This is a genomic window from Dyella humi, assembly GCF_044904605.1.
GTDB classification, from domain to species: Bacteria; Pseudomonadota; Gammaproteobacteria; order Xanthomonadales; family Rhodanobacteraceae; genus Dyella_B; species Dyella_B humi.
The window spans coordinates 1,146,439-1,204,109 of the sequence record NZ_JADIKI010000022.1; the positions used below are offsets into that span (position 1 = coordinate 1,146,439).

Genomic DNA, 57,671 nt, shown 5'->3' on the forward strand with positions numbered 1-57,671 from the left:
ACTCAGCACGCGCGGATCGTCACTGCCGGGAAAACTCACGCGACGCGGCTTGATGCCGGTGGCGATCACGACGTGCTCGTAATTGCCCGCTTTCAGCGACGTGGCTTCCGCGGGCAGTCCCAATTGTAGGCGTACCCGCGCATCGGCCAGGCGATGCGCGAAATAGCGCAGCGTCTCGTGGAATTCTTCTTTGCCGGGAATGCGCTTGGCGTAGTTGAACTGCCCGCCGATCTCGCTGCCGCTTTCGATCAACGTTACGTCATGACCGCGCTCCGCCAGCGTAGCGGCGCAGGCCATGCCGGCCGGTCCCGCGCCGACAACGGCAATGCTTTTGCGTGTCGCTGCAGGAACGATGCGCAACTCCGTTTCGTAGCAGGCGCGCGGATTCACCATGCAGCTTGCGCGCTGATTCAAGAACACGTGATCGAGGCAGGCCTGGTTGCACGCGATGCAGGTATTGATGCGATCGCTGCGTCCCGCTTTTGCTTTGACTGCCCAGTCGGGATCGGCCAGCAGTGGACGCGCCATCGACACCATGTCTGCTTCGCCGCCGGCGAGAATCCGCTCGGCCACATCGGGCATGTTGATGCGGTTGGTGGTGATCAGCGGAATCGACACTTCGCCCTTGAGCTTCTTGGTGACCCAACTGAAGCCTGCGCGCGGCACGCTAGTGACGATGGTCGGAACGCGCGCCTCGTGCCAACCGATACCGGTGTTGATCAGGCTGGCGCCGGCCGCTTCGATGCCCTTGGCGAGCGTCGCGATGTCCTGCCAGGGCTGGCCGCCTTCCACCAAGTCGAGCATTGAAAGGCGATAGATGATGATGAAATCCGGCCCCAGCGCTTTACGCATGCGCCGCACGATTTCCAGTGGAAAACGCATGCGCCGCGTGGCATCGCCGCCCCAGGCATCGTTGCGATGGTTGGTGCGCGCGGCGATGAACTGGTTGATCAGGTAGCCTTCCGAACCCATTACTTCCACGCCGTCGTAGCCGGCCTCGCGGGCAAGCTGCGCGCAGCGGACGAAGTCGTTGATGGTGCGTTCCACGCCACGAACGCTGAGCGCACGCGGCTTGAAGGGTGTGATTGGCGATTGAATACGCGAGGGCGCTACCGATAGCGGGTGATAGCCGTAGCGTCCCGCATGCAGGATCTGCATGCAGATGCGTCCGCCTTCCGCGTGCACGGCCTGGGTGATCTTGCGATGCCGCGGTTTGTGCCAGGGCAGGGTCATGCGTCCGCCGAGAGGCTTGAGCCAGCCTTCAATGCTGGGCGCGATGCCGCCAGTCACCATCAAACCCACGCCGCCGCGTGTGCGCTCGGCGAAGTACGCGGCCAGCTTGTCAAAATCGGCCGCCTTGTCCTCCAGTCCGGTATGCATGGAGCCCATCAGGATACGATTGGGCAGAGTGACGTGGCCCAGCTCGAGCGGGGCGAACAAATGGGGGTAGTTCATGCGGCGACCGTCGTTCAAACGATCGTATGAATGTGCCGGCTATTCACGATGGGCGCAAGTGGCCCCGGTGCGGCAGGTGTTCGCTCAGTCGAGCAATTGTTGTACCAGGGCAACGTATTGGCGCATGGCTTCGTCCGGCGACATGCCTTTCAGCAGCGCCCAGGATTCCTGCTTGGCGGTGCCAATGAAATCGAAGAAACCCGGCTGGCAGCCGTGAACGTCGCCTTCCAGCGCCTGCTTATAGAGCGCGTACAGCCGGAGCAGCGTGTCGTTGTCAGGTCGTTCCGTAATGTGCCGCAGCGCCTCGGCGGCTTGTTCGAACTGGTGGTGCAGCTCGTTCATGGACGAAGACGCTGGATGTGCAGACGTGGCGGACGAAGAATGGGTAAGCATGGCGACTGAAATCCCCTGGAGCACGTTAAGCTAAGCACTTCCCGTGCCATCAGGACCATCCATGCCAACACGCCAGCCCGTGCCCGTACTCACCATCGACGGACCTTCCGGATCGGGTAAGGGCACCATCAGCCGGCTGGTGGCCGAGCACCTGGGCTGGCGGCTGCTGGATTCGGGCGCACTATACAGGGCGGTCGGCTATGCCGCTGGCATGGCTGGGCTGGACCTCTCCGACGCCGATGCCGTCACTCGTTGCGCGGAACACACGAAGATCCAGTTTCGAACGGCACCAGACGGCGGCGACACCCGCGTGATCGTCAACGGCCACGACGCCACGGACGAGCTGCGCACGGAAACGGCTGGTGCTGCAGCCTCGGCCATCGCCTCGATTCCCACGGTGCGCAAGGCCCTGGTGGACCTGCAACTTGGCTTCCGCAAGACGCCAGGTCTGGTGGCGGACGGACGAGACATGGGCACGGTGATCTTCCCCGATGCGCCGTACAAGGTGTTCCTGACCGCCAGCGCCGCCGAAAGGGCGAAAAGACGTTATAAGCAGTTGAAGGAAAAGGGGCTGAGCGTTACACTCTCGTCCCTTCAGAGCGAAATTGAAGCGCGTGACACCCGTGATGCATCGCGAGCCGTCGCACCGCTCAAGCCCGCCGCCGATGCAGTGCTGGTCGATACCACCGGCATGGGGATCGAGGACGTGGTCGCTAAAGTTTTGGCCGTCGTGAAACCGTAAAACGGTTCCGGCGGCATTGGTGCTTCATGTCGCGGCATGAAGTTTTGGGTCAACGGTGCAAGGGCGCAATCCCGAAACACCCACAACCGGCGGGCCTGCCCAAGCGCAACCATCCAACCGCGCGCATTGGGTCAAGGGCCTTTTCTTATTTCTGGAATCAACATGACTGAAAGTTTTGCCGAACTGTTTGAACAGAGCCAACAGGCCATCTCTAAGCTGAAGCCGGGCGCGATCGTTACCGGTATCGTTGTGGAAATCCGCAACGACGTCGTTGTGATCAACGCTGGCCTGAAGAGCGAAGGCATCGTCCCGATCGAGCAGTTCAAGGACGAGAAGGGCGAGTTGGAAGTGCAAGTGGGTGACGAGGTCAAGGTTGCCCTCGATGCACTCGAAGACGGTTTCGGCGAGACCAAGCTGTCGCGCGAGAAAGCCAAGCGTTCGATGGTGTGGGACGACCTCGAGCAGGCGTTCGACAAGGAAGAGACCATCACCGGCATGATCTCCGGCAAGGTCAAGGGTGGCTTCACGGTCGACATCAAGGATGTCCGCGCATTCCTGCCGGGTTCGCTCGTTGATGTACGTCCCGTGCGCGATCCGGTTTACCTCGAGGGCAAGGCGCTCGAGTTCAAGATCATCAAGTTGGACCGCAAGCGCAACAACGTTGTTGTCAGCCGCCGCGCCGTCGTCGAGACCGAGTTCTCCGAAGAGCGCGAGAAGCTGCTGGAACGTCTGACCGAAGGCGCTGTGGTCAAGGGCACCGTCAAGAACCTCACCGACTACGGCGCGTTCGTGGACCTGGGCGGTATCGACGGCCTGCTGCACATCACCGACATGGCGTGGAAGCGTGTGCGTCATCCGTCCGAAGTGGTCAACGTCGGCGACGAGCTCGACGTACGCGTGCTGAAGTACGACCGCGAGCGCAACCGCGTGTCGCTGGGCCTCAAGCAGCTGGGCGACGATCCGTGGGTCGCTATCTCTCGTCGCTATCCGGTCGGCAGCCGTCTGTTCGGCAAGGTTTCCAACGTTACCGATTACGGTTGCTTCGTCGAGATCGAGCCGGGCGTCGAAGGCCTGGTCCACGTCTCCGAAATGGATTGGACCAACAAGAACGTCAATCCGGCCAAGGTCGTGCAGGTCGGCGATGAGACCGAAGTGATGGTGCTGGACGTGGATGAAGAGCGTCGCCGCATCTCGCTGGGCATCAAGCAGACCCGCTCGAACCCGTGGGAAGCTTTCGCCGCCACGCACAAGAAGAACGACAAGGTGTCCGGTCAGATCAAGTCGATCACCGACTTCGGCATCTTCATCGGTCTGGACGGCGGTATCGATGGCCTCGTGCATCTGTCCGACATCTCTTGGCAGGCGTCCGGCGAAGACCTCGTGCGCAACTTCAAGAAGGGCGACGAGATCGAGGCCGTGGTGCTGGCGGTGGATCCGGAACGCGAGCGCATCTCGCTCGGCATCAAGCAGATGGAGCAGGATCCGTTCGGTCACTTCATGGCCGTCCATACGCGTGGTGCGATCGTCAACGGCACGGTGAAGGAAGTTGACGCCAAGGGCGCGGTGATCGATCTGGGCGACGGCGTCGAGGGTTACCTCCGCGCTAGCGACATCGCCAAGGAGCGTATCGACGATGCTACCCAGCATCTGAAGGTGGGCGACAAGGTGGAAGCGAAGTTCACCGGTATGGATCGCAAGAGCCGCCAGCTTTCGCTTTCGATCCGCGCTAAGGATGAGGAAGAGCTGCAAGACGCCATGGCCGAATACTCGTCCGCGTCGGGTGGCACGACCAAGCTTGGTGCGCTGCTCAAAGAGCAGCTCAACAAAGCTGAATGATGTAGTGCCTGCATCGGGGCGGCGTTGCGCCGCCCCGATTCGTTCCACGTCACGGACATTGGGGACCCATGACCAAATCCGAGCTGATTGAGGCGCTGGCCAGGCGTCAGACCCATCTTGCGTTCAGCGACGTCGAGTTGGCGGTCAAGAACGTCATCGAACAAATGAGCCAGGCATTGTCCAGCGGCGAACGCATCGAAATACGCGGCTTCGGCAGCTTTGCCCTGCATTACCGTCCCCCGCGCATGGGCCGCAATCCCAAGACGGGTGAAGCGGTAGCACTGCCAGGCAAGCATGTTCCGCACTTCAAGCCCGGCAAGGAACTGCGCGAACGCGTCAACATGCGGCTGGAGCAGCAAGCCGGCTGATACGCCGTTACATCGTTTATTCCGACAGGCAGGCGGCCTTGGGCCGATCCTGCCTTTTCTTTTTTTGCGGGAATCGTCAATCGGGAATCATGGGAGCGGGTTGCGAAGGGCTGGTGGCGTGGGCTGCGTTCGTATGCTCTTTTCCATTCCCAATTCCCAGAAAAGCAATTTGTCTGAATCGCTCCTCACATTCCTCTGTGAGCTGTTCAGCCAATCGGGTAAAGTCGTGCGATGCGATTGATCGTCATGCTGCTATTGCTATTGTTCATCGCCGGGGGAGTGATCCTGGGGGCGCTCAACGCGGACCTCGTCGGTTACGACCTCGCGTTCGCGCGCGTCCAGGTTCCCAAAGGTGCGGCCTTGCTGGCCATGCTCGCCGTCGGCTGGATCCTCGGCGGCCTCACCGCATGGCTGGGTGTGACCACGCGGCATCGTCGCGAGCGACGACGCGCGGCCAAGACTCAGGGCGCCAGGGTATCGAAAACAGCATGAGCGCCTTCTACTCGCTGCTGGCGCTGCTTATACCGGCGGCCTTCCTTAGTGGATGGTGGACGGCGCGACGCGCCGGCGTGCGTCGCTCGGGAGCGCAGGTCAGCGAACTGTCCTCCGATTATTTCCGCGGCCTGAACTATCTGCTCAACGAAGAGCAGGACAAGGCGATTGAGGTGTTCCTCAAGCTGGCCGAATACAACCGGGACACCGTAGAAACGCACTTAGCGTTAGGCAACCTTTTTCGGCGTCGCGGCGAAGTGGATCGAGCTATCCGTCTCCATCAACATCTGGTCTCCAGGCCCGGCCTGTCTGAGGGCATGAAAACCGTGGCCTTGCTGGAACTGGGCGAGGACTATATGCGCGCCGGTCTGCTCGATCGCGCCGAAGCGCTGTTCTCCGATCTGGTGGCGATGAATGCGCACGCGCCGTCGGCCCTGCGCCATCTCATTGCGATCTATCAGCACGAGCGCGACTGGCACAAGGCCATCGAACATGCGCGCCGTCTGGAGACGATGACCGGCGAGGAAGAAGCCACCACCATCGCGCAGTTCTATTGCGAGCTGGCCGAGCAATCGCGTCAACACGGTGCGCGTGCCGAGGCGCGCGAATATCTGCAACAGGCGTTTGCTTCGCAGCCCGATTGCGTACGCGCCTTCATGCTCACCGGCCGCTTGCATGCGGAAGAAGGACAGCATGCCGACGCCGTCGAAGCCTACGAATATGCAGTGAATGCGGATATCGCCTTCGTGCCGGAAATCCTGCCGCCATTGCTGGACAGCTACGCGCGTTCCGGCCAGATGGAACGCGCGGAGCGTTTCCTGCGCGACATCCTCGCACGCTATCACGGCATTTCGCCGGTGCTGGCGTTGACGCATTTGTATCAGCAGCGCGACGGCGAAAAGCCGGCCATCGATTTTCTCACCTCGCAGTTGCGGCAACGTCCTTCAGTGCGTGGTCTGATGGCCTTGATCGATGCCACCATGGACAAGATCGAAGGCGAAGCACGAGAGAACTTCCTGATCCTGCGCGATCTTACGCGCAAGCTGCTCGAAGGCCAGGCGATGTATCGCTGCAGCCATTGCGGCTTCGGCACCAAGGCGCATCACTGGCAATGCCCGAGTTGCAAAGGCTGGAGCACGATCAGGCCGATCCACGGGGTGGCCAATGAGTGACGTGGTCGTGGCCAGTCTTGCCCCGATCGCGCTTGCCGTATTGTTCGCTTTCCTGATTTCGCTGGGCGTGGTGCGGGCAGCCATCGCCTATGCGCATCGCCGCGGCATGTTCGACCAACCGGGGCAGCGACGTTCGCACACGATTCCCACGCCCCGCGGCGGCGGTATCGGCATCGTCGTGGCGGTGTTGTTAACCTTGCCGGCATGCCTGCTGCAAGCGCCATCGTCGTGGCCGCTTCACGTGGCAATCACGCTGCTCGTCGCCACGGCCATGATTGCGTTGATCGGTTGGTGGGACGATCACAGTTCCTTGCCAGTGCTTCCACGCTTCGGAGTGCAAATACTAGCCGTTGCCTTTTTTTCCGTGGCACTGGTTGCGGGTGGCCCGAGTTGGCTCTGGCTGCCGCTGTGGGTGCTCGGCGGAACGTGGAGCGTCAACTTGCACAATTTCATGGATGGCATCGATGGTTTGCTCGCCCAACAAGGCATGTTCGTGGCCTGCGGTTTTGCGGTGCTCGCATGGGCTATCAACCAGCCGGCGCTGGCGGGAGCTTCGGCCTGCGTAGCCGCAGCCTGCATGGGCTTCTGGTGCTACAACCGCTCACCAGCGCGCATCTTCATGGGTGACGTGGGCAGCGGCGCCATCGGCCTGCTGCTGTTTGCGCTTACCGCGATGCTCTGGCGCTTGAACTGGCCGCTGGTATGGCCGGCTCTGATCCTCAGTTCAGCTTTCGTGACGGATGCGAGCCTTACCCTCCTGATCCGTATGTTGGCGGGAAGGCGCTGGTACACTGCGCACCGCGAACATCTGTATCAATGGATTGTGCGTAGGGGCCATACGCATGCGGTAAGTGCAGCGTGGTATTTGGGGTGGAATCTGCTGGTTGCGGCACCACTCGCCGCTTTGGCGTACGGAAAACCAGGGATGGGGCTATTGGCCTGCATCGTCACTTATGCGATCGCGGCGCTTGTGTGGCTTTTCGCCAAGCGGCGTGTGATCCGGCGAGATCGATACAAGGTTCGTCATGTCCATACGTAAATGGGTCGGCATAGTTCATCCGCGAGCGGCAGTGGTCATACACGACCTGCTCGTCACTGCCCTGGCCTGGTGGGTGGCCAAGGAATTGCGCTACGCGCTGGATCCCAAGCTGATCGTCGGCTTCGAACCGTATGAATTTCCGATCGTGCTGGCGGTGCAAGGCTTGGTCTATGCCTGGACCGGCTTGTACAAGGGCGTGTGGCGCTTCGCCAGCCTGCCGGATCTGTGGAACATCCTGCGTGCGGCCATCGTCGGCACGGTGGCGATTGGCGTTTCGCTGTTCTTGTACGGACGCCTCGACGGCGTACCGCGCTCGGTACTGCTGCTCTATCCGTTCGTGTTGGCGCTGTTCCTGGGCACCCCGCGGCTGGCCTATCGCTTCTGGAAGGACAGCCGCATCGATCTGTTCGTCAATGCCAAGACGCAGCGCGTGCTGATCGTCGGCGCGGACAGTGCCGGTGAGGCGCTGTCGCGCGATCTGCATCGCGATACGCGGTTCATGGTCGTCGGCTTCGTGGATGATCGCCGCTCGCTGCGCGGCGCGCGCATCAACGGCAAACCGGTGCTCGGTTCGCTGGAGCAACTGCCGGACGTGGCCAAGGAAGCCGCCGTGCAGATGCTGTTGATCGCCTTGCCGGGTGCCTCTGCGCGACAGATGCGCCAAGTGGTGGAACTGTGCGACCGCACCGGATTGCCTTACCGTACCGTTCCGAAACTGGAAGACGTCGTCGCCGGACGCGCGCACTTTAATCAGATCAAAGAAGTGTCGATCGAGGATCTACTCGGACGCGATGCGGTCGAGCTGGATTGGACGAAGATCCGCGAGACGCTTACTGGTCGTCGCGTGCTGGTGACGGGTGGCGGCGGTTCGATCGGTTCGGAACTGTGTCGTCAGGTTGCGCGCTTGGGGGTGCAGGCGCTCACCATCGTCGAAAACGGCGAATACAACCTCTATCAGATTTCGCAAGAATTGCGCGCGGCGTATCCGGAGCTGTTGCTCAACAGCGTGCTAGCCGATTGCGGCGATCCCATCGCCATGCGCCGCCTGTTTGCAGAGGTCAAGCCGCAGGTGGTTTTCCACGCAGCCGCCTACAAGCACGTGCCCATGCTGCAAGGGCAACTGCGTACCGCCGTGCGCAACAACGTACTGGCCACGCGCACCGTGGCGGATCTATCGAACGAAACCGGCGTGGAATGCTTCGTGCTGATCTCCACCGACAAGGCCGTCAATCCGACCAGCGTGATGGGCGCGTGCAAGCGCATTGCGGAGATCTGGTGCCAGAACCTCAACGCGCACTCCAATACCCACTTCATCACCGTGCGGTTCGGCAACGTGCTGGATTCGGCCGGCTCCGTAGTGCCCTTGTTCCGTCAGCAGATCCACTCGGGCGGGCCGGTGACGGTCACGCATCCGGAAATCTCGCGCTACTTCATGACCATTCCGGAAGCCACGCAGCTGATCCTGCAGGCGGCGGCGATCGGCCAGGGTGGCGAGATTTTCGCGCTGGACATGGGTGAGCCGGTGAAGATCCGCGACCTAGCCGAACAGATGATCCGGCTGGCCGGTAAGAAGCCCGGCACCGAAATACCTATCGTCTACACCGGTCTGCGCTCCGGCGAAAAGTTGTTCGAGGAGCTGTTCCATCCACTGGAAAACTACAGCGCGACGACACACAACAAGATATTTCTAGCGCAGCACCGACCGGTGTCGTGGGATCTCCTGCAGGCGCAGATGTCCCGCGCGATCGAAGCCGTACGCAGCTTCAACGAGGAGGAGCTGCGTCAGTGCGTATCCAGTCTGCTCCCCTCGTTCAGTTGGAGCGACGTCGCACAACCCAGTAACAACGTGATTCCGCTACGCCGCAACGACATTGGAGAGAAGTGAGTGAGTAAACCATTGCGCAAGGTGGTCTTCCCGGTGGCCGGCCTTGGCACGCGTTTTCTTCCGGCCACCAAGGTGGTCGCCAAGGAGATGCTGCCGGTTCTGGACAAGCCCCTGATCCAGTACGCGGTCGATGAAGCCGTCGACGCCGGGGCCGATACGCTGGTGTTCGTCACCAATCGCTACAAGCACGCTATTGCCGACTATTTTGACAAGGCCTACGAACTGGAAGCCAAACTGCAGGAGAAGGGCAAGGACGACCTGTTGGCCATGGTACAAGGCACGCTGCCGCGCAATGTGCGCGCCATCTTCGTGACGCAGCCAGAAGCGCTGGGCTTAGGCCACGCGGTGTTGTGCGCCAAACCGGTGGTCGGCGACGAGCCGTTCGGCGTCATTCTGCCCGACGACCTGATCTGGAACCGCGGCAAAGGCGCCTTGCGCCAGATGGCTGAATTGGCCGAAACGGAACAGGCCGGTGTCATCGCCGTCGAGGAAGTGCCGCACGACCAGACCGACAAATACGGCATCGTCGACGCCGAACCCATCAACGAGCGCAGCGCGCGCATCCGCTTCATGGTCGAAAAACCCAAGCCCGCGGATGCACCCTCCAACCTGGCCGTGGTCGGCCGCTACGTGCTGCCTGGGCGCGTTTTCCAGCTGCTCGAACAGACCAAGCCTGGCGCGGGCGGCGAGATCCAGCTCACCGATGCCATCGAAGCCTTGCTGACGGAGCAGGGCAAAGTGCTCGCCTATCGCTTCGAAGGCACCCGCTTCGACTGCGGCAATAAGGCCGGCCTGGTCCGCGCCACCATGCACATGGCGATGCAGGATCCAGGGTTGGCCAAAGTCGTGCGCGACGTCGCCAGCAAGCTCTGAGGTGAAAATAGACAAGCGGCCGCCCGGATAGGGCGGCCGTTTTCTATTTGCGGGCATCTCGTAGCCTGGGATGCCAATCCCAGCTTTTTCGCGGTTTCATTGATGCTGGGATTGGCATCCCAGCCCACGAACGTGCGACCGTTTCGGCTTTGTCATGTTTCTGCCCCCGAGCTTCCACTCGTGCCAGAATCATGACCGCAAGCTGCCATGATTCGAAGGCAGTATGCGCATGGGGAATCTTGTTCGTAGCCAGTCACGCCGTCCGGCGTGAGCTTCCTCATAGCTGTGCGAACGCCATGGCATGCAAGTTGCCATGGATCATTAACGGATTGCACTTCGGAAAGCACTATGGATTTGCTGCGTTTTCTACTTCTGTTGCCGGTACGCCTGATTCGCGGATTGCTCGGTGCCTTGGGTTGGATACTCCGTCCGTTGGTCGGCGATGTCAGCTGGTCCGCACCGAGATGGATGCTGCTGGTGCGGCGACGACCGCTGCATTCGACCGGCGTTTTGCTGGCGGTGCTAGTGGTAGCGACCGGCGGCTGGTTCGGCTGGCACTGGTACAAGCATCGGCCGCGCCCACACGAGCCGCAGCGGATCACCTGGGAAGTACACGCACCGGAGATCACCGACTACACCAAGCAGCCGGTGGTGATCCACCCACTCGAACTCGATTTCTCTGCTTCCGCCGCTCCCATTGAACTGGTCGGCAAGCCGGTGACCGCCGGCATTACCATGCAACCGGACATCAAGGGTCAATGGAGTTGGATCGACGACAAGACCCTGCGCTTCATGCCGGCCGCCGATTGGCCAGTCGGGCAGCACCTCAAGGTTCGTTTCGATGTGCCGCAGGCATTCGCGCATCACGTGCTGCTGGCCGACAACCGTTTCGAATTCGATACCGAAGCCTTCAAGGCTACAGTGGGCAAGGGCGAGTTCTATCAGGATCCGCAGGATCCGACCGCCAAGAAAACCATCATCCAGGTCGATTTCAATTACCCCGTCGATACGGCGCAGTTCGAAAAGCGCATTGCGCTGAGCCTGGCCGATCGGAACAACCGCTCATCGACGCCACTGAAATACAGCGTCACCTACGATCCGTACAAGTTGCACGCATGGGTTCACTCGCAGCCGCTGGATCTGCCGCGCGATGACGGCGCCGTTTCGCTGAAGCTGGACAGCGGCGTGCGCAGCTCGCGCGGTGGCGAGGGAACGAAGGCCGAACTCAATACCAATGTGCGCGTGCCGGGGCTCTACAGCCTGACCGTGCAGGACATCAGTCCCACGCTGGTCAACAACGACAAATTCGAGCCCGAGCAGGTGATCGTCATCAACCTGAGCGGCGCCGTGCGCGACAGCGAACTGGCCGGACTCGTGCATGCCTGGATCCTGCCGGCGCAAAAGCCCAACGCGGATGAAGCGGACAACGCCGACCATAGCGTTTACGACTGGAGCGTACGTGAGGTCGGCGACGATACCTTGCGCAAGTCGCAGCAATTGCCGCTGCAAGTGGTGCCTACCGAGAACGACTATCAGCCGCTGCAAAGCTTCAAGTTCCACGCCGATCCGGGACAGCGCATCTACGTGCGCGTTGGCAAGGGGCTGAAGTCGTTCGGCGGCTATGTGCTCGGCCAGCCGGTGGCGCAAGTGGTCACTGTGCCGGATTATCCGAAGCTGTTGCGCTTCATGGCCGATGGTTCGCTACTTTCGCTCAGTGGTAGCAAGCGTATCTCCGTCGTCTCGCGCAACATGACCGGTATGCGACTGCAGATCGGCCGCGTGCTGCCGGATCAGCTGCAGCATCTAGTCAGCCTCAATCAAGGCGATTACAAGCATCCGGAGTTGCCATACGATTTCAGCGAAGAACATATCGTCGATCGCTTCGAACTCAAGCGAGCGTTCCCCACCGACGATCCTGCCCATGCACATTACGAAGGCGTCGATCTGAGCCAGTATCTGCAGGAAGGCAAGCGCGGCGTGTTCCTGCTGCATCTGTATGATTTCGATCCCGCCGCCGCCAAGAAACAGGCCGAAGCCGCCGCCAAGGCCAAGGCGATTGCACAGCAGGGCATTGCACCGCCACCGCCTGGCGCGAAGCCAGATACCGACACGTCCCCCGACGACAACGATGCAAATGCGGAAGGTGAAGGCGATTCGGCCCAGGACAGTCGCCTGATCGTGGTCACCGACCTGGGCATGCTGGTGAAGCGTGCGCTCGATGGCAGCCAGGACGTGTTCGTGCAATCCATTCGCACCGGTCAGCCGGTGGCGGGCGCCAGCGTATCGGTGCTGGCCGTCAACGGGCAGACGCTTTTCAGCCAGGACACCGGCGCCGATGGTGAGGTGCACTTTCCAACCTTCAAAGGCCTGGATCGCGAAAAGAAGCCGTCGCTGTACGTGGTGAAGAAGGCGGACGATCTTTCCTTCCTGCCTATCAGCGGCAATGACCGCCAACTCGACTTCTCACGCTTCGACATCGGCGGCGAAGCCAATGCCGTCAATCCCGGCACGTTGTCAGGCTATCTGTTTTCCGACCGCGGTATCTATCGTCCGGGCGACGACATCCATATCGGCCTGATTGTTCGCGCCGCCACTTGGACGCGCAATGTGGCGGGGATTCCGCTGCAAGCGCAGATTGTCGATCCACGCGGCGTAACGGTGAAGCAGATTGCGCTGAAGATGGATGACTCCGGCTTCGGCGAACTGGGCTATACGCCATCCGAAACCGCGCCTACCGGCACGTGGACGGTAAATCTATACATCGTGCGCGACGGCAAGGCGGATACGCAGATCGGTAACACCACCGTGCAGGTGAAGGAGTTCCTGCCCGATCGCATGAAGGTGGAAGCTAAGCTCTCCAGCCAGGTAGCAGAAGGCTGGGTCAAGCCCGATGGACTCAAGGGTCTGGTCGATGCGCAGAACCTGTTCGGTACGCCAGCCGCCGATCGCCGCGTAGAAGCACAGCTCACGCTGCGTCCGGCTTGGCCATCCTTTCACAGTTGGCCCAACTATCACTTTTACGACGTCCATCGCGCGAAGGATGGTTACGAGGAAAATCTGCAGGACGGCAAGACAGACGAAAAAGGCCATGCCGAATTCGATCTGGATCTGAAGAAATATGCCGATGCGACTTATCAGCTTTATTTCCTGGCCAAGGCGCACGAACCCGAGGGAGGCCGAAGCGTCGCCGCGGCCACGCAGACGCTGGTGTCCAGCAACGATTGGCTGGTCGGTTATCTCAGCGAGGACAATCTCGACTACGTCGATCGTAACGCCGTGCGCAAGGTGCATCTGGTGGCGATCGATAATCAGGCCAAATCGATCAAGCTCGATGGCCTCAAGGCGCAGATGATCGAACGCCGCTATGTATCGGTACTCACCAAGCAGGATTCAGGCGTCTACAAATACGAGTCGCGGCTGAAGGAAATTCCGATCAATGAGCAGCCGCTACTGATTCCGGCCGGCGGCTTCGACTACACGCTGCCTACGGATAAACCAGGCAATTACGCGTTGGTGGTCCTGCGCGGCAGCGATCGCGTCGAGGCGAACCGCGTGACCTACTCGGTAGCGGGCGCCGCCAACCTGTCGCGCTCGCTCGATCGCAATGCCGAATTGCAGCTCAGTCTGGAAAAGCCTGACTACGGTCCGGGCGACACCGTCAACATTTCCGTCCATGCGCCTTATGCGGGCAGCGGCCTGATCACCATCGAGCGCGACAAGGTGTATGCGCACGTCTGGTTCCATGCCGATACCACCAGCTCGGTGCAGCAGATCACGATCCCGAAGGATTTCGAAGGCAACGGTTATATCAACGTGCAGTTCATCCGCGATCCATCCTCGGATGAAATCTTCATGAGTCCGCTGAGCTATGGCGTGGTGCCGTTCTCGGTGAACCTGGATGCGCGCCGCGATCCGATAACGGTAGATTCGCCCAGCCTGGTCAAGCCCGGCGATACGGTGACATTCAAGTTGCACGCGGCGCATCCAGCCAAAGCTGTGGTGTTCGCCGTGGACGAGGGCATTCTGCAAGTGGCCCGCTACAAGCTGGGCGATCCGCTGGCTTTCTTCTTCCGCAAGAAGATGCTGGAAGTGCAGACCTCGCAGATTCTCGATCTGATCCTGCCGGATTTCGAGAAACTGATGGCTAGCGCTGCTGCACCAGGTGGCGATGCAGATGCGGCAATCGGCCGCCAGCTCAATCCGTTCAAGCGCAAACGCGACAAGCCGGTGGTGTACTGGTCTGGCATCGTCGATGTCGACGGCGACAAGGATTTCACTTACACCGTGCCCGATTACTTCAACGGCAAGCTGCGCGTGATGGCAGTGGCCGTATCGTCCGATCGCGTCGGTACCTATGAAGGCAGCACCACCGTGCGCGGCGATTTCGTGCTGTCGCCCAACGTGCCGACCACCTTGGCGCCCGGTGACGAAACGGATGTCAGCGTGGGTGTCGCGAACAACCTCACCGGCCTTGGCGGCAAACAGGTGCCGGTGGCGGTCACACTGCTAACCGGTCCGCAACTGCAAGTGATCGGTGCGGCCACACAGAACATCAGCCTGGCCGAAATGCGCGAGGGCGTAGTGAAGTTCCGCGTCAAGGCCACCCAGCAGCTCGGTTCCGGTCATCTGGCTTTTACCGCGGCTTATGCCGGCAAATCGGCGCACCAGGCGGTGGATGTATCGGTGCGGCCGGCATCGGCGTATCGCACGCAGGTCGACGTGGGCCAAGTTGCCACGCGCAGCCAGTCCGAACTGTCTCCCTTGCGGCCGATGTTCGATGCGTATGCTTCCCGCGATGCCGCCATCTCACCGCTGCCGGTAGTGCTGTCGCAAGGCATCACAAGCTACCTGATCAATTATCAGAACTACTGCAGCGAACAGGTGGTGAGCATGGCGATGCCACGCCTGATCCTGGCCAAGTGGCCACAGGTGCAGGTATTCGCGCATGCCTTGCAGCCGGCGTTCGGTTATGAGGAAGAGGGCGGAAAGAAGATCGGCAATGCCGAGGCACTTGGCAAACTGCTGGATGTGCTGCACGCGCGGCAGAACAGCGAAGGCGGTTTCGGCTTGTGGGCGGCTACGCCCGATGCGGAACCGTTCGTCTCCAACTATGCGATGAACTTCCTGCTCGAGGCGCGCGATCGAGGTACAGCAGTGCCGCAGGACATGCTCGATGCTGGCAACAAATATTTGCAGCAGCTGGCCAACGATGAAGGCATGGATTCGATAGATAAACTGCGCCAGCGTGCCTATGCGGCCTATTTGCTGACGCGCCAGGGCAACGTCACCACCAACGCGCTGGCATCGATCCAGAAGCGACTGCAGGAGGTTTATCCGGACGGCTGGAAGAGCGATCTGGCTGCGGCATGGTTGGCCGCTTCCTACAAGCTGCTCAAGCAGGATGACGAAGCCAACCGTTTGATCGTCGGTCCGGAACGTGCGCTGACACGCAGCCAGGCGAGTGAGGGTTTCAGTTACAGCTACTACTACGATCCGCTCGTTCGCGATGCCAGCGTGCTGTATCTGCTCACCAAGCATTTCCCGGAACGCGCCAAGGCTTTACCGTCGCGCGTGTTCGAGAACATTGCCTGGCCGCTGGCGCACAACTACTACAACACGCTGTCCTCGGCTATGACGATTCTTGCGCTGGACAGCTATGCCGGCCAGGCCGCCATGGAGCTGGACAAGCTCGGTATCGATGAAGTGCATGCGGATGGCAGCACCAAGCCGATCGCCAGCATGCAGGGCAACCTGTTGCAGGCGGGCAGCTGGGACGCCGCGGCGAGCAAGCTGCGCTTCAACAACCAGAGCAGCCTGCCGGCATGGCGGATAGCAAGCCAGGGCGGCTACGACCGCACACAGCCGACCGAAGCGATCAAGAATGGTATCGAGGTCGTGCGCGAATACACAGATGCGCAAGGCAAGTCGGTCGATAGCGTAACGATCGGCCAGGAGATCGACGTGCATGTACGCATTCGTGCCACTGGCAACGACGGCTTCGGCAATGTCGCGGTGGTCGATCTGCTGCCCGGCGGCTTCGAGCCAGTAATCCAGCCGCCACCGGCTCCCGCCGATCAGCAAAGCTCGGATAACACAAGTGGCGACAACGGCAATGGCGATAACAGCAACGCGGATAACAATGCTGCCGACAACAGCAACGATTCGTCCGGCAATGCCCCAGCCGAACCGGCCTATCGCTCCACCATCGGCCTGCCGCAGTCGAGCTGGCAGCTGGATTACGCGGATGTGCGCGAAGACCGCGTGGTGATCTACGGTACCGCCACACCGGACGTGCACGAGTTCGTCTATCGCATCCGCGCGACCAATGCCGGCAAGTTCGCAGTGCCGCCGGCTTATGCTGAGTCGATGTACGACCGTGCCGTGCAGGCGCGTTCGGTAGGCGGTGCAAGCCTGATGGTGGTCGATAAACCGTAGTTGTGCCGCATGCCAGTTCCCTCTCCCCTCCGGGGGAGAGGGTTAGGGTGAGGGGACAATCTTGCGGGAAAATCCGCTCCCTCTCATACGCATGCGACAACACGGCTCCTGCTCATCTTGAAGATCATGGCAAGCCCAGCCCCTCACCCTAACCCTGTCCCCGAAGGGAAGAGGGGACCGTTTTCGCGTTTGTTGAAGGCTGTATTGCGCTGGCTCCACCGCTGGCAAAACTGGCTGGTGGCCTTGGGTCTGATCATGTTCGTGTTGGTCGGATGCCGATTCTGGCCCCACCAGCCACTGCGCAGCTGGCTACCATCGTCCACGGCGGTTTACGACCAGAAAGGCCACCTGCTGCGCCTCACCCTAGCCAGCGATCAGCAATACCGGCTATGGCTACCGCTCAAGGAAATCTCGCCGCAACTGATCGAAGGCGTGCTGCTGCACGAGGACCGCTGGTACGCCTGGCATCCCGGCGTCAATCCGTATGGACTGCTGCGCGGCGCCTGGGTGACCTATGCGCTGCGCCGCAACCCGCAAGGCGGATCGACCATCACCATGCAATTGGCGCGGCTTCTGTGGGGACTCAACACGCGCACGCCGATGGGCAAGTTGCGGCAGATCGCCCGCGCGCTGCAATTGGAACTGTTCTATTCCAAGCGCGAGATCCTGGAGGCTTATCTCAACGATGCGCCCTACGGTGCCAACGTGCAGGGCGCCGGTACCGCCGGCCTGGTGTATTTCGGCAAGCCGGCCAGTCAGCTCAGCTTGCCGGAAGCCTTGACCTTGGCGGTGATTCCGCAAAATCCCTCGCGGCGCTTGCTGGCCGGGCAGGGCAGCGGCAGCAACGTGTTGATCAGCAGCGGATTGGCCGACGCACGCAATCGTCTGTACCGCGCGTGGCTGGCGCGACATCCGCAAGACGCTGTGCTCAAGCCGCTGTTCGAGTTGCCCTTGACGCTGCGGCCGCTCAGTCGCCTGCCGTTCGAGGCACCGCATGCGGTAGAGCAGGTGTTGGCTGCGCAGGCCTGGAACGGTAGCGACCGTAGCGCTGTGCTGAACACCACCATCGATCTGGAGCTGCAACACAGCCTGGAGCGGCAGATTGCGCTGTACGTCAAACGCAACGCCTCGCGCGGTATCAACAACGCTGCGGCCATCCTGGTGGATACGCGCGACATGAGCATTCGTGCGCTGGTGGGATCGGCGGATTATCGGGATGCTGCCATCCAGGGGCAGGTGAACGGCACGCTGGCCAAGCGCTCGCCGGGCTCCACGTTGAAACCCTTCATCTACGGGCTGGGTTTCGACCAGGGCATCCTGCAGCCGCAAACGGTATTGCGCGACGTGCCGACGGCTTTCGGCCCTTACACGCCGGAAAACTTCGATGGCAACTTCCTCGGGCCGATCACGGCCACGCAAGCGCTGATTCGCAGCCGCAATATTCCTGCGGTGTGGGTTGCTTCGCAGTTGCATCAACCCAGTCTCTACGACTTCCTGCAACAGGCGGGCGTCAGCCGCATGGCCAGCGAGCAGCACTACGGATTGTCGTTGGTGTTGGGTGGTGGCGAGGTGAGCATGCAGGAACTGGCCGACCTCTACGCCATGCTCGCCAATCAGGGCATGCTGCGGCCGTTGCGTCTGCGCAGCGACGATCCGCAGGTGCAAGGCACGCGCCTCCTGAGCGAAGAAGCCAGCTTCATGGTGATGGACATCCTGCGCCAGAATCCGCGTCCGGATGAAGCGGTGGGCATGCAAGCGATGCGCATGCCGGTGTATTGGAAAACCGGTACCTCATGGGCGTTTCGCGATGCCTGGACAGCCGGTAGCTTCGGCCCTTACGTGCTGGTGGTGTGGGTAGGCAATTTCGACGGCAGCGGCAATCCAGCGTTTGTCGGCGTGGATGCCGCCGCGCCGTTGTTCTTCCAGATCGTCGACGCCCTGCGTGCCGAGCACGTGCGCCTGGACGAGCCGATCAGGCATATGCCCGCCAATCTCAAACACGTGCAGATCTGCCTGGCCAGCGGCAACCTGCCGACCGAGTGGTGCCCGCAGAAAGGTACGACCTGGTTCATTCCCGGCAAATCGCCAATCCGCGTCGACGATATCTATCGGCCACTGGTGATCGACGACAGCACCGGGCAGCAGGCGTGCCCGCCGTTCGACGGCAAGCGCACGCATGTGGAAGTCTACGAATTCTGGCCGTCGGACCTGCAGCGCGTGTTCCAGCAAGCGGGCATGCCGCGCCGCAAACCGCCGATCAACCCGGCATGTAGTGGTGGCGAGCGCGTCGACGGCAGTGCGCCGAGCATGACCTCGCCGCTGCGTGGCAGCGCGTATACGCTGCGATTGAAGCAACTGGACGAAGCGCGCATTCCCTTTACCGCGACCAGCGATGCGGACGTACATGCGCTGTATTGGTTTGTCGACGATGCCTACGTCGGCCGCAGTGCACCCAACGAATTGATGTATTGGCAGCCACATACGGCAGGCCGGTACACCGTTCGCGTGGTCGACGATCACGGCCGCGCCGATCAGCGCCTGCTGGAGGTCAATCTGGTCGATTAAGATCGAGCATCCCTAAGCCGGCCACACCGATCCGCGCTATGCTCGATCGTGCACCGCCCCCGGATCTTCCGCATATAACAAGGCATGAAGCAGCCTCCGGTTCCCTCCTACTACCGCGCCACCGCTACGCCCTACGAGCCCTACGCACCGCTGCAGGGGCGCCAGGAAGCGCGTGTGGCGATCATCGGCGGGGGCTTCGCCGGGTTGAACACCGCGCTTGGGCTTGCCGAGCGCGGCGTGCGCGATGTCGTGGTGCTGGAGCGTGAGCAAGTCGGCTTCGGCGCATCCGGCCGCAACGGTGGGTTCGTATTCGGCGGGTATTCGTTGGGCGAGGAAGCGCTGCAGCATCAGTTGGGCGCAGAACAGTCGAAGCGCATCTTCGATCTCACCACCGCCGCGGTGCAGCGCATTCGCGAGCGTGTTACGCGCTATGGCATTTCCTGCGACATGGTCGATCAGGGCGTGATCTGGGCCAACTGGTTTCGCGACCCGAACGTGCTGCGCAAGCGGCAGCGTTTGCTCGCCGAACGTTACGGCGTGCATTGGGATTGGTTGCCGCAGGAAGAACTGCGCGAACGGGTGCGCAGCGAGCGCTATTACGACGGTCTTTACGAACGCAACGCCTTGCACCTGCATCCGTTGAACTATGCCATCGGGCTTGCGGCGGCCGCGGCGAAGCAGGGCGTGCGTGTGCATGAGAACAGCGACGTCTGGCGGCTTCGTCGTGAGGACGGTTATTGGCGCATCAGTACACCGCAAGGCGAACTACAGGCCGAGCACGTAGTGCTGGCCTGCGGCGGTTACCTTGCCGGCTTGCGCAAACAGATCGATCGCGCGGTGCTGCCGATCGCCACCTACGTGATGGTGACCGAACCGCTGGGCGATCAGCTCGACGAATGTTTGCAAACACGCGCCGCCGTCTACGACACACGGTTCGCCTTCGATTATTACCGGCCGTTGGCCGATCGTCGGCTCCTGTGGGGCGGGAGGATTTCGATCAGAAACCGTTCCGCCTCCGCCGTGCGGCGCGTGTTGATGCGCGACATGCTGCGTGTTTTTCCTGCGCTCAAAGATGTTCGCGTCGACTACGCCTGGTCCGGTCTGATGAGCTACGCACGACACCAGATGCCGCAAATCGGTACGGACGGCGAAGGATTGTGGTGGGCACAGGCATTCGGCGGCCATGGTCTGGCACCTACTTGCGCTGCCGGTGAACTGTTGGCGTCAGCCATTGCCGAGGGCGATGATGGCTGGAAGCAATTTGCCGACTATGGGCTCGGTCATGCGTACAAGCCGTTCGGCTTGCTGGCGGCGCAAGCGACCTACTGGTGGCAGGAATTCAACGATTGGTTCAAGACGAGTCTGGAAGGATGAACGTGCAGGCGGTGGACGCGGAAGACATCGGCTGGGCGGATTTCGAAAAGGTGCTGATCGTGGCGGGTACGATCACCCGCGTGGAAGCCTTTCCGGAAGCCCGCAAACCGGCGTGGAAGGTATGGGCGGATTTCGGCCCCTACGGCGAACGCAAAACCAGCGCGCAGATCGCCGCGCTGTATACGCCCGAATCGCTGCTTGGTCGGCAGATCGTGGGCGTGATCAATTTCCCCGAAAAACAGATCGGGCCGTTTCGTTCGCAGTTCCTGCTCACCGGCTTCCACACCGAGCAGGGCGTGGTGATCACCGCCATCGAACGCCCGGTGCCGAACGGTACGAGGTTGGCCTGACGTGAGCAGCCTGGCGAGGAACCTATGTAGGTTGGCGGTGAGCGCATGCGAACCCCAACGTCGCCATGCAACCTGGGCGGACGTGTCGCATGGTCATGCTTTTCTTCCACGATCCAGCCAAACTCCAAGCCCCTGTGCATTGAGTTCGATATCCGTGCCCAGCCAATGCATCAGTTCATCGCGGTTACCGTGCCATCCGTGTTCGGCGGTGCGCGTCGCATAAAGCCCAGTTAACGCGAGCACCAGTTGAGCATGCCGACCGGGCGAATCTTCTGCTTCAAGCGCAATGGCAACCATCGCATCAATCATCTCATGCAGCTTGCCGGCCAGGCGTTCCACGTTTTCGACGCGCCCGAAATGCGTGAGATACATCGCTTCCGGCTTGAGCGCCAACAGCCGCTCGATCGACGCATGCAACGCCTCGGGATCGAATTGCACGGGCGTGGTTGTGGGCAGAATGAAGAGGCCCTGCGCGGTATCGAACTCGCGATAGGAAAGGCCGAAGGTATCGCCGGTAAAACAAACGTTGGCCTGCTCGTCGTAGACGGCCAGATGATGCCTGGCATGGCCCGGCGTATCGAGGCAGCGCAAGCGGCGGCCACGAAGATCGACGATATGTCCATCCGGCGCTTCCACCACGCGTTCGGCCGATACCGGGCGAAGACGGCCGTAAGCCTTTTCCATCACGTCTTCGCCGTACACCGCCATGGCGCCAGCCCATAGTTGCGAGGGGTCGATCATGTGCCGCGCGCCGCGCGGATGCACCACCAGCCTTGCGTTCGGCAGATGCGCCATGAGTTCGCCCGCACCGCCTGCGTGGTCCAGATGCACGTGCGTAAGGATCAGCCAGTCCACTTGCGACGCATCCATTCCTGCATCGCCAAGGGCCTCCAGCAACCGCGGAACGGAATGGTTGGTACCGCAGTCGATAAAGGCGCCACCGCCATCGTGGACGATCAGGTAGGCCGCATCGAAGCGTGGACGCACGAAGCCGGTATCGATGACATGGATGCCGTGGAGGGTCATTGCATTGTCCGCTTTCAGAGAGGCCAAGGTCGGGGATCTGGGTGTTATACACGTTCAACGCGAAGCCCTGAAACCCGCTCCGTCCTGTCAGCACGGGGATTTCAGCTCATCTGAACATTGGCGCTCGGATAATATGCAGGCCGGTCCGTAACTGTCACGAGGAAACAACCATGCATGTGAACTCGATTGTTCGTTCTTTTCTCTTGCCGGGCATGCTGCTTCTGGCCTTTGCAGGAACGGCTTCTGCGCAACAAGATGAGACACCGCCCGGCTCCATGCCGAGCGCTGGGCAGAATGCTGGCGTGCATATGACACACACCACCAAAACCAACGACATGGTCAATATGCACGGCGCGCATACCATGCCGGCAACGGTCACCAACGCCGATCCCAAGACCGGCATCGTGGATGTAATGACCGAGGGCATGGCGTTGCGGGTGCATTTTCCGCCGGCGTCGATGGTGAATCTGAAAACTGGCGACAAGATCGGCCTGTACATGGGCTACAGCCAGGCCGACGTTGTGAAATAACCGCCGCCCGGCGGTTGAACCCGGTAACGATGCAGGGCTAAGCTTAGCGGCATGCGCCCACCGTTTTCCCTCCGTCGTCTTGCCGCTTCGCGCCTGCTGCGCGTCATGGCGCTGCTGGGATGGTTGCTGATGACGGTATCCCTGCCGGTTGCGGGCGCCATGGCGAGCGGCACGTCGCACAATCAAGCCGCAATGGCATCCATGACGATGGACCACATCCACGCCAACGCGATGGCCGGCCATCATGCCGATGATTGTTGCGGCGGCGTAGCGCATCCCGCTTGCCATTGCGAAGCCATGTGCGGCAGTGTGCTGCTTCCCTCCGTGCCTATCTTGTTCGGGCCGGCACGACTTGCCGAGGCTCACGTATCGCTGCGCGGCATCGATGCACCGACGCCTGATCTGATTCCTCCATTGCGACCTCCCGCAGCCTGAAGCGCCGACTGATGTAGCCGTCTGGACGTCCGTACGCCTGTTGCGCGCGGATGACCGGACAGTTTCGCTTCGCATGGAGTTCTCGCATGAATACGTATTACCCGCCGCCCGCGGTCGATCTGTCGCGGCGGCGATTCGTCCACGGCCTTGCCCTGGGCGGCACCGCTGCTGCATTGGGCCTGCTACGGCCTGCGCATGCCGCCGATCCTTTCACCAACTCGATGCTCACCGGTACGGATTTCGCGCTGGACATCAGCCAGATGCCGGTCAACTTCACCGGCACGTCCGGTGTCGCCACCGTCGTGAACGGTAGCCTCCCAGGGCCTATCCTGCGTTGGAAGGAAGGCAGCCTCGTTCGCCTGCGCGTCACCAACCGGCTACACGTACCTACGTCCATCCATTGGCACGGCATCGTGCTTCCGTTCGACATGGACGGTGTCCCCGGCATCAGTTTCGGCGGCATTGCTCCCGGCGAAACCTTCGTCTATCAGTTTCGTGTCAGGCAGTCCGGCACTTACTGGTATCACGCACATTCGGGTTATCAGGAACAGACGGGGCTGCTCGGCGCGTTGATCATCGAGCCGCAAGGCCAACCGCGCTTCGCCGCCGATCGCGATTACGCCGTGGTGCTCAACGACTGGACCGACGACAACGCGGCCAGCATCTTCGCGCGCCTGAAGAAAAGCAGCAGCTACTACAACCTCAACCAGCCGACGGTGGCCGATTTCATCCACGATGCGCATCGCACAGGGCTGCGTGAAGCCTTCGCGCAGCGGCGAATGTGGAACGCCATGCGCATGAACCCCACCGATCTCAGCGACGTTACGGCCCGCACGTATACGTATCTGATGAATGGCCACACGCCGGCTGCGAACTGGACGGGCCTGTTCCGACCAGGCGAAAAAGTGCGTCTGCGTATCATCAACGGCTCGGCCATGACCCTCTTCGATGTGCGCATTCCTGGACTGAAGATGCGCGTGGTGAGCGCCGACGGGCAGGATGTGGAACCGATATTGGTCGACGAATTTCGCATCGCGCCTGCCGAGACCTACGACGTCATCGTCGAGCCGGAGGACGAACGCGCCTACACGTTCTTCGCTCAATCGATCGACCGCAGCGGTTACGCACGCGGCACGTTGGCGCCGCGCTACGGCATGGCGGCCGATGTGCCGGTATTGGACCCGCGCCCGTGGTTGAGCATGCAGGACATGATGGGCGATATGTCCTCGCATCAGCACAGCGGTATGCACGGCATGGATCACATGCAGGACATGCCGGGCATGACGATGGAAGATCACGTGCCTCCCACCCGATTGAAAACGGAACCCGGTGTGGACATGCGTGTTACGAATCCCCGCACCAGCCTGGACGATCCTGGTGTGGGCCTACGCAACAATGGTCGGCGCGTACTGACCTATGCCGACCTGCATACGATTGGTGGCGCCATCGACCAACGCGGACCGCAACGGGATATCACGCTGCGCCTCACCGGTAACATGGAACGCTACATGTGGTCGTTCGATGGCGTGAAGTTCTCGGATGCCAAGCCCATCCGCTTCAACAGCGGCGAGCGGCTGCGCATCGTGCTCGTCAACGACACCATGATGCATCACCCGATCCACCTGCATGGCATGTGGAGCGAAGTGGAAAACGCGGACGGCGATTTCCAGGTACGCAAGCATACCGTCAACGTGCAGCCGGCGCAGCAGATCAGCTATGCGGTTACCGCCGACAATCCCGGTCGCTGGGCGTACCACTGCCACATGATGTTCCACATGGAGGCGGGCATGTTCCGCGAGGTGGTGGTGGCATGAACAGGCATGCGCATCGACGGGCGTGGCTGACGTGCCTTGCGTTGGCGACATCCTGCGCAAGCGCGGCGCAGGACATGTCCGGCATGGCACCCATGTCCTCGTCCATGCAGAACATGGATATGAACGACCGCGCCTCTTACGGCATGTTGCTGGTCGATCAACTCGAGTACGCCAACGGCTACGACGGCAATGGTCCGAGATGGGACGCCGAGGCCTGGTACGGCAACGACAGCGACAAGCTGTGGCTGCGCAGCGAAGGGGAGGGCAGCCGCGGACGTATCGACGATGGTGATATCGAAGCGTTGTGGAACCGTGCCGTGTCGGCGTTCTGGAATACGCAACTCGGTGTTCGACACGATCTAGGCATTGGTCCGAAACGCAACTGGGCAGCCTTTGGCGTTGAAGGCTTGGCACCTTATTGGTTCGAGCTGGAAGCGACGGGTTACGTTAGCAATTCAGGGCGGCTCGCTGCGCGCGGCCGCGCGGAATACACGCTGCGTTTCACCCAGCGCCTGATCTTGCAGCCAGAGTTCGAAATCAACCTGTACAGCAAGGATGACGCGCCGCAGCGCATCGGTTCCGGTGTATCGGACGCGCAACTCGGTCTTCGTCTTCGCTATGAGATCACGCGGCAATTTGCACCTTATATGGGCGTGGTATGGTCCCGCCGCTTCGGCACAACGGCCGAGTTCGCTCGCCAGGATCGTGAGCCCATTTTCGACCGGCAATTCGTCGCCGGTATCCGTTTCTGGTTCTGAGGGTATGCCATGACTAAATGCATTGCTTATTGTGTTTCCGCTCTCGTGGTGCTCGCCGTATTGGGATATGCCTGCGCCTGGTCGGGCTCGTACAACATCGGTGCGGACGTTCCGCACTGGCCGCTTACGTACCGCTTCCTGAGCATGGTGAGAGACCGCTCGATCGAGCATCACGCCGAGTCGATCCACGTTCCCAACCTGGATGATCCATCGCTGATCCTGAAAGGCGCCGGCCAGTACGCCGCCATGTGCACCGGCTGTCATCTTGCGCCGGGCATGCATGATTCGGAACTTCGCACCGGCCTCTATCCTAAGCCGCCGATGTTTGCCGAGGAGCGCATCGATCCGCGCGAGGCGTTCTGGGTAATCAAGCACGGCATCAAGCTGACCGCCATGCCGGCCTGGGGCGCGACGCACGACGACGACACCATCTGGAGCATCGTCGCCTTCGTGCGCAAGCTGCCCGGCATGACGCCGGCGCAGTACAAGGACATCGTGGCTAAGGCGCCGCCTGATGAGGATATGGATATGGGCAACGACAAGGGTGACATGCACGACAGCATGAAAGCGCATTGAGGTTGATCGCTTTGCTTTTTTTGCTCGTCATTCCGGCGAAGGCCGGACGTAGCGCGAAGCGCGGAGAACGTTCGAAGGACGGCCCCGTAGGGGTGAGCAAAGCGAATCATCCAGTCAAATAATGCAGTGCGAAGCGCACTCAACTTTATTCGCTGCGGCCGGCGTGGTCGGTGCGTATCTCAGATCGAGCCTGGGCAAGCTGATCGATGGCCGGCATCTGCTGGTGCTGTTCGCGCTGCTGATGTTGACCATCGCCGTGTTGGTGCTGCGCGGCAAACGCTTGCAAGAAGGTGCGGCTTACCCGCATCGCAACATGTTTCCCCGGCTCGGTGCGGCGGGATTGGGCGCTGGCGCACTGGCCGGTTTTTCGGCATCGGTGGTGGTTTTCTGATCGTGCCGGGCCTGATATTCGCCAGCAGGATGGCGTTGATCGAGGCGATCGGCACGTCGCTATTCTGCGTAGGAGCGTTCGGGGTTACGGTTGCGCTGAACTATGCGGCGTCCGGATGGGTAACGTGGCCGATCGCGTGGAGTGCGCAAAAATTGTCCAGCGTGTGCGGCGCGCTGAGCGTGCTTTTGCGGTAGTCCTAGCGGCAGTGGCTGTTTTCATGCTGGCAAAAAGCTTGCTTACCTAGGGTTTTTACACCCGCGGGACCGGTCGGGCGCATCTTTTTGGGCTTTTTTTGCATTTGCTAGTTGGCGAAACGCGAAAATTCCCCTACATTTCGCTCGCCGAAAGGCGTATTTCAACAATCCAAATAACGATGGGGTAGTCCATGGCAAAGAAGGCAGCAAAAGGCAAGACGGCTTCCAAGGCCGCCGCAGCTCCGAAGCCGATCAAGGATGCACTGAGCAAGTCCGGTCTGGTTGCGCATTTGGCGGAAACCACGGGTCTTGCGTCCAAGGAAGTGCGTGGCGTTCTGTCCGCGCTGGAAGGTGTTGTGCACGCTTCGATCCATAAGAAGGGCGCCGGCACGTTCACTCTGCCTGGCCTGCTGAAGGTCACCGCTGTCAGTGTGCCGGCCAAGCCGAAGCGCAAGGGCATCAACCCCTTCACGAAGGAAGAGCAGTGGTTCGCCGCTAAGCCCGCCACCGTGAAGGTCAAGATCCGTCCGCTCAAGAAGCTCAAGGACGCGGCGCTCTGATCCTCGCTTGAAGGCCGCTGCGCAAGCAGCAGCACTGTAAACCGTACGGGATGCGTCACCGCAAGGCGGCGCATCCCGTTTTATGTCCGGCTTGCGAAACGCTAGCGTCGCGCGACGAATATCACGGAAGCCGGTCGCCCGGTCTGCGGATGCAACGGTTCGCGCAGTTCGCACAATTGCCATCCGCTGGTGGCGAACAGGCCGATCCAGCTTGCCAATGTGCGGAAGTACCACGGCGCGGGTGCGGGAAACGCGGCGCCGAATCCCGTCCAGGCTTCCATCCTCCAGCCATCCACGTAAGCATGCTCGCCGCAAGCGATAAGCGGATGCACGGTCTGCACGATCAGCCGTCCATCTGCTTCCAGTAGCGAGGGTAGTGCAGCGAGCAGGCGTTCGACGGATGCCTCGCCAAGTAGGGAAAAGTTGCAGACCACGGCCTCGACGCGCTGCGAAAATCGCCCCGCGATCAGGTCGTCGTAGGCGGCCACCTGGAAGCTTCCACCCCCTTCGCGCGCATGCTCGATCAAGGCCGGCACGGCATCTACGCCAATCGCCTGAATGCCATGCGCTGCCAGCGCGCGCACTAGCCAGCCTTCGCCGCAGCCGACGTCGAGCACCGAGCGTGGCCGGTTATCGAGCACGGCATCCACAATCGCTTGGTCGGTGATCAGTCGCCGGCTTTCGATCAGCTCCTCACGCACGGCGCGTGTCCATGCATCCGCGTTGCGATGCCAGCTGTGCAGGATGTCCGTTTCGTCGCGACCTGGCATATCAGTCCTGCTTGTGGGAAAGGAAGGTCATCGCTTATCGGTATGTAACGGTGCCACAAGGCGGATATCGCCGGATGCCGGGTAGCGCCGGGAAATCTAATCTGCTTCAAAGCGAACGACCACTATCGTCAGTCCGGCAAGCGTGGTATTACGCGCTTAGTCAACGTGCGCACGGGATGTGCGCATGTGACCCAAGGGGACGTAAGGCGTCGCAAGAAAGACGTAGCGGGTTCGCTCATCATTTCATTGTCTGGAGACGATTATGTTCAAACGACTCTTCGCGGAGTTCTTCGGCACGTTTTGGCTGGTGCTCGGTGGTTGCGGCAGTGCGGTGCTGGCCGCGGCTTTTCCGAACCTGGGGATCGGCTTCGCCGGCGTGGCGCTGGCCTTCGGCCTTACCGTGGTCACCATGGCCTATGCCTGCGCGGGCATTTCTGGGGCGCATTTCAATCCGGCGGTGACGGTGGGCCTGTTCTTCGGCGGGCGCTTCAGCGGTAAGGACGTGGTTCCCTACATCGTCGCGCAGGTGATCGGCGCGATCGTCGCAGCCGCCGTGTTGTATGTGATCGCCAGCGGCAAACCGGGTTTCGACGCCACCGCCAGCGGCTTCGCTTCCAACGGCTACGGCGATCACTCGCCGGGCGGCTATTCGCTGCATGCCTGCATCGTGAGCGAGTTCGTGCTCACCGCCATGTTCCTGATCGTGATCCATGGCGCCACGGATCGCCGTGCACCGGCCGGCTTCGGCCCGCTGGCCATTGGTTTGGCGCTCACCTTGATCCACCTGATCAGCATCCCGGTCACCAACACCTCGGTAAACCCAGCGCGCAGCACCGGCGTGGCGGTGTTCCAGGGCACCTGGGCGCTGCAACAACTGTGGATGTTCTGGTTGGTGCCGCTGATCGGCGGTGCGGTTGGCGGGCTGATCTTCCGCTTCCTGCTGAGTGAGGATGCGGCCAAGCCAAGCCGAGCCTGACGAGTCTGGGATGCAAATCCCAGCAACAAGGAAACGCGGAAGCGGCTAGCCTCAAGTCTTCCTGCAAGTGTTTAACCTGGCCTCCCCCTGCTTGCAGGGGGAGGCGCTGTTGAGCAAGCGCGCTTTTGGCCGCAAAACCCCCGCTACTCATCTTGCAATCAAAGCCAATTGCCCCAACGATGCAGGCGTCCCGATCGAGGTTTGTTCCGTGACGCATGCGATCGTCGCGCTGATTGCCGAATACGGCTTGCTGCTGATCTTCATCAACGTTTTGGTGGAGCAGGCGGGGCTACCATTGCCGGCTGTGCCGACCCTGGTGGTGGCGGGTGCGTTGGCCTCCATCGGCAAGTTGCCGCTGGGCGCGGTGGTGCTGGTGGCGCTGGTCGCTTGCCTGATCAGCGATTTCGTCTGGTACTGGGCGGGCCGCCGCTACGGTGCGTCGGTGATGCGCACGCTGTGCCGCATTTCGCTGTCACCCGATTCCTGCGTGAAGCAATCCGAGCTGCGCTTCCAGCGCTGGCGTGGGCAGATCCTACTGATCGCCAAATTCGTGCCCGGCCTTTCCACCATCGCGCCGCCGCTGATGGGCGCGATGAAGCTGCGGCCGCACATATTCGTGCTGCTCGACGCGCTGGGTTCGTTGATCTGGATCGGCGTGGTGGTGGGGCTCGGCTACGCCTTTTCGCAGCAGATCGATCACGTGCTGTTCGTGCTGGCCAGCGCCGGTACCATCACTGTGGAATGCGTGGTCGCGCTATTTTTGGCGTACATGCTGGTGAAATGGTGGCAGCGCAAACGGCTGCTGCTATCCCTACGGCTTGCCCGCATCACGGTCGACGAACTGTACCGGTTGATGGAAGACGGCAAGGCGCCGGTAGTGGTCGACGTACGCTCGCAGGCCTCGCGCCTGGTCGACGATCGCATCATTCCCGGCTCGGTGATGGTGAACCTGAGCGGCATCAACCAACAGCTCGACCACGTGCCGATCGACCAGGAAGTAGTTATCTACTGCAGCTGCCCGAACGAAGTTTCCGCGGCGAAAGCGGCAAAGGGGCTGATGGTGCAAGGCTATCGTAAGGTGCGCCCGCTGCTCGGTGGCCTCGACGCGTGGGCGGATGCCGGATATGCCATCGAGCATGTGACTCCGGCGCAGCCGGTGGTGCTGGATGATGTGGCGATGATGTCAGGGCACGCGCGATAAGTTCCTTCTCCCTCCAGGGAGAGAACTAGCGTGAGGGGAAAATTTTGCAAAGGTGCTGCGATGGTGCGGTGCACCCATGCATTGCTTTTGCCTTGATCGCACAGCCATGCCATGCGTCATATTGTTACGTTGTAACGTCCCGCCCATACTCACCTCATTCGGAGCGCTGCGCTCCTCGGGGAGAGATGGCTATGAAGCGAATGTTCGGTGTTGCTTTGACCGGTCTGCTCGTTGCTGGCGCAGGATCCGCCGTGGCGGACGAGGGCATGTGGACGCTGGATCATCTGCCGACGAAGCAGATGCAGTTGCGTTATGGTTTTACCCCTAGCCAGCAGTGGACGGATCTGGTGCAGCATGCGGCGCTGCGTCTTGCCGAAGGTTGTTCCGGTTCCTTCGTGTCGGCCAACGGTCTGGTGATGACCAATCACCACTGCGCCAATAGCTGTCTTTCGCAGCTCTCCAAGGGCCACGAGGACTACATGTCCAACGGCTATATCGCGCTCAAGCAGGAAGACGAGCCGAAGTGCCCCGATGTGGAACTCAATCAGCTCGAATCCATCACCGACGTCACCACACAGGTGAATGCCGCCACCACCGGCAAGAGTGGCGCCGAGCGCGTGAAAGCCGAGCGCGCTATCGATAGCAAGCTGGAGCAGTCCTGCGTCAACGGTGATGCCAAGACTTGGCGCTGCGATGTGATCACGCTTTACAACGGCGGCCGCTACGCGCTGTACAAGTACCGCCGCTATCAGGATGTGCGTTTGGTGTTTGCACCGGAGCAGAGCATCGCGTTCTTCGGCGGTGATCCGGACAACTTCAATTTCCCGCGTTATGACCTGGACGTGGCGTTCTTCCGCGCTTACGTCGACAACAAGCCGGCGAATACGCCGCAGTTCTTCAAGTTCTCAGCGCAAGGCCCCAAGGCGGGCGACCTGACCTTCGTCATCGGCAATCCTGGGTCCACCCAGCGCGGTATTCCGTGGACGCAATTGGCAGCCATGCGTGACTACCGCCTGGTACCGTTCTACGGTTTTCTGTCGGAACTGCGCGGCTTGCTATGGCAATACGGCCACGCTGGCGCCGAGCAGACGAAAGAAGCGCAGGATTTGCGCTTCGGCCTGGAGAACACCATCAAGGTGTTCAACGGCTGGCTGCAGACGCTGGCCGATGAAAACTTCGTCGAGCAAAAGAAGAAACAGGATGCCTCCCTGCGCGAATGGATGGCCGCCACGCCGGAACGGCGCACCAAATACGGCGACCCGTGGGCGGACCTTGAACATGCACAACAGCGCAGCAAGGATCTGAGGGCGCGCTACGACATGCTGGAAGGTGGCGCAGGCTTCGCGGGTCGCTTCGCGCAACTGTTCGACTACGCGCGCACGCTGGTGCGTGTCGCGGCTGAACGCGGCAAGCCCGATGGCGAACGACTGCCGCAGTTCCGCGAAGCCAACCTCCCGGCCGTGCAGCAGACGGTGGAATCTGACGTGCCCGTCTATCCGCGGTACGAGCAGACCATGTTGTCGTGGGGGCTGGAGAAATTCCGGCAGACATTGGGCGCGGACGATCCCACCGTGCACGAAGTGCTCGGCAAGCAGTCGCCCGATGACCTCGCGCAGCATCTGGTGAGTGGCACCAAGCTGGCCGATCCGGCCGTGCGCAAGCAACTGTGGGACGGTGGCGAGAAGGCGATCGAAGCGTCGAACGATCCGATGATCGCGCTGGCGCGGCAGATCGATCCGGAGTCACGCAAGATCCGCAAGGCATATGAGGACGAAGTCACTGCGCCCACCGACAAGGCCGATGAAACCATCGCCAAGGCGCGTTTCGATCACGAGGGTATGTCCAGCTATCCGGACGCCACCTTTACGCTACGCCTTTCGTACGGCAAGGTCGTTGGCTGGAACGAAAACGGTGCGCCTGTGCCGCCGTTCACGCACTTCGATGGCCTCTACAAGCGCGCCACCGGCGCCGATCCGTTCAAGTTGCCCGATAGCTGGGTGAGGGCGCAGAGCGCGCTCGATCTGTCCACGCCGATGAACTTTGTCACCGACAACGACATCATCGGCGGCAATTCCGGCAGTGCCGTGATCGATCGCGAAGGCCATGCAGTGGGCCTGATCTTCGACGGTAATATCCATTCGCTCGGTGGCGATTTCGTTTACGACGGAAGCAACAACCGCGCCGTGGCCGTCGACACCGCTGCGCTGGTAGAGGCGGTGCGCAAGGTCTACAACCTGCCGCGGCTGGCGGACGAGCTCACGCAAGGGCATCTGTAAATCGAAGCACGTTTGTTTGCTGTTGCGTGGTCTGCTCCCCCTCTACGCCTGTAGCAGGGGGAGTCGCCGCTAGAAGTGCGCATTCTTGTTTTCACGGCGTGAACGAATTGCCGCACTTTCTTCATCGTCCCTTTCGATTTCCCCGATTTAGAATGCGATCCGTCGTTAAGTAAACGCGACAATGCAATGACGTTATTGGATTTTTCGCGAGCTATGTTGGGGGCATAGCCAAGAGCCATGCGCGTTGCCGGTCTCCATGGGCGCCGCGCGTGCATTGCGAGGGGATGGCTGTGGCGGCACGTGAGGGACTTCGCGCGCACAGGGTGAACGCCAGCGGCAGCGCTGGCGGGCAGCCTTTCGTACACATGCCCATCCGCCTCACTGCTCTCTCCGCTACGTTTGATTCACGCATGCTCTTCTCTGGCGATCGTCACACATCGCCCATTTCCTGCTCACCCGCAACTCCTTGTCCATCGGACCGCAGCAGCGCGTGCCGGTTGAAGGTACGCATGCTCCGGCGTCGTCCACGCTTGGGTGCTTTGAGCCATGAATCCTATCGATCATCTATGCCGGCAGTGTGCCGGTAGGCAGAAGCTTGTTGCGTCTGATGGGGCGGATTTCCACCCGCTGCACGTGTGGGAGGGGATAGGGCAGCGCAAGCGGGCGCTCGGAAGGTGCGTGCTGATGCTGTCGGTGCTGGCAGCGTCGCTGTCTGCAGCAGGCGTGGTTTACGCGGGCGGCCCTAGCGGCGGCCAGATCGTCGGCGGCAGCGGACAGATCCAGCAAACCGGTGCCGTCACCACGATTCGCCAGAGCAGCCCTACGCTGATGCTGAATTGGCAAAGCTTCAACATCGCGCCTAACGAAACCGTGGATTTCGTGCAGCCGAGCAGCAGCGCGATTGCGGTGAACCGCATCTTCAGCAGCACACCCAGCAGTATCTACGGTCACATGGATGCCAATGGACAGGTGTGGCTGATCAATCCGAACGGCGTGCTGTTCGGTTCGACTGCGCAGGTAAACGTGGGCGGCCTAATCGCCAGCACGCTCGATCTGGACGACAGCAGCTTGGCGTCGGACCAGCGGCGCTTCAGCGGTCGCGGCAACGGCAGCGTGATCAACGAAGGTGCGATCCATATCACGAACGGCGGATATGCGGCGTTGCTCGGCCATCAAGTATCCAATCGCGGCGTGATCAGTGCACAATTCGGCAGCATTGCACTCGGCGGCGGTAGCGCCGTCACGCTCACCTTCAAAGACAGCCAACTGCTGCATGTGCGAGTAGACCAGAGCACCTTGAACGATCTGGTCGAGAATCGCCAGTTGCTCGTCGCCGATGGCGGTCAAGTGATCATGACCGCGGGTGCGAAAAATGCCTTGCTCGCCAGCGCAGTGAACAACACCGGCCTGATCCAGGCGCAGACGGTGCAAAATCACAACGGCACGATCACGTTGCTCGGTGGCATGACAGCCGGCACGGTGAACGTTGGTGGCACGCTGGATGCCAGTGCGCCGAATGGCGGTCACGGAGGCTCGATCGAAACCTCGGCAGCGAATTTCAATCTATCCGGCGATGCGCACATTACCGCTGCTGCGCCGCGCGGGCAGGCGGGAACATGGCTGGTCGATCCTACCGATCTCACCATCGATGCTGCGTCTGCGGCAACCATTTCCACCACGCTCAACGGCGGCACTAATGTCACCGAACAGACCACGGCGACCGGCGCGTCCGGCGTGGGCGTGCAGTCGGCAGGTGCGGGCGACATCAACGTCAACGCGGCCGTTAGTTGGACCAACAGCGCGGCGAGTCTGTCGCTGCAGGCGTACCACGCCATCAACGTCAATGCACGGGTCAGCGGCGCCGGTGGTGTCACCATGAATGCCAGCGGCGGCAATCTCACGATTGCATCGGGCGCCGCTGTCGTGGGCGGCACGGGCGTGACATTGGCTACGGCGGGAAACTTCATTAACAACGCAGGCGCCAGCGCGGTCTCCACCGGAACCGCCGCGTCGTGGCTGATCTATTCCACCAATCCTACGCTGGATACGGCAGTTGGATTGACGCCCAATTTCATCCAGTACAACGCGCCTTATGCGACCGCGCCGGTCGGCACCGGTAATGGCTTTCTCTACCGCTTGGCGCCCACGCTCACCATCACGGGTTTGACGGGCACAGTTAGCAAAATTTATGACGGTGGCACTGTCGCAACGATCGCCGGTGCCAACCTCACCACGACAGGATTGGTCAACGGCAATGTGATTTCGAGAGCGACAGGCGCTTATGGATCGGCGAATGCTGGCACGGGCATTTCCGTCACCGGGCCGAACGCGATCTCCGCTATCACGATCACCAATGCAGCGGGAACCATCCCCGTCTACGGCTACACGTTTTCCGGTGCTGCCGCGAGCGCCAACGTGGGCACGATCACGCCCGCGCCGCTGACAGGTACCATCATCGGCAACCCCACCAAGGTCTACAACGGCACGACCAGCGCATCGGTGTTATCGGCCAATTACAGCCTCAGCGGATTCGTCGCGGGGCAGGGCGCTACGGTAAGTCAGCACACACCAACAGCGTACGCGAGCGCCACGGCGGGTGCGGAAACCATCACGGCCACGTTCTCATCTACCAATTTCACTGCCAATGCCGGCACTAACCTGAGCAACTACATCCTGCCGGCTACGGCCACGGGCGCCGGCACCATCACGCCGGCACCGCTGCTGATTACCGGTGTGCTGGCTACCAACAAGGTCTACAACGGCAACACTGCCGACGCGCTCAATGCCAGCGGAGCCAGTTTGTATGGGCTCATTTCCGGCGACGCAGGTTCGGTCACGTTGAACAGTGCAACGGCCAGCGGAACCTTCAGCCAATCGAACGTGGGCAATGGTCTTGCGGTCGTCGCAAGCGGGTTCACGCTCACCGGCAGCAAAGCCATCAATTACGTGCTGACACAACCGCAAGGGCTCACGGCCAACATCACGCCGCTGGCGTTGAACATCACCGGTCTACTGGCTAACAACAAAGTCTATAACGCGACCAATGCGGCAACTTTGAATCTGGATGGTGCCACGTTGAGCGGTGTTATCGCCGGCGACAACGTCACCTTGTCGAGTTCCGGTGTGGCGGCGAACTTCGGGCAGTCCAACGTAGGCAACAATCTGCCCGTGACAGCCAGCGGGTTCACACTCGGTGGCACAGCGGCCGGCAATTACACCATCAACCAGCCTTCGGGGCTCATTGCCAACATCACGCCCGCGCCGCTCACGGTGACGTTCTCTGGGCATCCCACCAAGACATACGACGGCACAACGGCGGCGACGCTCGATAATACGGGTTTCAGCGTCAGCGGTTTCGTCGCTGGCCAAAGCGCGGTGATCTCGCAGACCAGTACGTCCAACTACGCAACGCCGAACGCGGGCACAAGCATTGCCGTCAGCGCCACGTTGGAGGCTTCAGATTTCACGCCGGCCTCGGGCACCTTGCTTTCCAACTACAGCTTTCCCACCACCGTCACCGGCAGCGGCACCATCAACCCCATCGTGCTGATCGGCGGCATCGTCAACAATCCTACTAAGGTGTATGACGCCACCACTGCGGCATCGCTCACCAGCGCCAATTATTCGCTGAGCGGCTTGTTGCCGGGGCAGAGCATCACGGTGAATCAGCCAACCGGCACCTATGGTTCGCCCAATGCAGGCGTCGAGCCGGTCAGTGCGAGTCTTACGGCATCCAACTATTCGGCCGGTTCCGGCACCTTGCTGACCAACTATGTGCTGCCGGCTTTCATGAGCGGCTACGGCACCATCACGCCTGCGCCGGTGTCGGTGAGTTTCCAGGCGGCTATCACCGGCACGCCGACCAAGGTGTACGACGGCAATAACGTCGCGACGATTCTCGCCACGGATTTCACTTTGTCCGGTTTCAAGGGCAGCGACAGCGCCTCCGTCAACCAGACCATCACCGGGCAATACGCCACGGTAAACGTCGGCTCGCAACCGGTGTCGGCGAGCTTGATCCAATCGGATTTCACGCCGGGGCCGGGCACCAATCTCAACAATTACGTTTTTCCGATCTCCGCATTCGGCACCGGCACGATCACGCCTGCACCGCTTATTGCCGCGATCATCGGCAATCCCACCAAGGTCTATAACGGCACAACCACCGCTTCGATCACATCCGCGAATATCCAGCTCACCGGTTTCGTCACCGGCGAAGGCGCCACGGTGACGCCAACCGACACGGTGAATTACGCCAGCGCCAATGCGGGTGCGGAAAGCATCACGGCCAATCTGCTGTCCAGCAATTTCACTGCCAATGCGGGCACGCTGCTGAGCAATTACAGCTTGCCCACGACGGCGACAGGCCCGGGCACGATCACGCCGGCATCGCTGTACATCCTCAACGTCATCGCGAACAACAAGGTGTACAACGCCACCACCGCTGCCACGCTTAACGTGAGCAACGCGGCGCTTTCCGGCCTTGTTTCAACCGATGCGGGCAAGGTCAGTCTCACCTCGGCCACCACCGGCACGTTCTCGCAATCCAACGTTGGTAACAACCTTACGGTCACACCGAGCGCTTTCAGTATCAGTGGTTCGCAGGCCGCCAATTACACGCTAGTGCAGCCCACCGGCCTGACGGCGAACATCACGCCCGCAACGCTGACTGTTGCCGGCGTGATCGCCAACAACAAAGTTTACGATGCCACCACCACCGATTCGCTCAACACCGTCAGCGCCACGTTGAGCGGCCTGTATGGCGGCGACACCGTTGCCTTGTCTTCGTCGGGTGCAACCGGACAGTTCGGCAGCGCCAACGTAGGCAACAATCTGGCGGTAACGGCCAGCGGTTTCACGATCAGCGGCACATCCGCTTCCAATTACACGCTGGCGCAACCGACCGGCTTGACGGCCAGCATCACGCCTGCACCGTTGGTGGCCACCATCACAGGTTCGCCGACCAAGGTCTACGACGGCACTACATCCGCCTCGCTCACCACGTCGGATTTCACGTTGACCGGTTTCGTGTCAGGGCAGGGCGGCACCATCTTCCAGACGGCGTCGTCCACTTACGGGCAGGCCAACGCCGGTACCGGCTTGTCGGTGTCGGCGGCTCTGGAGTCGTCCGATTTCCGGGCCAACGCTGGCACCAATCTGTCCAATTACATTCTGCCAAGTACGGCGGCCGGCAATAACGGTGTGATTAATCCAGTGGTGCTCAATCTCACTAGTACGCGCGTCTACGACGCCACGACGAATGCGGTTGCGTCGCTGTTCGGCAACAACGGCGTGCTGACCGGCATCAACGGCCAAACGCTGACGCTCAGCGGCACGGGCACCTTGTCCACCAAGAACGTCGGCGTGCAGCAGCCGTTTGCCAGCGGCGGCCTCAGCGGCTTCACGCTTGCTGGCAACGGTTCGGCATTGGCCAGCAATTACACGCTGGTGGGCGGTACGGATTGGGTGACGATCACGCCGGCCACGCTCACCGTCAGCGGCACGGTCGCGGCCACCAAAATCTATGATGCCACTACAGCCGCGACGCTCAGTGGTTCCACGCTGGTGGGATTGCTAGGTAGCGACGCCGTTGCGCTCGGCAACGCCAGCACCGGCACCTTCAACAACAAGAACGCCGGCAGCAACAAACCCGTGAGCACCAGCATGACCATCAGTGGCACGGATGCCAGCAATTACATCCTGGTGCAGCCGACGAACGTCACCGGCACCATCACGCCGCTGACCATTTCGGTCTCGGCCACCGGCCAGAACAAGCAATACGACGCTACGACAACGGCGAACGTAAACCTCTCCAGCACGGGCGTGCTGGCCGGTGACAAGGTGTCGTTCGCCAAGAGCTCGGCCAACTTCACGCAAAGTGATGTCGGCACGGGCCTCACCATCAATGTGGCTGGTATCACTGCAGGCGGCGTGGACGGCGGCAATTACATACTGAGCAACACGACAGCTACCACCAGCGCCAACATCACACCGCGCATCCTCAACCTCACCAGCACGCGCATCTACGATGCCACCACCAACGCGAGCGCTTCGTTGTTCGGCACCAACGGCGTGCTGACCGGCGTGGCGGGGCAGACGCTGCAATTGAGCGGCACGGGCACGCTGTCTACCAAGAACGTCGGCTCGCAACGGCCATTCGCCAGCGGTGGTCTTGGCGGCTTCACGCTTGCGGGGATCAGCGGTTCCAACCCCAACAACTACACGCTGATCGGCGGCACCGACTGGGTGACCATCACGCCATATCAGCTCACCATCAGCGGCGCACAGGCGCAGAACAAGGTCTATGACGGCACCACCGCCGCCGTGGTCACCGGCGCTGTGCTTTCCTCGCCGCTAGCGGGCGATACCGTCACGCTCAGCAACAGCGGCACCGGTACGTTTGCCAGCAAGAACGTCGGCAACGGCGTCGCCGTCACCACCAACATGAGCTTGTCCGGCACCGACGCCAGCAATTACTCCATCACCCAGCCCGTCGGCTTGTCGGCGAACATCACGCCGTTGGCGATCACCGTCACGGCCACGGGCAGCAACAAGATCTATGACACGACCACCACGGCCAACGTCAATCTGACCGGTAACGGTGTGCTTGCTGGCGACAGCATTACGTTCACCGATAGTGCAGCCAACTTTGTGAGCCCGAATGTCGCCAGCGGCATCCAGATCAATGTCAACGGCATCAGTGCCAGCGGCACGGCCGCAGGTAATTACACCTTCAACACCACCGCCACCACCAGCGCCAACATCACACCGGTGGTTCTCAACCTCACCGGCACGCGCGTTTACGATTCCACCACCAATGCGCCGCTTACCTTGTTCGGCAACAACGGTGTGCTGAACGGTATAGCCGGCCAAACGCTGACCCTCGGCGGAACCGGCGCCAGTGCGCTATCGACCAAGAACGTCGGCTCGCAGCAACCCTTCGCGGCGGGCGCGATCAACAACTTCACCTTGGCCGGCAATAACGGCGCGCTGGCCAGCAACTACACGCTGATCGGCGGCACGGATTGGGTGACGATCACGCCGTTTACCTTGACCGTCGACGGCACGGTGGCGGCCAACAAGGTCTACGACGGCAACACGGTGGCCAGCCTGAGCGGTTCCACGCTGGTCGGCGTGTTCTCCGGCGATGCCGTGTCCCTTGGCAACAACACATCCGGTACGTTTGCCGGCAAAAACGTGGGCAATAACATCCCCGTCGCCACCAATATGACCATCAGCGGCACGGATGCCAGCAACTACATCATCCAGCAGCCGTCGAGTGTCGCGGCGAATATCACGCCGCTGGCGATCACGGTGACGGCCACCGGCAACAACAAGGTCTACGATGGCACCACCACCGCCATCGTGGGCTTGAACAGCAGTGGTGTACTGCCGGGCGATACGGTGAACTTCAGCGATACGTCGGCGAATTTCAACACAGCCAATGCGGGCAATGGCATCGGCATTGGCGTGAACGGCATCGCCGCCAGCGGCACGGACGCCGGCAACTACAGCTTCAACACCACCGCGACCACCAGCGCCAATATCACGCCGGCCATCATCAATCTGTCCGGCACGCAGATCTACAACGGTACGACCGCCGTCAACGCCAACGCGTTCGGAAGCAACGGCGTGATTGCGGGCGTCAATGGGCAAACGTTGATGCTGACCGGTGCCGGCACCGCGCCCAGCAAGAACGTCGGCACGTACCAGCCGTTTACGCTAGGCACGCTCGCCTTGAACGACAACAACGGTTCGCTCGCAAGCAACTACACGCTGGTGGGTGGTACGGATTCGATCACCATTGCGCCGCTGGTCGTCACGGTGAGTGCGACAGGCCAGAATAAGGTGTACGACGGTACCACCGGAGCTACCGTGGCATTGAGCGCCACAGGTACGGTGCCAACCGACGATATCCATTTCAGTTACGGCGGCGCGGCGTTCAATACACCCAACGCCGGTAGCGGCGTACCGATTTCGGTCACCGGTATTTCCGCGACCGGGCTCGATCTGCCGAATTATCTGTTCAACACCACAACCACCACCAGCGCCAACATCACGCCGTATGTCTTGAACTTGACGGGAACACGTCCGTACAACGGCAGCCCCGGCGCCGATGCCAGCCTGTTCGGCAGTAATGGCGTGGTGAACGGCATCAACGGCGACACGTTGACCTTGAGCGGATCGGGCGTCGTCTCGAGCAAGAATGTCGGCAGCTACACTGGCACGGCGCAATTCAACCAGAACGATCTGGCACTCACCGGCAACGGCTCGGCGCTAGGCAGCAATTACACCTTGGTGGGTGGTACCGATACGCTGACGATAACGCCGCTCGCCATCACCGTCAGCGCCTTCGGCGACGACAAGACGTACGACGGCAGCACGGCGGCCACCGTCAACCTGATCGGCGCAGGTTTGATCGGCGGCGATATCGTGAGCTTCGCCGATACCTCTGCCAGCTTCAGCTCGCCCAATGCCGGCAGCCATGTGCCGGTCAACGTCACCGGCATCACAGCGGTGGGGCCTGATGCCGCCAATTACACGTTCAATACGTCGACTAGCACCGTGGCTACCATCAATCCGGCCGTGCTCAATCTCACCGGTACACGCGTCTACGATACGACCACCACCGCCGATGCCAGCTTGTTCGGCAACAATGGTGTGCTCACAGGCGTGAATGGACAGACGTTGACGCTTACCGGCAGCGGTACCTTGTCCACCAAGGACGTGGGCATGCAGCAATCGTTTGCTTCGGGCGGCTTGAATGGATTCACGCTGACGGGTAACAGCGGCGCGCTCGCCAGCAACTACACGTTCGTGGGCGGCGACCAATGGGTAACCATTACGCCAGCCACGCTGTATGTCACGGGTACCACCGCGCACGATCGTACTTACGATGGCACGACCCAAGCCACGCTAACCGGCTCACAGCTCACCGGCGTGCTGGGCAGTGACAGCGTGTTGCTGACCAACGACACACTCGGCACGTTCGACAGCAAGAACGTGGGCAATAACAAGCTGATCGGCACGGATATGGCGATAGGCGGCACGGACGCCGGCAATTACATTCTCGTGCAGCCGACCGGTTTGACGGCCAGCATCACGCCGCTGGCGATTACCGTGGACGCCACTGGCACGAACAAAGTCTACGACGGCAATACGCTAGACAAGGTCGGTCTGAGCAGTGCGGGGGTGATTGCCGGCGACCAGCTCACCTTCTCCAACACGTCGGCGAACTTTACCGACAAGAACGTCGGCAACGATAAAGGCGTTACCGTGAGCGGCATTACGTATGGCGGTGCCGATGCCGGCAACTATGTGTTGCTCAACAACACCGCAACCACCACGGCGAACATCACGCCCTTGACGATCACGATCGGCGCCAACGGTACGAATAAGGTGTTCGACGGCAATGCACTTGATACGGTATCGCTGAATGCTTTGGGCGTGCTGCCTGGCGATCAATTGAACTTCAGCAGCACATCCGCGCTGTTCAACGATCCGAATGCGTGCAACGGTAAGCCCGTTACGATCACCGGTATCACGGGCAGTGGCGCGGATATCGGCAACTACATCTTCAACACGACCACCACCACCACGGCCACTATCACGCCGTTGCCCATCACTGTGATCGCAGAAGGTGTCAACCGGCCGTACAACGGCACGGCTTCGGATGGGGTATTGCTGAGCAGTACCGGGGGGCTTTCAGGCTTTCCGGTGAGCTTCTTGGACAGCTCCGCGCTATTCAGCAGTGCCAATGTCGGCGACCACAAACTGGTAACGGTCTCCGGCATCGCCACCACCGGGCCCGATGCGGGCGATTATCTGGTGACCGATCCGATCACGACCACTTACGCGGACATCACCGATGCCGGCGTGTTCGGTTCGCTGGTGCAGGGCAGTTGGCTTGCCCAGATCGACAGCGCGATTCAATCCTCACCGATCGCCACACCTTATGGCGTGGCGGACATGGGCGCGGTCGGCGTGTTCACCGGCAACCAAAAGAAGCGCCACCGTCCCATCGAGCGCAACGTCAATCGTACGGACTTCCATTCAGGTCTTCCCATCACGGTCCTTCACGGAGGCGTGCGGTTACCGGCGGATGCCTCGCCATGAGAAGCAGAAAAAGCGGATGACTGAGTGATCTGCCCCTCCCTCCAACCAGGAGAGGGGCAGCGCGTATGGCAGTTTCGCGGCATCTGGATCGATGCCTTCTTGCAATACTTGCTAGGTAGCCCTCATGACCCCGATACGCCGTGCTGATCCGTCTTATCGCCTGTTATGCATCGCACTCTCTATCGCACTGGCGCCCGGGGTGCATGCGCAAACGCACATCACCCCGCCGACCAGTGGCCAGATCCTGCAGGAAACGCAACCGCCGAATACGCCCGTTCCACCTTCCGAGCTTAAGCTGAAAAACCTGCGCCCGCAGCGCAACCGCGCGGCGAGCAGCGAGTCGTTTCAGGTGCAGCGGATCGAGATCACCGGCAACACGCGACTGCCCAGCGCCAAGTTGCACGCCCTGGTGGCGCCGGAGGAGGGCAAGAACCTGACGCTGGGCGATCTCGATGATCTGGCCGACCGCATCACCGAAGCGTATCGCGCGCATGGCTATCCACTGGACATGGCCTACGTGCCGCAGCAGACGTTGAGTAACGGCGTGGTGCACATCAGCGTGGTGGAAGTGCGTTACGGGAACGTCACGCTACAAAATCACAGTGACGTGGCGAATCACGTCTTGAATGCCACGCTTTCGCCGTTGCAGTCGGGGCAACCAGTCAGCAATTACACGCTGGAACGCAGCCTGTTGTTGCTGACGGATGTGCCGGGTGCGATTGTCAATTCGGCGGTGCAACCCGGAGCAGAAGTGGGTACATCGGATTTGATCGTGGATGTCACCCCCGCGCCGCGCTATACGGGCACGCTCGGCCTGGATGATTATGGCAACCGCTATACCGATCGGGTGCGATTGAGCGGCACGTTCAACGTCAACGGCCTGTTCAATCAGGGTGACGTGCTGAGTCTTGCCGGTGTGAGTTCAGGCGGTGGCATGAACTACGGTAGTGCCGGTTACAAATATCTGTTGAACGGGCAGGGCACGGTGCTTGGTGCATCCGTCACCGACCTGCATTATCAACTTCGCAATGGACTGTCCGACTTGCACGCGCACGGTACGGCGCTTGTGCAAAGTGTCAACCTGCTGCAGCCGCTCATCCGCAATACGGCGGGCAATCTGTATGGGCAGATCGAATTCGACCACAAGCGCCTCAGCGACGATATCGATATTGCCGATATCCAGACGATCCGCCACAGCAACGTATGGGTAGGCACCCTGGCAGGCGACCAGCGCGACGACACCGGCGTAACCAATTTCAATATCAGCGGCAGCTACGGGCGGCTTTACTTCAACAACCTGTACTCCGAGTTTGTCGATGCGCTTGGGCCGCGTACGGCAGGCAGCTTCACGAAATTCGATTATTCGGTGTCGCGTTTGCAGCGGTTCGGTCAGGTGGATGCCGTGTATGTCGGCGTTATCGGCCAGAAGGCGAACAAGAATCTTGATACCTCCGAACAGTTTTACCTCGGCGGGCCCAACACCGTGCGCGGTTACGACGTGGGCGCGATATCCGGTGCGCAAGGTTACATGGCAACCGTCGAGTATCGTCGTGATTTCATACTGTCGCCGCTGCCTGGGCCGTGGCAAGCCTCGGTATTCGTGGATAGCGGCCGCGTGCAGGCATACAAGAAAACCTTCCTTCTGGGCACCAATAGCGCGCGCTTGAACAGCGTGGGATTGGGACTGCATTGGGTCGCCATGCATGATTGGGTCGTCAGTGCCAGCGTGGCCAAGCCGATCGGTAATCGTCCGCAATTGCTCGGTTCGAATGCCAGTGATGCCGCGCACTTCTGGTTTCAGGTGCAGAAGGGGTTCTATTGAGCCGCAAACGGCTCACTTTCACCTTCGAGAGGGTTGGGGGGAAGGCGGCGCGGGCGTGGCGCGGACAAGTGCACAGCTGAGCTATCGCGATTAGCCCATCAGGTCAACGTGGGGTGGACTACTGTCACTAATTGCAACCTTCTTACAGAGAACGAGCGGGCTGATGTAGTCAGTATTGGGTTACCTCCCACCGGGAACCGACGCCGGCAGCTGTCAAGGTAGTCTCTGTGGAGTGGCTCACACATCTTTGCTTGTAGGAAAAATCCTACATAAGCTCGCGCAGGAGTCTGAACCTAATTGTGCTATAGAACGACGCTGCGCTTCCGATAAGGAAGTCTGTCGAATTCTATGTGCCGGGGGAGTCATGGAAGGCGGATCGTGTGGCACGCGCACTGATGTGCTGGATATTCCTCGCGCCAACTTCGGGCGACTGATATTACTTCCCCTGCTGACCATGATGCTGCCATCTCTGGCTGCCGCGAACACGGTGACCTATACGTACACATCGCTGTCGCACGCGAATGAAGAGTGCTGGTGGAATGCGGTTTACACCCCGTCGACGTATACCGTTATCCAGCGGCAGTTGGGCTACGACGCCCTTAACCGTTTGGTGCAGACCCTCGATAACTACAACAGCACAAACTGAGTCGGCATGGACACGACAGCCTCACTGGGGAACGAAAAAATGGATGTCTTTGAGAGCATACAGATGATGCGGCCAAGGCGATTGTTCGGCGCTTCGTTCGTCTGGTGGCTATGGGTTACAGCATGTCTTGGCGTTTCTTTCTTCACGCCACAAGTTCACGCACAGTCCTCGCTTCCGTCGTGGTCGCAAGAAGAAGCTGCCTGCAAGGCGGAAATTGCAACTCAATCACCTGACTTTATAGCGACTACAAACCCTAGATGCATCAACGTACCGGGATGCGAAGTTCAATGGATATGGACAGGCAATAACAACTATGGAGAGCCGGGAGCTACTGAAATGAGCGAGGTTTTTCCCTACGCCTGTTTTACCGATCCAAGCGGTAAGAGCTTGGGTGATGGAGCAGGCTGTGACGGGGGGGAAGGCAGCGCGAACGCTGGTGGCCCATCGTGTCCTACGGCGAAAGGCGTGCCATTGATTAGCGATCCCATCAATGCGTCCACTGGTAATAAGTATTTGCAAGAAGATGATTACCTTGGTGGTCCCTGGCTAACGTTTCGACGCTTTTATAACAGCGCAGCCGCCGTGGACTCATCCGCCATGGGGAAGCACTGGCGCCACAGCTTTGACCGATCGCTGCAGCTCGTAGGTAGCCCTGTTAATGCCGCCGCCTTGGCTCGGCCGGATGGCAAGCAAGAAACCTTTAGTAAAGCAAATGGAGTATGGGCAGCTGATCCGGACGTGGCCGACGGCTTTACTGAAATCGATAACGAACAGGGCGTAGCGACCAGTTATGTCGTCTTTATTACGGCGCTGCGGCAGTACGAAACTTATGATGCGACGGGACTCTTGCAATCGGTCACGGATGAATCTGGCCAAGGCATCACATTGGCTTACAGCACTTCATCAACACCCGCTAATGTGGCAGGCATTCCCGGCCTCCTGTTGTCGGTGACCGACTCTAAAGGGCGGCAGCTTCATTTCACCTATGATGCGTTCAATTTGGTGGCCAAGATCATCTTGCCCGATGGCACAGCGCTGACTTATACCCATGATCCCAGTTGGGATAATTTGGTTGCCGTGAAATACCCGGATGGGAGTTCACGCCAATATGTCTACAACGAGTCCTCATTGACTAATGGCGCCAGCCTGCCTTACGCGATGACCGGCCTTGTTGACGAAGCCGGCGTGCGTTATGACAGCACGACTTACAACAGTAGCGGCCAGGCGGTCCTTACGGGCATTGCGGGTGGAGTCGACACCACTCAGATCAACTACAACAGTGACGGCACATCGACTGTCCAATTTCCGTTAGGCAATAGCGTTACCATGAGTTTCAGCACGATAGACGGCTTGGTCCGGGTAGCCAGCTTGAACCAGCCTTGCGGGCCGCAATGCGGTCAACCGTGGCAGACACGTACCTACGACAACAACGGTAATCCTGCGACGTCCGTGGATTTCAAAGGGAACACAACTTCTACAACATACAATAGCATCGGCCTCTTGATTCAGCAGGTTGACGCTCAAGGCACTACCAACCAACGCACACTCAACCTCACTTGGAACACCAGTCTTGGCCTGCCCCTTACACGCGTAGGGCTCGATGCCAACAACAACGCTATTAGCTCTACGCAATGGATCTACAACGGCGCCGGCCAAACGTTGGCCCGTTGCGAGATTGATCCATCCAACAGTGCCACCTCCGGCTACACCTGCAGCAATACCGGCACCGTCCCCGCTGGCGTACGCCGCAGCATCTATACCTACTGCACGGCCGTCGACACTACACAGTGCCCCATCGTCGGATTGATGCTGACGACTACCGGCCCGCGTGCCGACACAGCGCAGACCACCACTTATAGCTACTACCTGGCCAGCAATGCGACGAACTGCGGTACGCCCGCCGCCGCCTGCTACCAAGCCGGCGACCTGCACACCGTCACCGACCCGCAGGGCCACGTCACCACCATCGCCTCCTATGACGCCGATGGTCGCATCACCCGTATCACGGACGCCAACGGCATCAACACGGATATGACCTACACTCCGCGCGGCTGGCTCGCCTCGCGCAGCGTGGGCGGTGCGCAGACCTCCTTCGGCTACACGCTCTATGGCGCCGTACAAACCGTGACCGATTCAGACGGTGTCACCACGACCTATGGCTACGACGCCGCGCATCGCCTGGTGAAGATCACCGATGCGCAAGGCAACTACGTGCAATACACGCTGGATGCGGCGGGCGATAAGACGGCAGAACAGGTGTACGACACCACCGGCACCTTGCATAAGAGCTTAAGCCGCACCTTCAACACCTTGGGGCAATTGACCACGGTTGTGGATGGGTTGAACCACACAGTATTCAATGCCAGCGCGAGCGACAGTTACGACGCGAACGGCAACCTCGCTCTGAGTACGGACGGGTTGGGCATCCAACGGCAATTGGGCTATGACGCCCTGAACCGCCTGGTGCAGACGATCGACAACTACAACGGCACGAACTGACAGGGGCGCCGCCATGGATCAGACACAAACGTTGATACCTTTTTCAGTCATTGAAGCGCCATCAGGGAGCGCGAGCATGCGGATCGACAACGAAGGCGGAGAGGGTACGATGGTTAGGAAGAGCAGAGCGCATAGTCTTTCGGATTTGCGTCTAAAGCCGCTCGCCGGGCTGGTGCTGACCCTGGCCGTGGCGGCTAACGTCGCGCCGGTGGCCGCGCAAACGGCCAACACCAAGACGACCTATACCTACGATGCGTTGGATCGCCTCACTCAAGTGACCGATCCCAGTGGTCTGAATACCACCTACCAGTACGACGGGTTATCCGATCCCACCAGCCTCACCAGCCCCGATACCGGGGTCACCGCCAAAACCTATGACGCGGCCGGTAACGTGCTGACCGGTACCGACGCCAACGGCAACACAGTCACCTATACCTACGACGCTCAGGATCGTCGGCTAAGCGCGAGCTACGCCGATAGCACCCAGAACATTACCTACACCTACGACGAAGCCAACAGCGTCACGGGCTGCACGACTTCCTATCCGATCGGTCACCTGACGCGGGTCGTCGAGAACGCCGTCACAACCGCGTTCTGCTACAACGCCCAAGGCTACGTGACCCAGGTGAGCCAGACGGTCAGCGGTCATACGGATGTCACGACCTACGCGCGCAGCCCCGGCGGTAAGGTCCTCAGCATTACGCATCCCAGCGGCGATCAGGTGAGTTACAGCTACGACGCGGACGGTCGTGTCAGTGGCGTCACCGCCACCACCAGCAGCGGTACTACCACGCTGGTGAGCAACGTCACCTACCTGCCGTTCGGGCCGGTGAGCGGCTATACGCTGGGCAATGGCCAGGCGGTCACACGCACCTACGATGCGAATTATCGCCTGACCGATCTCACCAGCCCGGCGTTTACGCTGCACTTGGCTCGCGATGCGATGGGGGATATCACGGCCATCGGCAACAGCGCAGGGGCCAATCCGGCGACCGAGACGTATAGCTATGACCCGCTGTATCGTCTGACGGCGATCACGGAAGCTGATGGCAGCACGCTTGAAAGTGTCACGTACAACCCGACGGGCGACCGCCTGAGCAAGACGGGCAGTGGCCTGGCTACCGGCGCCTACAGCTACAACACGAATACGCATCAGCTCATAGCCACAGGCAATGCGGCACGATCCGTGGACGCCGACGGCAACACCACGGCCATCACTCAAGCGGGCAGCACCTATGGGTTTGGGTACAACGCGCGCAACCGCATGACGGTAGCGCAAGTCAACCAGAGCACGGTCGCGACCTATGCCTACAATGCCAATGCCGAACGGGTGGCAAAAACAGCGAGCGGAGCCACTGAACGCTACAACTACGATCCGGGTAGTCAGCTGCTGAGCGAGTATGGAGCGACCAATCGCGAATACGTCTACCTTGGCAGCATCCCGGTGGCGAATCTGGATACGCAAGGAACCGCCACATCGATCGCCTATGTCACAGCAGATGAGCTGGGCACACCGCGGGCGATTGCCGATGGCAGCGGCAACACGGTGTGGACGTGGGCGTATCAAGGCAATGCGTGGGGTGAGCTGCCGCCGACTAGTAGTGGTTACACCTACAACCTGCGTTTTCCTGGACAGTACTATGACATCGAAACGGGACTACTGCACAATGGTTACCGGGACTATTGTCCCGAATGTGGGAGATACACTCAAAGCGACCCCATTGGCTTGGCAGGTGGCGCTAGTACATATGCCTATGTGGGCGGTGATCCGCTGAGCAACACGGACCCGCTTGGACTTGTTCAATGGACAGGAACAATGTCAGGAGGCGGAGCTGCTGAGATAGTCGGAGGCTTTTTCTATAAATTTTCACTTTACTCCCAATGCGTAAATGGCCGAAGAGCACATGTTATTGTCGACGCCGTTGGTCCGGGGGTCGGTGTTGGTGCAAAAGGCACTTCCGCTTTAGGTTACTCAGAGTCGTCAGTGTCTCTTAATGATGGGTTGAACTACATAGACCCAAATGTTTTAAATGGCTGGTTCTCGACGTGGTCAGCAGGCGTTGCCTTTATTAAGGGATATAGCGTTTCGACGATTCAGATGGGAGGTGATGGAGTGCGATCAGGGGATCCAACCAAGAATGGCGCACAGGCTCTTGTTTCGTATGGTCCCACCTCGGGTGCTGAAATTGGCATCACCGGGATGGCTGGATCAAGTACGGTGATTGACAGTAGCTTTACTAGCTGCGGATGTGAAAGCAAATGAAGAAGCTATATCGAATTTTCAAATTCATATTTGCTGCCAATGCGCTGGCCTTTTTGATGATGCTGGTACTTTTTTTGATTGCGATGCTCTTTTACGGTCTGCTTCCAGCACAGAAAGTATGGGATTCAGTTTTTTGCGTCGTAACTTGCTGGCTGTTGTCTATATTAATTTGCGCGAAATATCTCAAAATACAGTAACCGGGTTAGGTTCAGTTGCCATGTCGCATACGAAGGCCGCCATCGGGCGGCCTTTTTGCATCGTTCGGGTACATAGCACGCAGTTTTTTTCCAAAACGGATCAGGTTCACTTCTGGCGTGGCAACCTATGGCGTTGAAGCGTTCTCGTTTTCCGAGTCATTCGGAAGTAGAGGTTGGGGTTGCAGCATGGCAGTTACCATGCGCACCGAGGCCAAAATGCTTCGGCACTAGCGAAAGTCCAGGTCCCAGCCCTCTCTCCGGGGGGGGGAAGAAGCAAAACAAACAATACGGGTACCTTAATTTCACGCTCCGGCAGCTATTTTTTTCACGTTGCAGCGCACCGTGACGCATGCCCCCTGGCGTGCGAAGAACGCCAGAGCATCGCGACGCTCTAGCGAAGGTGGTGTTTCAGCCGGAACGGAGCGATGTTCAGAACCGACCAGTCTCTTTTGCAGTTAGCACTGCATCCCCAAGCGGCGGCGCGTTACGCGGAAGGGACGGCGGGCGACGAATCGATGGAACCGGCGCTGCGGGCGGAACTGTTCAGCGCCGAGCAGATGGAGCAGCACGGCATTGCGCTAGCCAAGCAGCACACGCTCAGCCCGCGGTCGTCGTCGGACCGCTTGCTCAAGCGCCTGGATGAGAACGCCAGCCTGCTGCTGCAGACCTGCGAGGCCCTGACCGCCGCGGCCAAGGGCAACCGGCGCATTTCGCCGGCCGCCGAATGGCTGCTGGACAACTACTACCTGGTCGAAGACCAGATCCGCATCGCTCGGCGGCATCTGCCCAAGCGCTACAACCGTGAGCTGCCGTGCCTGGCGCAGGAAGGCGAGGGCGCCGGCCTGCCGCGCGTGTACGTGCTGGCGCTGGAAACCATCTCGCACGGCGATGGCCGTGTGGACGACGAAAGCCTGGGACGCTTCATTTCCGCCTACCAGACCGTGCAGCCGCTCACTCTGGGTGAGCTGTGGGCGATCCCGATCATGCTGCGCCTGGCGCTGATCGATAACCTGCGCCGTGCGGCAGTGCGCGTGATGGCCGACTCGCATTACCGCAGTCAGGCCGGCAAGTGGGCGGACGTGCTGACCGAGATCGCCGAGCGCGATCCGAAGAGTGTGGTGATTGGCGTGGCCGACATGGCGCGTTCGGACCCGCCGATGACCAGCGCGTTCGTGGCCGAACTCGCGCGCCGTCTGCAGGGGCAGAGCCCCGTGCTGGTGATGCCGCTGACCTGGGTGGAACAGCGCCTGGCCGAGACCGGATCGAGCATTGAGCATCATCTGCAGCTCGAAGCGCAGGAGCAGGCCGCCAACCAGGTCTCCGTCGGCAACAGCATCGGCAGCCTGCGTCATCTGGCGGCGATCGACTGGCATGCGTTCGTCGAGCGGCTGAGCATCGTCGAGCAGACGCTGCGCCAGGATCCCGCCGGTGTGTATCCGGAGATGGACTTCGCCACGCGCGACCACTACCGCCACGTGGTGGAACGGCTGGCGCGCTCCAGCGACCGTCAAGAACATGAGGTCGCGCACGAAGCCGTCGAACTCGCACACACGAGCGCGACGGAACACGCAGTGTCCGGCATCCAGGCGCACGTGGGCTATTACCTGATCGACGAAGGGCTGCCGGCGCTGGAGCAAAAGGTCGGCTACCGCTATCACGCATGGATGAATCTGCAGCGCGCGCTGCTGCGCCGATCGTTGCTGCTGTACGTCGGCATGGTTGCGTTGCTCACGCTGCTGTTCGCCGAGCCGATCGTGCACGCAGCCAGCATCAATCGCTATCCGAACTGGGCGCTGGTGTTGATTGCCATTCCAGCGTTGCTTGCGGTCAGCCAGTTCGCGCTTGGCTTGGTGAACTGGATCGTCACCGTCACGATGTCGCCCGGCATGTTGCCGCGCATGGATTTCTCGCGCGGCGTACCGCCGACCGCGCGCACGCTGGTGGTGGTGCCCGCGCTGATGGGCAGCACGCAGGATGTGGAGGACATGGTCGAAGCACTGGAAGTGCATTTCCTGGCCAATCGCGATCAGAACATCCACTTCGCCCTGCTCAGTGATTTCAAGGACGCGGATGAGGAATGGCTGGGAGACGACCAGTCCTTGTTGCGACTCGCGCGCCAGCACGTGGACGCGCTGAACGCGAAATACGCGCCCGGTTCCGGCGATCGCTTCTTCCTGCTGCATCGTCCACGGCGTTTCAATCGCGCGGACAAGATGTGGATGGGCTACGAGCGCAAGCGTGGCAAGTTGACCGATCTCAACAACCTGCTGCGCACCGGCAACACCAAGCCGTTCCTGCTCACCGTGGGTCACATGGAGGTGCTGCGCACCATCCGCTACGTGATCACGCTCGATGCGGATACTCAGCTGCCACGCGATGCCGCACAGGCACTCGCCAGCGTGATGACGCACCCGCTCAACCATCCCGTCTACGATGCATCGAGCGGGCGCGTACTGCGCGGTCACGGCATTCTGCAGCCTCGCCTTGGCATCAGCTTGCCCAGCGCCGGGCGATCGCGCTACGCCATGCTATTCGGTAGCGAAGTGGGCATCGATCCGTACACGCGCATGGTGTCGGACGTCTATCAGGACTTGTTCAATGAAGGCTCCTTCATCGGCAAGGGCGTCTACGAGGTGGAGACCATCGCGCAGTCGCTGGACGACCGCTTTCCCGAAAACACTATTCTCAGCCACGACCTGATCGAAGGTTGCTATGCGCGCTCGGGCTTGCTCAGCGACGTGCCGTTGTACGAGGAATATCCCTCCAGCTATGTCGCCGATTACCAACGTCGCCATCGTTGGATTCGTGGCGACTGGCAACTGCTGCCATGGATGCTGCCGCGCGTACCGAACGCGCAGGGCCGGTGGGTGAAGAACACGCTGGACGGACTATCGCGCTGGAAGATCTTCGACAATCTGCGGCGCAGCCTGGTGGCGCCGTCGTTCGTGGCGCTGTTCCTGATCGTGTGGATGTGCTTTGCCCAGTCGATCGTCTGGACAGTGGCGCTGCTGGCCTTGTTGTTCACCTTGCCGCTGCTTTCCTCGCTGCTGGCGATCGTGCAGAAGCAGGAAGACATCACGCTGTCCTCACACCTGAAGTCCGCGTTGACGCCGGCGAGCCAGCCCATCACGCGCGCGCTGTTTAGTCTGACGGCGCTGCCGCACGAAGCGTGGTACAGCGTGGATGCGATTATGCGCACGCTGTGGCGCATGACGGTAAGTCGACGCAGGCTGCTGCAATGGCGAACCTCGCGTGACGTCGAGCAGGAAGGCATGCAATCGGCGCTGCGCACGTACCGCATGATGTGGATCAATCCGTTGCTGGGCGTGCTGGCCGTCGCGGCGATCTGGTCGCGCCAGCCGCTCGCACTGGCGCCGGCATCGCCGATCCTGCTGCTGTGGTTGATCGGACCGGCGCTGGTGCGCTGGTCGAGCGAGCGGCGCAGGGAAGCCGCGTTCGTGCCTTCGCGGCGGCAGCGGCGATTCCTGCGCGCGCTGTCACGCCGCATCTGGGCGTTCTTCGAAACCTACGTAGGTGCGGAGGACAACTGGCTGCCGCCCGATAACGTGCAGGAAGTGCCGACTACGGTGATCGCGCATCGCACGTCGCCCACCAATATCGGCCTGTCGCTGCTTTCCTGCCTGAGCGCCTACGATTTCGGCTACATCGGCGCCGGGCGGCTGCTCGATCGCGTCGGCAAGACCGTGCAGACCCTGCAAGCCATGCAGCGTTATCGCGGGCATCTTTACAACTGGTACGACACGGTCACGCTGCAGCCGCTTGCGCCGCTTTACATCTCCTCGGTGGACAGCGGCAATCTTGCCGCGCATTTGCTCACGCTGCGCCCCGGGCTGCTGGCGCTGCTGGACGAACCGCTGTTCCACCCGCGCTCGCTGGACGGCCTGCGCGACACGCTGACGCTGATGCGCGATACCTTGCCGGACGAACACAACGCTGCCATCGCCAGCTTGCGCCGCTTGTTGTACGACACCGTGCAGACGCCGCCGGATTCGCTGGATCGCGCGATGGTGCACGCGGTCGATCTGCAGATGCGTTTCGACGAGCTGCGCGCCATCGTTCCCAGCGACGAATCGTCGGAAGCATTCTTCTGGTATCAACACCTGCGCGAGCAGCTTGCCGATCTTCGGCACGAGCTGGATCTTGCAACGGCGTGGACGTCAGGCATGCCGGAGAGGGAAGGCATTCCGACCTTGCGGCAGGTCTTGCTTGCCGTCGGCGCTACAGCGGAAAACGACCACTCCAGCCCGAAGGGCCGCCGCGATGAAATCCTGCGCCTGGCTTCGGCGATTTCCGAACTGGCGACGATGGATTTCCGCTTCTTGTACGACCCGCGCAAGAAGCTGCTTTCCATCGGTTACAACGTCGACGAGCGTCGGCTGGATGCCAGCTGTTACGACCTGCTCGCCTCGGAGGCGCGCCTGGCGAGCTACGTCACTATCGCGCAAGGACAACTGCCGCAGGACAGCTGGTTCGCGCTGGGCCGCCTGCTCACCACGGCCGGTGGCAAGCCGGTGCTGCTGTCGTGGTCGGGCTCCATGTTCGAGTATCTGATGCCGATGCTGGTGATGCCCAGCTACGAAGGCACGCTGCTGGACCAGACCTGTCGTGCTGCGGTGGAGCGGCAGATCGAATACGGCCAGCAGACCGGCGTGCCGTGGGGCGTTTCCGAATCGGGCTACAACACGGTCGACGTACATCTGAATTACCAGTACCGCGCATTCGGCGTGCCGGGTTTGGGGCTCAAACGCGGTCTGGGCGAAGACGTGGTGATTGCGCCGTACGCCAGCGTGATGGCCTTGATGGTGGCGCCTACCGATGCGTATACAAACCTTGAGCGGCTGGCGAACGAAGGCAGGCGAGGGCGCTTTGGTTTCTTTGAGGCGGTCGATTACACGCCCGCGCGCGTACCGCATGGGCAGACGTCGGTCGTGGTGTCTTCGTTCATGGCGCACCACCAGGGCATGAGCCTGCTTTCGCTGGCCTACCTGCTGCTGGATCAGCCGATGCAGAAGCGCTTCGACAACGATCCGCAGTTCCGCGCCATCGCCTTGCTGCTGCAGGAGCGCGTGCCCAAGAACGCCACCGAATATCTGCACGCGATTGGTTTCGAGACCTTGCAGACCGGCAACGCGATGGCCGACAACCCGCTGCGCGTGTTCACCGACCCGAACATGCCGCGGCCCGCGGTGCAACTGCTTTCCAACGGCCGCTACCACGTCATGGTGAGCAGCGCTGGCGGCGGCTACAGCCGTTGCCGCGATCTGGCCATCCATCGCTGGCACGAGGATTACACGCGCGACAACTGGGGCCAGTTCTGTTATCTGCGCGACGTGGAAACCGGCGAATTCTGGTCGACGACGCACCAACCCACGCTGGCGAAGCCCGATCACTACGAGGCGATTTTCTCCGACGCGCGTGCGGAGTTCCGCGTGCGCAAGCATCACTACGATGCGCATACCGAAATCGTCGTGTCGCCGGAGGACGACATCGAGCTGCGCCGCGTACGCCTGACCAATCGCGGCCGTCGTCCACGCACCATCGAAATCACGACGTTCGCCGAGTTGGTGATCGCGCCGGCCATGGCCGATGCCTCGCATCCGGCCTTCAGCAATCTGTTCGTGGAGACCGAATGGGTCGCTTCCGCACAAGCCCTGATCGGCACGCGCCGGCCACGCGCTAACGACGAGCGCGTGCCATGGGTGTGCCACGTGATGGCGGTGCACGATGCGCATATCGATGAGATTTCCTACGAAACGGACCGCGCGAAATTCGTCGGTCGCGGTCGCAGCCTGGTGAAACCACTGGCCATGAGCCGGCTGGAGTCGCACGCGCAGCTTTCCAACACGGTAGGTTCGGTGCTCGATCCGGTCGTGGCGATTCGCGTGCGCATCACGTTGCCGCCGGAACAGTCCGCCACCATTGATGTGGTCACCGGCATGGCTGAAAACCGCGACGCCTGCCTGCATCTGGCAGAGAAATACCGCGACCGCCATCTGGCCGACCGCGTGTTCGATCTGGCTTGGACGCACAGCCAGGTGTTGTTGCATCAGCTCAATTCCACGCATGCCGATGCGCGTTTGTACGAACGCATGGCCGCGTCCATCCTTTACGCCAACACGCTGCTGCGCGCAGAAACGAGCGTGCTGCAGGCCAATCGTCGCGGGCAATCGGGTTTGTGGGGGCAGGCCATTTCGGGCGATTTGCCGATTGTGCTGCTGCGTATCGGCGATATCGCCAACATCGAGCTGGTGCGGCAAGTGGTGCAAGCGCACGCCTATTGGCGCCAGAAAGGCCTGGTGGTCGATCTGGTGATCTGGAACGAAGACCAGGCCGGCTACCGACAAGAACTGCAGGATTTGATTCTGGGCCTGATCGCGTCGAGCACCGAAGCGAATCTGATCGATCGTCCCGGCGGCATCTTCGTGCGACCGACGCAGCAGTTGTCGGCAGAGGATCGCGTGCTGGTGCAATCGGTGGCGCGCATGGTGCTGTATGACAGTCGCGGCACATTGGCCGAACAGATCGAGCGCCGCCGCGTGGAGTCGCAACTGCCGGCCTTGACCATCAGCCGGCAAAGCGGGCCGGAGCAAACCATCGCCGCAGACGACACGCAGGCGCTGTTGGACACGCTGCAGTTGAGCAATCGCTACGGTGGCTTCTCGCCGGATCTCAGTGAATACGTCATCGTATTGCGCCCCGGTCGGCCGACACCCGCGCCGTGGGCGAACGTGCTGGCCAATCCCGATTTCGGTTGCGTGGTGTCCGAAGCGGGAAGCGCTTATACCTGGGCGGAAAACTCGCATGAATTCCGCCTCACGCCGTGGCACAACGATCCGGTCAGCGACAGCTGCGGCGAGGCGTTCTATCTGCGTGACGAGGAAACCGGCCGTTACTGGTCGCCTACGCCGCTGCCGCATCGTGGCAAGGGTGCGTACGTGACACGGCACGGCTTCGGCTACTCGGTGTTCGAGCACATCGAGGACGGCATCCACACCGAGCTATGGATGTACGTGGCCTTGCACGCGCCGGTGAAGTTCTGGGTGCTGCGCGTGCATAACCGTTCCGGTCGTAGCCGGCGGCTGTCCGCCACCGGCTACGTGGAATGGGTGCTGGGCGACATGCGCAACAAGTACGCCATGCATATCGTGTCCGAGTCCGATCCGGTCACCGGCGCTCTGCTGGCGCGCAATGCCTACAACACCGAATTTCCCGGCCGGGTGGCGTTCTTCGATACCGATGCGGTCACGCGCAGCGTCACCTGCGATCGCATGGAATTTATCGGCCGCAACGGCCATCCGCGCACGCCGGCCGCGATGAGTCGCATCGGCCTGTCTGGCCGTATCGGTGCCGGGCTCGATCCATGCGCGGCGATCCAGGTGCCGATGGAGCTGGGCAAAGACGAAACGCGCGAGGTGATTTTCCGCCTTGGCGCGGCGCGTGATGCGAAGGGTGCCAGCGATCTCGCGCATCGTTGGCGCGGCGCCAATGCCGCCACGGCTGCGCTGGAGGAAGTGCGCATGCATTGGCGCTGGACGTTGTGCAAGGTACAGGTAAAGACGCCCGATGTGGCGGTGAATGCCTTGGCGAACGGCTGGCTGATGTACCAGGTGATCGCCGCGCG

33 protein-coding genes and 3 pseudogenes (2 of these 36 only partly in view) are annotated in these 57,671 nt (G+C 60.9%); 31 read left to right on the forward strand and 5 right to left on the reverse strand.

Going from position 1 to position 57,671, the window contains the following annotated elements:
- Nucleotides 1-1,455, reverse strand: the 5' portion of a protein-coding gene (locus tag ISP18_RS10025) for an FAD-dependent oxidoreductase (RefSeq protein ID WP_380010290.1). The gene continues 567 nt to the left of window position 1, outside the view; the window shows 1,455 of its 2,022 coding nt (coding positions 1-1,455); it begins with the start codon at nt 1,453-1,455; its stop codon lies beyond the left edge, outside the window.
- Between the two features lie 84 nt (nt 1,456-1,539).
- Nucleotides 1,540-1,797, reverse strand: a complete 258-nt coding sequence (locus ISP18_RS10030) for an acyl-CoA-binding protein (RefSeq protein ID WP_380010293.1) — start codon at nt 1,795-1,797, stop codon at nt 1,540-1,542.
- Between the two features lie 112 nt (nt 1,798-1,909).
- On the opposite strand from ISP18_RS10030, the gene cmk reads away from it, so the two are divergent.
- From cmk to ISP18_RS10090, 12 genes are all read left to right on the forward strand, one after another.
- On the forward strand, nt 1,910-2,590 hold the full coding sequence (cmk, locus tag ISP18_RS10035) for a (d)CMP kinase (protein ID WP_380010296.1): 681 nt from the start codon (nt 1,910-1,912) through the stop codon (nt 2,588-2,590).
- Between the two features lie 162 nt (nt 2,591-2,752).
- Nucleotides 2,753-4,426: a 30S ribosomal protein S1 gene (gene rpsA / locus ISP18_RS10040; RefSeq protein WP_380010299.1), complete on the forward strand. Its 1,674-nt coding sequence runs from the start codon at nt 2,753-2,755 to the stop codon at nt 4,424-4,426.
- Nucleotides 4,427-4,434: 8 nt separating this feature from the next.
- Nucleotides 4,435-4,794, forward strand: coding sequence for an integration host factor subunit beta (locus ISP18_RS10045; RefSeq protein WP_380011029.1), 360 nt, complete (start codon nt 4,435-4,437; stop codon nt 4,792-4,794).
- 231 nt (nt 4,795-5,025) lie between these two features.
- A complete protein-coding gene (locus ISP18_RS10050) occupies nt 5,026-5,286 on the forward strand; it encodes a DUF1049 domain-containing protein (protein ID WP_380010302.1) in 261 nt (86 codons plus the stop codon).
- Nucleotides 5,283-6,458 carry a lipopolysaccharide assembly protein LapB gene (gene lapB, locus ISP18_RS10055; RefSeq protein ID WP_380010305.1) on the forward strand — a complete coding sequence of 392 codons (1,176 nt, stop codon included), beginning with the start codon at nt 5,283-5,285 and terminating at the stop codon, nt 6,456-6,458. Before ISP18_RS10050 ends, lapB begins: the two co-directional genes overlap by 4 nt.
- Complete coding sequence (locus tag ISP18_RS10060; RefSeq protein WP_380010308.1) at nt 6,451-7,497, forward strand: glycosyltransferase family 4 protein; 1,047 nt, start codon at nt 6,451-6,453, stop codon at nt 7,495-7,497. Before lapB ends, ISP18_RS10060 begins: the two co-directional genes overlap by 8 nt.
- Nucleotides 7,484-9,382 (forward strand): polysaccharide biosynthesis protein, encoded by a 1,899-nt coding sequence (locus tag ISP18_RS10065; RefSeq protein WP_380010311.1) that lies wholly within the window; start codon nt 7,484-7,486, stop codon nt 9,380-9,382. The genes ISP18_RS10060 and ISP18_RS10065 overlap by 14 nt, the downstream gene beginning before the upstream one ends.
- A complete protein-coding gene (galU, locus tag ISP18_RS10070) occupies nt 9,383-10,255 on the forward strand; it encodes a UTP--glucose-1-phosphate uridylyltransferase GalU (RefSeq protein ID WP_380010314.1) in 873 nt (290 codons plus the stop codon).
- 348 nt (nt 10,256-10,603) lie between these two features.
- Nucleotides 10,604-16,690, forward strand: a complete 6,087-nt coding sequence (locus tag ISP18_RS10075; RefSeq protein ID WP_380010317.1) for an alpha-2-macroglobulin — start codon at nt 10,604-10,606, stop codon at nt 16,688-16,690.
- 204 nt (nt 16,691-16,894) lie between these two features.
- Complete coding sequence (gene pbpC, locus ISP18_RS10080; RefSeq protein WP_380010320.1) at nt 16,895-19,255, forward strand: penicillin-binding protein 1C; 2,361 nt, start codon at nt 16,895-16,897, stop codon at nt 19,253-19,255.
- Nucleotides 19,256-19,339: 84 nt separating this feature from the next.
- Complete coding sequence (locus tag ISP18_RS10085; protein WP_380010323.1) at nt 19,340-20,629, forward strand: NAD(P)/FAD-dependent oxidoreductase; 1,290 nt, start codon at nt 19,340-19,342, stop codon at nt 20,627-20,629.
- Nucleotides 20,626-20,979 carry a tRNA-binding protein gene (locus tag ISP18_RS10090; RefSeq protein ID WP_380010326.1) on the forward strand — a complete coding sequence of 118 codons (354 nt, stop codon included), beginning with the start codon at nt 20,626-20,628 and terminating at the stop codon, nt 20,977-20,979. The genes ISP18_RS10085 and ISP18_RS10090 overlap by 4 nt, the downstream gene beginning before the upstream one ends.
- 93 nt (nt 20,980-21,072) lie before the next feature.
- Here the strand turns inward: ISP18_RS10090 and ISP18_RS10095 are convergent, their stop codons facing one another.
- Nucleotides 21,073-22,005 (reverse strand): MBL fold metallo-hydrolase, encoded by a 933-nt coding sequence (locus ISP18_RS10095; protein WP_380010329.1) that lies wholly within the window; start codon nt 22,003-22,005, stop codon nt 21,073-21,075.
- Between the two features lie 170 nt (nt 22,006-22,175).
- On the opposite strand from ISP18_RS10095, the gene ISP18_RS10100 reads away from it, so the two are divergent.
- The 8 genes from ISP18_RS10100 (at nt 22,176) to ISP18_RS10135 (ending at nt 27,263) form a co-directional block, all read left to right on the forward strand.
- A complete protein-coding gene (locus ISP18_RS10100; RefSeq protein ID WP_380010332.1) occupies nt 22,176-22,535 on the forward strand; it encodes a hypothetical protein in 360 nt (119 codons plus the stop codon).
- 51 nt (nt 22,536-22,586) lie between these two features.
- A complete protein-coding gene (locus ISP18_RS10105) occupies nt 22,587-22,970 on the forward strand; it encodes a hypothetical protein (RefSeq protein ID WP_380010335.1) in 384 nt (127 codons plus the stop codon).
- Nucleotides 22,971-23,056: 86 nt separating this feature from the next.
- On the forward strand, nt 23,057-24,784 hold the full coding sequence (locus ISP18_RS10110; RefSeq protein ID WP_380010338.1) for a copper resistance system multicopper oxidase: 1,728 nt from the start codon (nt 23,057-23,059) through the stop codon (nt 24,782-24,784).
- Nucleotides 24,781-25,542, forward strand: coding sequence for a copper resistance protein B (locus ISP18_RS10115; RefSeq protein ID WP_380010341.1), 762 nt, complete (start codon nt 24,781-24,783; stop codon nt 25,540-25,542). Before ISP18_RS10110 ends, ISP18_RS10115 begins: the two co-directional genes overlap by 4 nt.
- A gap of 9 nt (nt 25,543-25,551) precedes the next feature.
- The gene (locus ISP18_RS10120; RefSeq protein WP_380010344.1) at nt 25,552-26,118 is read left to right on the forward strand and encodes a c-type cytochrome; all 567 of its coding nucleotides are present in this window, start codon (nt 25,552-25,554) and stop codon (nt 26,116-26,118) included.
- 121 nt (nt 26,119-26,239) lie between these two features.
- Nucleotides 26,240-26,509 (forward strand): hypothetical protein, encoded by a 270-nt coding sequence (locus ISP18_RS10125; RefSeq protein ID WP_380010347.1) that lies wholly within the window; start codon nt 26,240-26,242, stop codon nt 26,507-26,509.
- A 29-nt stretch (nt 26,510-26,538) separates the two neighbouring features.
- The gene (locus tag ISP18_RS10130; protein WP_380011032.1) at nt 26,539-26,703 is read left to right on the forward strand and encodes a hypothetical protein; all 165 of its coding nucleotides are present in this window, start codon (nt 26,539-26,541) and stop codon (nt 26,701-26,703) included.
- Nucleotides 26,704-26,894: 191 nt separating this feature from the next.
- Nucleotides 26,895-27,263 carry an HU family DNA-binding protein gene (locus ISP18_RS10135; protein ID WP_380010350.1) on the forward strand — a complete coding sequence of 123 codons (369 nt, stop codon included), beginning with the start codon at nt 26,895-26,897 and terminating at the stop codon, nt 27,261-27,263.
- Between the two features lie 101 nt (nt 27,264-27,364).
- On the opposite strand, the gene ISP18_RS10140 is transcribed toward ISP18_RS10135, so the two are convergent.
- A complete protein-coding gene (locus tag ISP18_RS10140) occupies nt 27,365-28,033 on the reverse strand; it encodes a class I SAM-dependent methyltransferase (protein ID WP_380010353.1) in 669 nt (222 codons plus the stop codon).
- 262 nt (nt 28,034-28,295) lie between these two features.
- On the opposite strand from ISP18_RS10140, the gene aqpZ reads away from it, so the two are divergent.
- The 4 genes and pseudogenes from aqpZ to ISP18_RS10160 all read left to right on the forward strand — a co-directional run.
- The gene (gene aqpZ / locus ISP18_RS10145; protein ID WP_380010356.1) at nt 28,296-29,009 is read left to right on the forward strand and encodes an aquaporin Z; all 714 of its coding nucleotides are present in this window, start codon (nt 28,296-28,298) and stop codon (nt 29,007-29,009) included.
- Nucleotides 29,010-29,217: 208 nt separating this feature from the next.
- Nucleotides 29,218-30,210, forward strand: coding sequence for a DedA family protein/thiosulfate sulfurtransferase GlpE (locus tag ISP18_RS10150; RefSeq protein WP_380010359.1), 993 nt, complete (start codon nt 29,218-29,220; stop codon nt 30,208-30,210).
- Nucleotides 30,211-30,401: 191 nt separating this feature from the next.
- Nucleotides 30,402-32,486, forward strand: coding sequence for a S46 family peptidase (locus ISP18_RS10155; protein WP_380010362.1), 2,085 nt, complete (start codon nt 30,402-30,404; stop codon nt 32,484-32,486).
- Between the two features lie 828 nt (nt 32,487-33,314).
- Nucleotides 33,315-38,963 (forward strand): annotated as a pseudogene (locus ISP18_RS10160) (YDG domain-containing protein); the annotation flags it as partial.
- Here ISP18_RS10160 and ISP18_RS10165 read toward each other — a convergent pair.
- Nucleotides 38,952-39,047: pseudogene (locus tag ISP18_RS10165) on the reverse strand (hypothetical protein); the annotation flags it as partial. The pseudogenes ISP18_RS10160 and ISP18_RS10165 sit on opposite strands and share 12 nt — an antisense overlap.
- On the opposite strand from ISP18_RS10165, the pseudogene ISP18_RS10170 reads away from it, so the two are divergent.
- From ISP18_RS10170 to ISP18_RS10200, 7 genes and pseudogenes are all read left to right on the forward strand, one after another.
- A pseudogene (locus ISP18_RS10170) lies at nt 39,012-42,602 on the forward strand (beta strand repeat-containing protein); the annotation flags it as partial. The pseudogenes ISP18_RS10165 and ISP18_RS10170 overlap by 36 nt on opposite strands.
- Before the next feature lie 124 nt (nt 42,603-42,726).
- The gene (locus ISP18_RS10175) at nt 42,727-44,424 is read left to right on the forward strand and encodes a ShlB/FhaC/HecB family hemolysin secretion/activation protein (RefSeq protein ID WP_380010365.1); all 1,698 of its coding nucleotides are present in this window, start codon (nt 42,727-42,729) and stop codon (nt 44,422-44,424) included.
- Nucleotides 44,425-44,788: 364 nt separating this feature from the next.
- Nucleotides 44,789-45,070, forward strand: a complete 282-nt coding sequence (locus ISP18_RS10180; RefSeq protein WP_380010368.1) for a hypothetical protein — start codon at nt 44,789-44,791, stop codon at nt 45,068-45,070.
- A 336-nt stretch (nt 45,071-45,406) separates the two neighbouring features.
- Complete coding sequence (locus ISP18_RS10185) at nt 45,407-47,569, forward strand: DUF6531 domain-containing protein (RefSeq protein WP_380010371.1); 2,163 nt, start codon at nt 45,407-45,409, stop codon at nt 47,567-47,569.
- 109 nt (nt 47,570-47,678) lie between these two features.
- The gene (locus ISP18_RS10190) at nt 47,679-49,832 is read left to right on the forward strand and encodes an RHS repeat-associated core domain-containing protein (protein ID WP_380010374.1); all 2,154 of its coding nucleotides are present in this window, start codon (nt 47,679-47,681) and stop codon (nt 49,830-49,832) included.
- Nucleotides 49,819-50,166, forward strand: a complete 348-nt coding sequence (locus tag ISP18_RS10195; RefSeq protein WP_380010377.1) for a hypothetical protein — start codon at nt 49,819-49,821, stop codon at nt 50,164-50,166. The genes ISP18_RS10190 and ISP18_RS10195 overlap by 14 nt, the downstream gene beginning before the upstream one ends.
- 288 nt (nt 50,167-50,454) lie before the next feature.
- Nucleotides 50,455-57,671, forward strand: partial view of a GH36-type glycosyl hydrolase domain-containing protein gene (locus ISP18_RS10200; RefSeq protein WP_380010380.1) — the 5' portion only. 1,399 nt of this gene lie beyond the right edge of the window; the window shows 7,217 of its 8,616 coding nt (coding positions 1-7,217); it begins with the start codon at nt 50,455-50,457; its stop codon lies off the right edge, out of view.

Coding starts and splice junctions, on each gene's coding strand:
- ISP18_RS10140 (WP_380010353.1), bottom strand. CDS start 28,033: ATGCCAGGTCGCGACGAAACGGACATCCTGCACAGCTGGCATCGCAAC.
- ISP18_RS10050 (WP_380010302.1), top strand. CDS start 5,026: ATGCGATTGATCGTCATGCTGCTATTGCTATTGTTCATCGCCGGGGGA.
- ISP18_RS10090 (WP_380010326.1), top strand. CDS start 20,626: ATGAACGTGCAGGCGGTGGACGCGGAAGACATCGGCTGGGCGGATTTC.
- ISP18_RS10175 (WP_380010365.1), top strand. CDS start 42,727: ATGACCCCGATACGCCGTGCTGATCCGTCTTATCGCCTGTTATGCATC.
- ISP18_RS10110 (WP_380010338.1), top strand. CDS start 23,057: ATGAATACGTATTACCCGCCGCCCGCGGTCGATCTGTCGCGGCGGCGA.
- ISP18_RS10190 (WP_380010374.1), top strand. CDS start 47,679: ATGGTTAGGAAGAGCAGAGCGCATAGTCTTTCGGATTTGCGTCTAAAG.
- ISP18_RS10130 (WP_380011032.1), top strand. CDS start 26,539: ATGGCGTTGATCGAGGCGATCGGCACGTCGCTATTCTGCGTAGGAGCG.
- ISP18_RS10030 (WP_380010293.1), bottom strand. CDS start 1,797: ATGAACGAGCTGCACCACCAGTTCGAACAAGCCGCCGAGGCGCTGCGG.
- ISP18_RS10075 (WP_380010317.1), top strand. CDS start 10,604: ATGGATTTGCTGCGTTTTCTACTTCTGTTGCCGGTACGCCTGATTCGC.
- ISP18_RS10155 (WP_380010362.1), top strand. CDS start 30,402: ATGAAGCGAATGTTCGGTGTTGCTTTGACCGGTCTGCTCGTTGCTGGC.
- ISP18_RS10065 (WP_380010311.1), top strand. CDS start 7,484: ATGTCCATACGTAAATGGGTCGGCATAGTTCATCCGCGAGCGGCAGTG.
- rpsA (WP_380010299.1), top strand. CDS start 2,753: ATGACTGAAAGTTTTGCCGAACTGTTTGAACAGAGCCAACAGGCCATC.
- ISP18_RS10105 (WP_380010335.1), top strand. CDS start 22,587: ATGCGCCCACCGTTTTCCCTCCGTCGTCTTGCCGCTTCGCGCCTGCTG.
- ISP18_RS10180 (WP_380010368.1), top strand. CDS start 44,789: ATGGAAGGCGGATCGTGTGGCACGCGCACTGATGTGCTGGATATTCCT.
- ISP18_RS10085 (WP_380010323.1), top strand. CDS start 19,340: ATGAAGCAGCCTCCGGTTCCCTCCTACTACCGCGCCACCGCTACGCCC.
- ISP18_RS10125 (WP_380010347.1), top strand. CDS start 26,240: ATGCAGTGCGAAGCGCACTCAACTTTATTCGCTGCGGCCGGCGTGGTC.
- aqpZ (WP_380010356.1), top strand. CDS start 28,296: ATGTTCAAACGACTCTTCGCGGAGTTCTTCGGCACGTTTTGGCTGGTG.
- ISP18_RS10060 (WP_380010308.1), top strand. CDS start 6,451: ATGAGTGACGTGGTCGTGGCCAGTCTTGCCCCGATCGCGCTTGCCGTA.
- ISP18_RS10135 (WP_380010350.1), top strand. CDS start 26,895: ATGGCAAAGAAGGCAGCAAAAGGCAAGACGGCTTCCAAGGCCGCCGCA.
- cmk (WP_380010296.1), top strand. CDS start 1,910: ATGCCAACACGCCAGCCCGTGCCCGTACTCACCATCGACGGACCTTCC.
- ISP18_RS10185 (WP_380010371.1), top strand. CDS start 45,407: ATGAGCGAGGTTTTTCCCTACGCCTGTTTTACCGATCCAAGCGGTAAG.
- ISP18_RS10120 (WP_380010344.1), top strand. CDS start 25,552: ATGACTAAATGCATTGCTTATTGTGTTTCCGCTCTCGTGGTGCTCGCC.
- ISP18_RS10115 (WP_380010341.1), top strand. CDS start 24,781: ATGAACAGGCATGCGCATCGACGGGCGTGGCTGACGTGCCTTGCGTTG.
- ISP18_RS10095 (WP_380010329.1), bottom strand. CDS start 22,005: ATGACCCTCCACGGCATCCATGTCATCGATACCGGCTTCGTGCGTCCA.
- ISP18_RS10100 (WP_380010332.1), top strand. CDS start 22,176: ATGCATGTGAACTCGATTGTTCGTTCTTTTCTCTTGCCGGGCATGCTG.
- lapB (WP_380010305.1), top strand. CDS start 5,283: ATGAGCGCCTTCTACTCGCTGCTGGCGCTGCTTATACCGGCGGCCTTC.